This is a genomic window from Terriglobus saanensis SP1PR4 (genome assembly GCF_000179915.2).
Classification (GTDB): domain Bacteria; phylum Acidobacteriota; class Terriglobia; order Terriglobales; family Acidobacteriaceae; genus Terriglobus; species Terriglobus saanensis.
Map to the genome: position 1 here is coordinate 2,071,421 of NC_014963.1, position 57,671 is coordinate 2,129,091.

General features: G+C 55.8%; 41 protein-coding genes (2 of these 41 running past the window's edge). 29 read left to right on the top strand and 12 right to left on the bottom strand.

The features are described 5' to 3' along the window. The 8 genes from ACIPR4_RS08495 to ACIPR4_RS08530 all read left to right on the top strand — a co-directional run. Positions 1 to 671: the 3' portion of an L-ribulose-5-phosphate 4-epimerase gene (locus tag ACIPR4_RS08495; RefSeq protein WP_013568249.1), read on the top strand. It extends 16 nt beyond the left edge of the window; only the last 671 of its 687 coding nucleotides appear in the window; the start codon falls outside the window, past its left edge; it ends in the stop codon at positions 669 to 671. An 8-nt stretch (positions 672 to 679) separates the two neighbouring features. Beyond that, positions 680 to 2,275, top strand: coding sequence for a ribulokinase (locus tag ACIPR4_RS08500; protein ID WP_013568250.1), 1,596 nt, complete (start codon positions 680 to 682; stop codon positions 2,273 to 2,275). Positions 2,276 to 2,609: 334 nt separating this feature from the next. Beyond that, positions 2,610 to 6,554, top strand: coding sequence for a TonB-dependent receptor (locus ACIPR4_RS08505; RefSeq protein ID WP_013568251.1), 3,945 nt, complete (start codon positions 2,610 to 2,612; stop codon positions 6,552 to 6,554). Positions 6,555 to 6,628: 74 nt separating this feature from the next. After that, on the top strand, positions 6,629 to 8,530 hold the full coding sequence (locus ACIPR4_RS08510) for a glycoside hydrolase family 35 protein (protein ID WP_013568252.1): 1,902 nt from the start codon (positions 6,629 to 6,631) through the stop codon (positions 8,528 to 8,530). Positions 8,531 to 8,549: 19 nt separating this feature from the next. Continuing rightward, positions 8,550 to 11,291, top strand: coding sequence for a glycosyl hydrolase (locus ACIPR4_RS08515; RefSeq protein WP_013568253.1), 2,742 nt, complete (start codon positions 8,550 to 8,552; stop codon positions 11,289 to 11,291). Continuing rightward, positions 11,288 to 12,670: a glycoside hydrolase family 28 protein gene (locus ACIPR4_RS08520; protein ID WP_013568254.1), complete on the top strand. Its 1,383-nt coding sequence runs from the start codon at positions 11,288 to 11,290 to the stop codon at positions 12,668 to 12,670. Before ACIPR4_RS08515 ends, ACIPR4_RS08520 begins: the two co-directional genes overlap by 4 nt. A gap of 16 nt (positions 12,671 to 12,686) precedes the next feature. After that, positions 12,687 to 13,889, top strand: a complete 1,203-nt coding sequence (locus tag ACIPR4_RS08525; protein WP_013568255.1) for a glycoside hydrolase family 88/105 protein — start codon at positions 12,687 to 12,689, stop codon at positions 13,887 to 13,889. A 7-nt stretch (positions 13,890 to 13,896) separates the two neighbouring features. Continuing rightward, positions 13,897 to 14,781 carry a rhamnogalacturonan acetylesterase gene (locus ACIPR4_RS08530; RefSeq protein ID WP_013568256.1) on the top strand — a complete coding sequence of 295 codons (885 nt, stop codon included), beginning with the start codon at positions 13,897 to 13,899 and terminating at the stop codon, positions 14,779 to 14,781. Here the strand turns inward: ACIPR4_RS08530 and ACIPR4_RS08535 are convergent, their stop codons facing one another. Together ACIPR4_RS08535 and ACIPR4_RS08540 are read right to left on the bottom strand one after the other, a co-directional pair. Beyond that, entirely contained in the window at positions 14,782 to 16,086 is a 1,305-nt protein-coding gene (locus ACIPR4_RS08535) for an oligogalacturonate lyase family protein (RefSeq protein ID WP_013568257.1), read from the bottom strand. A 199-nt stretch (positions 16,087 to 16,285) separates the two neighbouring features. Next, positions 16,286 to 17,620, bottom strand: coding sequence for a rhamnogalacturonan acetylesterase (locus ACIPR4_RS08540; protein ID WP_013568258.1), 1,335 nt, complete (start codon positions 17,618 to 17,620; stop codon positions 16,286 to 16,288). Between the two features lie 180 nt (positions 17,621 to 17,800). Between ACIPR4_RS08540 and ACIPR4_RS08545 the strand changes: the two genes are divergently transcribed. From ACIPR4_RS08545 to ACIPR4_RS08555, 3 genes are all read left to right on the top strand, one after another. Further along, positions 17,801 to 19,603 (top strand): alpha-amylase family protein, encoded by a 1,803-nt coding sequence (locus tag ACIPR4_RS08545; protein ID WP_013568259.1) that lies wholly within the window; start codon positions 17,801 to 17,803, stop codon positions 19,601 to 19,603. Continuing rightward, the gene (locus ACIPR4_RS08550; protein ID WP_013568260.1) at positions 19,600 to 21,543 is read left to right on the top strand and encodes a hypothetical protein; all 1,944 of its coding nucleotides are present in this window, start codon (positions 19,600 to 19,602) and stop codon (positions 21,541 to 21,543) included. Before ACIPR4_RS08545 ends, ACIPR4_RS08550 begins: the two co-directional genes overlap by 4 nt. 197 nt (positions 21,544 to 21,740) lie before the next feature. Continuing rightward, the gene (locus ACIPR4_RS08555; RefSeq protein ID WP_013568261.1) at positions 21,741 to 23,381 is read left to right on the top strand and encodes a TIGR03118 family protein; all 1,641 of its coding nucleotides are present in this window, start codon (positions 21,741 to 21,743) and stop codon (positions 23,379 to 23,381) included. Positions 23,382 to 23,477: 96 nt separating this feature from the next. Here the strand turns inward: ACIPR4_RS08555 and ACIPR4_RS08560 are convergent, their stop codons facing one another. Continuing rightward, positions 23,478 to 25,706 carry a malectin domain-containing carbohydrate-binding protein gene (locus ACIPR4_RS08560; protein ID WP_013568262.1) on the bottom strand — a complete coding sequence of 743 codons (2,229 nt, stop codon included), beginning with the start codon at positions 25,704 to 25,706 and terminating at the stop codon, positions 23,478 to 23,480. A 490-nt stretch (positions 25,707 to 26,196) separates the two neighbouring features. Beyond that, positions 26,197 to 26,481, bottom strand: a complete 285-nt coding sequence (locus ACIPR4_RS22105; RefSeq protein ID WP_013568263.1) for a glycine zipper domain-containing protein — start codon at positions 26,479 to 26,481, stop codon at positions 26,197 to 26,199. Positions 26,482 to 26,836: 355 nt separating this feature from the next. Here ACIPR4_RS22105 and ACIPR4_RS08570 point away from each other — a divergent pair, with 355 nt between their 5' ends. Together ACIPR4_RS08570 and ACIPR4_RS08575 are read left to right on the top strand one after the other, a co-directional pair. Beyond that, positions 26,837 to 28,654: a S8 family peptidase gene (locus ACIPR4_RS08570; RefSeq protein ID WP_187290269.1), complete on the top strand. Its 1,818-nt coding sequence runs from the start codon at positions 26,837 to 26,839 to the stop codon at positions 28,652 to 28,654. A 75-nt stretch (positions 28,655 to 28,729) separates the two neighbouring features. Next, on the top strand, positions 28,730 to 29,365 hold the full coding sequence (locus tag ACIPR4_RS08575; protein WP_013568265.1) for a PEP-CTERM sorting domain-containing protein: 636 nt from the start codon (positions 28,730 to 28,732) through the stop codon (positions 29,363 to 29,365). A gap of 177 nt (positions 29,366 to 29,542) precedes the next feature. Here ACIPR4_RS08575 and ACIPR4_RS08580 read toward each other — a convergent pair whose 3' ends face one another. The 6 genes from ACIPR4_RS08580 to ACIPR4_RS08605 all read right to left on the bottom strand — a co-directional run bounded on the left by ACIPR4_RS08580 (position 29,543) and on the right by ACIPR4_RS08605 (position 35,429). Continuing rightward, positions 29,543 to 30,016: a hypothetical protein gene (locus ACIPR4_RS08580; protein ID WP_013568266.1), complete on the bottom strand. Its 474-nt coding sequence runs from the start codon at positions 30,014 to 30,016 to the stop codon at positions 29,543 to 29,545. Positions 30,017 to 30,080: 64 nt separating this feature from the next. Beyond that, positions 30,081 to 31,463, bottom strand: a complete 1,383-nt coding sequence (locus tag ACIPR4_RS08585; RefSeq protein WP_013568267.1) for a TolC family protein — start codon at positions 31,461 to 31,463, stop codon at positions 30,081 to 30,083. Between the two features lie 27 nt (positions 31,464 to 31,490). Continuing rightward, positions 31,491 to 33,122 carry an MFS transporter gene (locus ACIPR4_RS08590; RefSeq protein ID WP_013568268.1) on the bottom strand — a complete coding sequence of 544 codons (1,632 nt, stop codon included), beginning with the start codon at positions 33,120 to 33,122 and terminating at the stop codon, positions 31,491 to 31,493. After that, on the bottom strand, positions 33,119 to 34,264 hold the full coding sequence (locus ACIPR4_RS08595) for an HlyD family secretion protein (protein ID WP_013568269.1): 1,146 nt from the start codon (positions 34,262 to 34,264) through the stop codon (positions 33,119 to 33,121). Before ACIPR4_RS08595 ends, ACIPR4_RS08590 begins: the two co-directional genes overlap by 4 nt. 107 nt (positions 34,265 to 34,371) lie before the next feature. Beyond that, complete coding sequence (locus ACIPR4_RS08600) at positions 34,372 to 34,806, bottom strand: universal stress protein (RefSeq protein ID WP_013568270.1); 435 nt, start codon at positions 34,804 to 34,806, stop codon at positions 34,372 to 34,374. A 206-nt stretch (positions 34,807 to 35,012) separates the two neighbouring features. Next, complete coding sequence (locus tag ACIPR4_RS08605) at positions 35,013 to 35,429, bottom strand: hypothetical protein (RefSeq protein ID WP_013568271.1); 417 nt, start codon at positions 35,427 to 35,429, stop codon at positions 35,013 to 35,015. Between the two features lie 226 nt (positions 35,430 to 35,655). Between ACIPR4_RS08605 and ACIPR4_RS08610 the strand changes: the two genes are divergently transcribed. The 10 genes from ACIPR4_RS08610 to ACIPR4_RS08655 all read left to right on the top strand — a co-directional run bounded on the left by ACIPR4_RS08610 (position 35,656) and on the right by ACIPR4_RS08655 (position 47,127). Then, the gene (locus ACIPR4_RS08610; RefSeq protein ID WP_013568272.1) at positions 35,656 to 37,449 is read left to right on the top strand and encodes a tetratricopeptide repeat protein; all 1,794 of its coding nucleotides are present in this window, start codon (positions 35,656 to 35,658) and stop codon (positions 37,447 to 37,449) included. 361 nt (positions 37,450 to 37,810) lie between these two features. After that, the gene (locus ACIPR4_RS08615) at positions 37,811 to 38,764 is read left to right on the top strand and encodes a hypothetical protein (RefSeq protein WP_013568273.1); all 954 of its coding nucleotides are present in this window, start codon (positions 37,811 to 37,813) and stop codon (positions 38,762 to 38,764) included. Positions 38,765 to 39,088: 324 nt separating this feature from the next. Then, positions 39,089 to 40,135, top strand: a complete 1,047-nt coding sequence (coxB, locus tag ACIPR4_RS08620; protein ID WP_013568274.1) for a cytochrome c oxidase subunit II — start codon at positions 39,089 to 39,091, stop codon at positions 40,133 to 40,135. 20 nt (positions 40,136 to 40,155) lie between these two features. Next, on the top strand, positions 40,156 to 41,835 hold the full coding sequence (gene ctaD, locus ACIPR4_RS08625; protein WP_013568275.1) for a cytochrome c oxidase subunit I: 1,680 nt from the start codon (positions 40,156 to 40,158) through the stop codon (positions 41,833 to 41,835). A 15-nt stretch (positions 41,836 to 41,850) separates the two neighbouring features. Then, a complete protein-coding gene (locus ACIPR4_RS08630) occupies positions 41,851 to 42,447 on the top strand; it encodes a cytochrome c oxidase subunit 3 (RefSeq protein WP_013568276.1) in 597 nt (198 codons plus the stop codon). Between the two features lie 25 nt (positions 42,448 to 42,472). Next, positions 42,473 to 43,345: a hypothetical protein gene (locus tag ACIPR4_RS08635; RefSeq protein WP_013568277.1), complete on the top strand. Its 873-nt coding sequence runs from the start codon at positions 42,473 to 42,475 to the stop codon at positions 43,343 to 43,345. Then, on the top strand, positions 43,342 to 44,079 hold the full coding sequence (locus ACIPR4_RS08640) for a c-type cytochrome (RefSeq protein ID WP_013568278.1): 738 nt from the start codon (positions 43,342 to 43,344) through the stop codon (positions 44,077 to 44,079). The genes ACIPR4_RS08635 and ACIPR4_RS08640 overlap by 4 nt, the downstream gene beginning before the upstream one ends. 29 nt (positions 44,080 to 44,108) lie before the next feature. Beyond that, complete coding sequence (locus ACIPR4_RS08645; protein ID WP_013568279.1) at positions 44,109 to 44,744, top strand: QcrA and Rieske domain-containing protein; 636 nt, start codon at positions 44,109 to 44,111, stop codon at positions 44,742 to 44,744. Next, positions 44,732 to 46,258, top strand: coding sequence for a cytochrome b N-terminal domain-containing protein (locus ACIPR4_RS08650; protein WP_013568280.1), 1,527 nt, complete (start codon positions 44,732 to 44,734; stop codon positions 46,256 to 46,258). Before ACIPR4_RS08645 ends, ACIPR4_RS08650 begins: the two co-directional genes overlap by 13 nt. A 2-nt stretch (positions 46,259 to 46,260) precedes the next feature. Beyond that, positions 46,261 to 47,127, top strand: a complete 867-nt coding sequence (locus ACIPR4_RS08655; RefSeq protein WP_013568281.1) for a cytochrome c oxidase assembly protein — start codon at positions 46,261 to 46,263, stop codon at positions 47,125 to 47,127. 16 nt (positions 47,128 to 47,143) lie between these two features. Here the strand turns inward: ACIPR4_RS08655 and ACIPR4_RS08660 are convergent, their stop codons facing one another. Then, the gene (locus tag ACIPR4_RS08660) at positions 47,144 to 47,461 is read right to left on the bottom strand and encodes a hypothetical protein (protein WP_041586004.1); all 318 of its coding nucleotides are present in this window, start codon (positions 47,459 to 47,461) and stop codon (positions 47,144 to 47,146) included. Positions 47,462 to 47,666: 205 nt separating this feature from the next. Here ACIPR4_RS08660 and ACIPR4_RS08665 point away from each other — a divergent pair, with 205 nt between their 5' ends. Then, entirely contained in the window at positions 47,667 to 50,744 is a 3,078-nt protein-coding gene (locus ACIPR4_RS08665; RefSeq protein WP_013568283.1) for a sensor histidine kinase, read from the top strand. Positions 50,745 to 50,748: 4 nt separating this feature from the next. On the opposite strand, the gene ACIPR4_RS08670 is transcribed toward ACIPR4_RS08665, so the two are convergent. Then, complete coding sequence (locus ACIPR4_RS08670) at positions 50,749 to 51,375, bottom strand: response regulator transcription factor (protein WP_013568284.1); 627 nt, start codon at positions 51,373 to 51,375, stop codon at positions 50,749 to 50,751. A gap of 176 nt (positions 51,376 to 51,551) precedes the next feature. On the opposite strand from ACIPR4_RS08670, the gene ACIPR4_RS08675 reads away from it, so the two are divergent. The 5 genes from ACIPR4_RS08675 to zwf form a co-directional block, all read left to right on the top strand. Beyond that, a complete protein-coding gene (locus ACIPR4_RS08675; protein ID WP_013568285.1) occupies positions 51,552 to 52,220 on the top strand; it encodes an ROK family protein in 669 nt (222 codons plus the stop codon). A gap of 354 nt (positions 52,221 to 52,574) precedes the next feature. Beyond that, positions 52,575 to 53,306, top strand: coding sequence for a hypothetical protein (locus tag ACIPR4_RS08680; protein ID WP_013568286.1), 732 nt, complete (start codon positions 52,575 to 52,577; stop codon positions 53,304 to 53,306). A gap of 62 nt (positions 53,307 to 53,368) precedes the next feature. Then, positions 53,369 to 55,672: a patatin-like phospholipase family protein gene (locus ACIPR4_RS08685; protein WP_013568287.1), complete on the top strand. Its 2,304-nt coding sequence runs from the start codon at positions 53,369 to 53,371 to the stop codon at positions 55,670 to 55,672. A gap of 92 nt (positions 55,673 to 55,764) precedes the next feature. Then, positions 55,765 to 57,414 (top strand): glucose-6-phosphate isomerase, encoded by a 1,650-nt coding sequence (gene pgi / locus ACIPR4_RS08690; protein ID WP_013568288.1) that lies wholly within the window; start codon positions 55,765 to 55,767, stop codon positions 57,412 to 57,414. A gap of 100 nt (positions 57,415 to 57,514) precedes the next feature. Next, on the top strand, positions 57,515 to 57,671 hold the 5' end (the start) of the coding sequence (zwf, locus tag ACIPR4_RS08695) for a glucose-6-phosphate dehydrogenase (RefSeq protein WP_041586574.1). It continues 1,229 nt past the right edge of the window; 157 of the gene's 1,386 nt are visible here — the first part of the coding sequence; its start codon is at positions 57,515 to 57,517; the stop codon falls past the right edge of the window.

Genomic DNA, 57,671 nt, shown 5'->3' on the forward strand with positions numbered 1-57,671 from the left:
AAGAAGAGACGTTGGAGGCAAACCTCGAGGTAGTCAAGCGAGGTCTTGTTCTCTATACCTTTGGTAATGCGAGCGGCATCGATCGCGATGCCGGGTTGGTCGTCATCAAGCCGAGCGGCGTGGACTATGACGAGCTTAAACCGTCGCATATGGTCGTTACCGACATGGAAGGGAACATCGTTGAAGGAGATCTTCGGCCTTCAAGTGATTTGAAGACGCACCTCGCGCTGTACAAAGCATTTACGGAAATCGGCGGGGTGGTTCACACGCATAGCGAGCATGCCACGGCGTGGGCGCAGGCAGGCCGCGATATTCCTGCCTTCGGAACGACGCATGCCGATTATTTCCATGGGCCCGTTCCGTGTACACGTCCTCTGACAGATGACGAGGTGAACGGAGAATATGTCCTCAACACGGGACTCGCGATCATTGAGCGATTCAAGGGAATCGATCCGCTGGCGATACCGGGTGTGCTGGTTGGCGGGCACGCTCCGTTTGCGTGGGGCAGAACTCCGCATGATGCGGCGCACAATGCTGTGGTGTTGGAGGCCGTGGCGAAGATGGCCTTCATGACCGTGCTCCTCAACTCGGAGTGCGGCGTGACCTCGGCTTTGCTCGATCGACATTACTTCCGCAAGCACGGTGCAAAAGCAACCTACGGACAGAATTAGAGGACACGATGGCGATTGTTGCGGGAGCGGATTTTGGAACGCTGAGCGTTCGTGTAACGCTGCTTGATTCTGAGCACGGACGGATAGGCACCGCTGCGGCGGAGTATCCGCTGCACCGTAAACGGGAAGACCCGGACTACGCCACACAGTCGCACTTCGACCAGATGGAAGCTCTTGTGAAGGCGACGAAAGATGTTCTGGCACAGACCGGGATCGCCGGCGATCAGGTGATTGCGCTGGCACTGGACACGACGGGGTCGAGTGTCATCATGGTGGATGAACATCTGCAACCGCTCGATGAGTACTACCTGTGGTGCGACCATCGCGCCCATCGCGAGGCTCAGCAGATCACGATCACCGCCCACGAGATGGGCCTTGAGGCCATCGAGTGGTGCGGTGGAGTTTACTCGCATGAATGGGGATGGGCGAAACTGCTGCATTGGCTCAGGCACTCTACTGAAGAGAAGCGCGCCAAGTTTGCAACCGCGCTGGAGCACTGCGATATGGTGGCTGCGACCCTGACCGGCGTCACGTCTCCTGCTTCTCTTAAGCGCTCTGTCTGCGCCATGGGACACAAGTGGATGTGGAACCCGCGATGGGGAGGGTTGCCGCCGGAGGACTTTCTGGTTGCGGTCGATCCTCTCCTTCGAGGGGTGAGAGAGAAGATCTCCGGCGAATACCTGACATCGGACCACATCTATGGCGGTCTTGCTCAGGCCTGGGCCGAGAAGATGGGATTGAAGGCCGGCATTCCAATCCCCGTGGGCGCGTTCGACGCGCATTGGGATGCTCTGGGTGCGGGATGCAAGCCGGGCGATGTAGTGAATGTGGTGGGGACATCCACCTGTATCATCGCAACCTCTGAAGAGACGAAGCTCGTTCCGGGAGTCTGCGGAGTGGTTCCCGGCAGCGTGGATCCAACGCTCACGGGGATAGAGGCCGGGCTTTCGGCGGTTGGCGATATTTTTGAAGCGATTGCACGGCGCGCGGGTGTCAAGGTCAAGGACCTTGCGGCTTCGCTCGGAGAGTACAAGGCGGGCCAGACGGGCTTGCTACGTCTTAGCTGGGACAACGGGGATCGCACAGTATTGGTGAACCCCGAACTCGGCGGCATCACCCTGGGGTGGAATCTGATTCACACTGCGCAGGACGAACTCTATGCAGCCATCGAGGGAACGGCGTTCCATACGCGCATCGTTCTGGAGCGAATGGCCGAGTACGGTGTACCTGTGGAACGTGTGATCAATGCTGGAGGCATTCCACAGAACAACGTGGTTCTCAACCAAATCTACGCGGATGTTTTGAACAAACCTGTGCTGGTACCGAACGGCGTTCCGACCAGTCTGGGGTCGGGGATTGTAGCTCTTACTGTCGCTGGGGTATTTCCTTCGATTGCTGCAGCGCAAGAGAAGTTATGTTTGCCGTTTCAGATGTATCTGCCTCAACCGACCGCAGTCGCGACGTACGAACAGCTCTATCAGCTTTATCGAAAGGTTTACTTCGCGCTGGGCTCCAAGGAAGCCGCCGGCGTTCCGCTCGGAGAAATACTTCCGGAGCTGCGTCGCATTGCCAAAGAGGCGAGAACGAAACCTCCGACCCTCTAACAGCTGGCAGTGCAGGGAGGAGGAGCCTGATTTTGCGTTCCCTTCCGGCTTCTATCGAAGGGATAAGTCATCACGTTTCATCGGTAGCTTCGATCAATATCCCTATTGAAAAATCACAATGAAACGGTGTCTGGGTAACGATGCTACCGCAAGAGTGCGAAATGGCGTGGCATCGTGGCCACTCCAGTCGTAGCAAGGGATTACGCATCCGTAGAGAACCCGTGGATTCTCCTTGGGAAATATTTTATCTATTGACAGGCGTTGCTCGGATTCCGTAGATTTCGATCTCGTTGAAGTAAAGAGAAGTATTTGTTCCAAAGCTTCAGGAGGCAGTATGGTCGGCATCACCAAAATGGGTCAGTTGCGGGGGCAGGGATTTCAAAAGATGGCTTATAGACAGCTCCGCCGGATGTTCGTGGTTTTGTTCATGATGGGTCTTACGACCTTGGCTATGCGGGCACAGACCGGCGGCCAGGCTGGCATTCAGGGAACGGTGACGGACCAGTCGGGTGCGGCAGTGCCGAATGCTACGGTGACCGCCACAAATAATGCGACTGGTGTCGTGACCGTCCGCGAATCGACCGGCAGCGGCCTCTACACGATCTCGCCGATCATTCCCGGAACTTATACGGTCACGGCCGCAGCGAAGGGCTTTCAGGGTTTCAAACAGGAGAATTTTTCGATCGATGCGCTGAAGCTTACCGGCCTGAACATAGCGATGGCGGTCGGCTCCGAAACGCAGGAGATCACGGTCAGCGCTGAGCCTCCCGCGCTGGAGACGACGAACGCCGTGCTTGGCGGCGTCATGCAGAACGAGACCTATCAGAATCTTCCTTTGCAGATGAACTCGCAGCAGCGCGATCCCACTGCCTTTGCGGTACTGGTCCCAGGCGTTCAGGGTGGCACGCGTGCACCCATCATCGGTGGAACGGGAAACTTCCTTGCCCAGGTTTATGTCGACGGACTTCCGATTGTGACGGTCAACCAGCAGGGTGACAATCGCACTGTTTCGAACGCGATTCCTGTGGAAGCTATCGACCAGTTTCAGGTAGTCACCAGCACGCCGGGCGCAGAGTACGGCGGCGCGGGTCTTATCAACTTCACGCTCAAATCCGGCGGCAATGCTTATCACGGCACCGCAGCGATCTTTGTCCGGAACACGATCTTCGATACCTGGGGATTCTCCTCACCGGCAGTAACAAAGAAAGACGCAAATGGCAACACCGTTTCCGCAGGCAAGCCGGTGGAGCACCAGAACGAGATCGTCGGGGCGTTCGGTGGACCGATTCCGCTGACGCGCAAGAAGGGATTCTTCTTCGCGGCTTACGATCGCTATCACGGACGGAATGGAATCAATCCCAATACTCTAACTGTCCCCACGACAGCGATGCGTGGCGGAGATTTCAGTAGCTTATTGACCACGGGCAAGGACTCGAATGGAGCATCCGTAATTCAAGGCCAGATCTACGACCCAACGTCAGCCGTCTCCTGCACCTCTCACAGCACGAATGGTCCTTGCCGCTATCAATTTGGATATAGCTATGGCGGTAGTGCTGGGCCTAACGGCAATCCCGTTAAGACAGGCACCGCGAATGTGATCCCCAGCAATTTGCTCTCACCGATTGCGATCAAGATGGCGAGCTATCTCCCATCTCCATCGAATGAGAATCTTAACTTCGGCAACCTCATCGCTGGAGTTGCGACGGGCTTCGATAATCACGAGTTTGCGACGCGTGTGGACTTCGACATCACCTCGAAGCAGAGACTTTCGTATGTCCTTACAATTGGCACACGTAAGAATGTTCCGTTTACCGTGGGTGGAACTCCCGCAGGCATCGTGCTCCCGCTGCCTTATACCGCAGGCGGCACCGCCATCATCAAGCCCACCCTTACCGATGTGGAGCACACCTGGACGATTACCCCGCGCATCGTCAATCAGTTCAAATTCGGCTTTGCTCGTTTCTCTCAACCAGTTGGCTCGCTTACCGAAGGAGTAGCACCTTATCGCGCGGCCGCAGACTTCGGGATCACGGGTCTTCCTGAGGGACAAGCCTCTGATGAGTTTCCCGGAGCGACTTTTGCCGCGACCGCTTTGTTTGGGACTACCGAGAGTCCATGGACCTCGAATGGTGCAAGCGGTGCAACGCAGACCACGGTTCCGAATACCTACACGTTGTTGGACAACCTTCAACTTGTGAAGGGAGAACACAATATCACGATTGGTGGGCAAATTCAGTGGCTGCAGGATAACGTAGCTTCTCAAACCGGACCTTCGGGTATTCTCACCATCCCCTATACCGCCAACTCAACGGCAGGTTTTCCTACGGGCGCTAATGGTCAGAATGCCACGACCTTGAGCACCACTACCTCCGGGTTTTCCTATGCCAGCTACCTGCTCGGCGCGGCCAGCCAGTCCAGTATTGCTATCCAGGCGGTCGCAGAAACGGGCGGGCGTTATCGCACGATTGCCCCTTATGTTCAGGACGATTGGAAGGTCAGCCAGAAGCTGACGTTGAATATCGGTCTGCGTTGGGACTATCTGCCGCCGTTCCACGAAGTGCAGGATCGTTGGAGCTTTCTGAATCCGAATTTAACCAACCCGATCACGGGAACTCCCGGAGCACTGCAGTTTGCCGGTGATCGAGGAGCTGGAATTAGTTGCCAGTGCCGCACCCCGGTAAAAACCTGGTGGAAGAACTTCGGACCTCGTATTGGTCTCGCTTATGCTGTCACGCCGAAGACAGTTTTGCGTGCAGGCTATGGCCTTTCGTATTCGATTGGTGGCGGTGTCGGTGGACGAGGCGGAGCGGGCAACGGCACGGGAAGTCTCGGCTTCAATACGACCGCGACCACTCCCGCCGATGTCAACACAGGCGCTGCACAGGCTGGGCCCTCCTTCTATTTGAACAACAGCACCGGCTTCCAGGCACTGGGACTTTCGAACACCAAATTTGGTGGACCGAATTTTGTTCTACCGACAACTTCCGCTCCGAGTGCAGCGAGTGCTTCTCTGAACACGGGCAACTACACAACTGCTTCAGGGGCCGCCGTGACGGCCAGCACTATGGCGTTCGCGGATCCATATCTCTCTGGGCGTGCACCGGAGTTCAGCTTCTTCAACGCTGGCCTCCAGCAGGCTTTCACCAACGATTTGACGATGACGTTGAACTACGCCGGAACGCAGAGTCACTTCCTGCTCCCGAGTACCGGCAATGCGCGGGGTCTTTATACGAACCAGCTGGATCCGAAGTATCTTGCCGCTCTAGGAGCAGTGATGGGATCTGATGGAAGCACGCCGCTCCTCAACTCTGCGGCCACTCCTGCCAACGTCGCTATCCTGAAGGCCAACTACGCAGGCGCGGGGCTGCCGTATGCTAATTTCCTTACTACGCAGAGCATCGCACAGGCGCTTGTTGCTTTCCCGCAGTACTCAGGTGTGACGGATACGTGGGGTCAGAACGTGGCAAATATCAGCTATCATTCGCTGCAGCTCTCACTCAGCCAGCGTGAATGGCATGGTCTGAGTTATACGGCCAATTACACATGGTCCAAGAACCTGGGAGACGACGGTACGTTTCGCAGCGGTTATGATCTGCCTGCGGGCGCGACTTCGAATGGACAGGCGTATAAGGCCAATCGAATCGACCGAAGCGAAACGCTTACCAACGTCCCTCACAATGTCTCCATCTATGGCGTGTATCAGTCGCCTTTTGGAAAAGGCAAGATTGGCGGAAACAGCTTCCTGGTTCGCGCATTGGCAGGCGGCTGGCAGCTCTCCGGTATTTACACCTTCACCTCGGGCGCGCCACTGGTCATCACCTATGCGGGATGCACTTCGCCGAAACTGGGGCAGTGCGAGATGGACCTCAACCCGAACTTCAAGGGGAAGAACCCACGGATCAATGGTCGTCTTGGAACGGGAACTACCGCATCGAACCTTGGTACGATTCCGTATATCGATAAGGATGCGTTTCAGCTTCCGGCTAAATTCAGCGCTGGTACGAACGCTCTGAATAAGATCGGAACCGCTCCTCGTACAGCTCCCTACGGTCTCCACGCTCCGAGCAAGTACAACATGGATCTTAGTCTTCGAAGGACGTTCAATCTGAGTCCAGAGAGATTTAGATTGGTGCTTGAAGCCGATGGTCTGAACATCACCAACAAGAGCACTTTCGGAAATATTGCTGTTGCCTGGAGCCCCACGACAACGAATCTCGGTTCTGTCGGAAGTGCCTCTGGCAACCGTGACTTCCAGTTCGCAGGCCGAATCAACTTCTAACCTTTTCCCCAGCCGGGAGCCCTTGTTTACGAGGGCTCCCGGCTACTTTTACGTAAAGGCGTTTTTGGAGTGTGATGTTCGTGATGCAATATTTTTCTTCTGGAACGCGCGCGGTGTATGCCGCGGCCTTACTGTTTATGGCCTGCACGATATCGGCCCAGACGGCAAAGATGCCAGCGGGTTCTGTTACGCATACCTTTCGTGTTGCGGGCGATCATTTTGAGTTGAACGGAGAACCTGTCCAGCTTCTTTCCGGAGAGATGCACTATGCGCGCATTCCGAGAGAGTATTGGAGAGCGCGGCTGCAGATGGCAAAAGCAATGGGACTGAACACCGTTGCGACCTATATTTTCTGGAACGTGCATGAACCGAAGCCTGGAGTGTATGACTTCAGTGGAAACCATGACGTTGCGGCGTTTGTGAAGATGGCGCAGGAGGAGGGCCTGAACGTCATTTTGCGTGCGGGTCCGTATGCGTGTGCGGAGTGGGAGTTTGGCGGTTACCCATCGTGGCTGATGAAAGACCCGAAGATGGGCTCAGCCTTGCGATCGAACGATGAAGTCTATATGGCTCCTGTGGAGCGCTGGATCAAGCGGCTGGGGCAGGAGATGGTTCCTCTGCTGATCTCAAACGGCGGGCCAATCGTGGCTGTCCAAGTGGAGAACGAATACGGAGACTTTGGCGGCGACAAGAAGTATCTGGCGCATATGCTGGAGATCTTTCAGAATGCAGGCTTCAAGGATTCCTTTCTTTACACGGTTGATCCTTCAAAAGCCCTGGTCAATGGTTCGCTTGAAGGGCTGCCTTCGGGGGTTAACTTCGGCGTTGGGAATGCGGAACGCGGGCTAACAGCGCTGGCTCATTTGAGGCCCGGGCAACCGCTGTTTGCTTCCGAGTACTGGCCGGGCTGGTTCGATCATTGGGGACATCCGCATGAGACGCGGCCCATTCCGCCGCAGTTGAAGGACATCGCGTATACCCTCGACCACAAGTCATCGATCAATATTTATATGTTTCATGGCGGAACAAGCTTCGGGTTTATGAGTGGAGCGAGTTGGACGGGTGGCGAGTATCTACCGGACGTGACCAGCTACGACTATGACGCGCCTCTGGATGAGGCGGGCCATCCGACGCCGAAGTTTTACGCGTATCGCGATCTGATGGCGAAGTACGTGAAAACACCTCTGCCACTGGTGCCTGCGGTGCCGGAGGTAATCGCCGTTCCGGAGTTTACTGTCGGGAGGGCAAGTTCGCTTTGGGACCATCTTCCCGTTCCGGTGAAGTCAGAGAAGCCTTTGACGATGGAGGCCATGGATCAGTCGTATGGCTATGCCCTCTATCGCAAGCAACTGAGTGAGCCGGTAAAGGGCGAACTGGTGCTGGATGCTGTGCATGACTACGCGCTTGTCTATCTCAATGGCAAGCTGATTGGTTCGATTGACAGGCGCCTGAAGCAGGACCGCATCACCTTAGCCACGGACAAGCCAGCGCGATTGGACATCCTGGTAGAGAACTCGGGACGCATCAACTCCACCAAGATGATGCGAGGCGAGACGAAGGGAATCACGCGTGGCGTAACACTTGCGGGCAGGCCGCTGACCAGTTGGGAGGACTACTCTTTACCGATGCTGGATGCGGGGACGATGAAAGCTTCGTCGACCAAGCGCCAGGTGAGCGGACCGCACTTCTCTTTTGGTAGCTTCAAGGTCGCGAAAGTGGGAGACACTTTTCTCGACGTGCGCGCATTGGGCAAGGGAGCACTCTGGATCAACGGACATGCCATGGGACGTTTCTGGAATGTAGGTCCTCAGGAGACACTGTTTGTGCCTGGCCCGTGGCTGAAGCGCGGCAGGAATGATGTGGTGGTCTTCGATCTCTTCGATACGACGGCTCAGAAATCGAAGCTGGCCGGATTGACGAAGCCGATTCTGGACGCAGAGACTCACGAGGTCAAGAAGACATCGGGAGCGGAATAGTGATGGATTCGAGAGAACGATGATGAAGATGAGATCGGTGTACGGATTTGTTGTACCTGCGCTTGCTGTCGCTTTTGTACTGGTTTCCTGGAGTGCGCGAGCGCAGGCACCGACGATTTCACAGAAGATTGCGGATGTCTCCTCACAGTTTACAACTCCGCCCGACGATGCGCGGGTTCTGATGCGTTGGTGGTGGTTTGGTCCTGCTGTGACGAAGCCTGAGTTGGAGCGCGAGATTCTGGCGATGAAGGCGGGCGGCTTCGGAGGTTTCGAGATTCAGCCGGTGTATCCATTGGAACCGGATGACTCACAGAAAAACTTTCGGAACCTGCCGTATCTCTCGAATGAATTTTTAGATGTCGTTCACTTTGCGGCGCAGAAGGCGCACGAGAACCGCATGCGCGTGGACATGACGTTGGCGAGCGGATGGCCGTATGGCGGCCCCCATGTTCCGGTAAGCGAAGCAGCTTCGCGGCTGCGTATGGTGGCTATCGATGTGCCAAGCGGAGCGATGGCTTTCGCGTTACCTAATATCGGCAATGGCGAAGCGATGCTGGCGGCGTTTGTTGGGGATGGTTCAGCGAAGACGTATGACACTGCGTCGTTGAAGCAGATCGATGTGCATGCTGTCAGTGGACGTGCGGAGATTCCTTCTTCTCAGCAGAGAAGAGTGGTTTTGTGCTTTGTTGCAAGCCGAACGGGGCAGCAGGTCAAGCGTGCGGCGGTCAATGCTGAGGGTTTTGTGTTGGACCACCTTAGCAGCACGGCGGTGCAGAACCATCTGCGGATCGTCGCGGAGCCGCTGTTGAAGGCTTTTGGAGATACGCCGCCTTATTCGGTTTTCAGTGACAGCCTCGAGGTCTACAACACCGACTGGACCGATGATTTTCTAATGGAGTTTCAGAAGCGGCGAGGGTATGACCTTACACCGCATCTGCCTCAGCTCTTTGGAGGGGATGGTGTGGAGGCTGGCGCAGTCCGCCATGACTGGGGTTTGACCATGACGGAGTTGGTCAACGAGCGCTATCTGACGCCAATTAATGATTGGGCGATTGCGCATCATACGCAGTTCCGTTCGCAGACCTATGGCGATCCGCCCGTTTCTCTGTCGAGTAATCGGCTGGTCGGGTTACCTGAAGGAGAAGGTCCGCAGTGGCGAAGCTTTTCGTTTACGCGGCTGGCTACGTCGGCGAGCCATCTTTATGGCAGACCTGTCACCTCCGCGGAGACGTGGACCTGGCTGCATTCGCCCGCCTTTCGAGCTACGCCGCTGGACATGAAGGCCGAGGCCGACCGGATGTTTCTGGAAGGTGTAAATCAATTCGTCGGTCACGGTTGGCCGTATACGCCGCCGGGGACGCCCGAGCCTGGATGGGCCTTTTACGCGGCGGCGGTCTTCAACGATCACAACCCCTGGTGGGGCGTGATGCCAGACGTTTCAAAATACATGCAGCGGATGAGCTACCTGTTACGACAGGGCAAACCGGCAAATGACATCGCTGTGCTGCTTCCAAATGATGACGCGTATGCGGAGTTCAAGCCGGGACATGCCTCTTTATCGGCTGAGATGAAGCAGTATGTGACGCCTGCGCTCACGGAGCAGATTCTGGATGCGGGTTTCAACCTGGATTATGTAGATTCTGAATCGATTGACCGAGTGGGCCTGCCGTATCCAGTGCTTGTGTTACCGCATATGAGCAGATTATCCCCGGAGACACTGAAGAAGATCGTTGAGTATGCGAAGAAGGGGGGGAAGGTCATTGTGGTTGGATCGAAGCCCTCCGAGGCTCCGGGATTTCTTCATGCAGAGCAGGTTTCTGTGGAGGTGAAGGCGTCTACGGAGTCTCTGTTCGCGCTCGGTGCTGGGGTCCAGTTCGTTGCTGAGGATGCACAGGTTGGAGAGGCGGTACAGAGGGCATTGAAGCCGGACGTACATGTCGCTTCGGATGTCGCAAATGTGGGATTTGTACATCGCAGGTTGGAGGATGCCGACGTGTACTTCGTGGCAAATACGAGTAATCATGCGGTGCATACCACGGCGAGCTTCCGCACGAAGCGAGTCTCTGCGGTATGGTGGGATCCGTTTACAGGAGCAATGTCGAACGCTTCGGCCAGTCCATTGGCTTTGGATCTGGCTCCGTATGAGTCGCGCGTGCTTGTGTTTCGTGATGGTCCACAGAGCGCTCTTTCGAAGGCAAAGGTTGGAACGAAGACGCAAGTCGCGGATCTGAGCCATGGTTGGCAGGTGCGATTCGTTGGGCTCGAACAAACAGAATCAATGGAGACGCTGCACTCGTGGACGGATACGGATGTGACACGCTATTACTCCGGCGAAGCTGTTTATAGCAAAGACCTCCAGTTAGAAGAGAAGCAACTGAGGGGAACGAACCTGATTCTGGACTTCGGTGAAGGAACGCCAGTCGAGGCTGATCCCAAGATCGCGAGTGGCATGCGAGCACTTCTGGAAAGCCCGATACGCGAGGCTGCAGTGGTCATCGTGAACGGAAAGCGCGCCGGATCAGTGTGGCATCCCCCTTATGCACTGGATATAACTCCGTTGCTGCACGCTGGAAAGAACATTATTGAAGTGCATGTAGGGAACACGGCGATCAATACGCTTGCGGGACGCAAACTGCCGGATTATCGACTGCTGAATGCGAGATATGGCGAGCGCTTTGTTCCACAGAATATGGACCATTTGCAGCCGCTGCCTTCGGGCATGCTGGGGCAGGTGCGTTTGATGGGAGAGAAGATCAAGTGAGAGTCATCCGTGCGGTTTCCCAAACTTCTTTCGTTGCGCTCTTGATGGTCGCAAGTTGCAACATGCTCTTCGCCGAGAAGAGCAAAACATTTAATGTCACAAACTTCGGAGCAAAGGGAGATGGCATCACGCTGGACTCGCCCGCGATTCAGCGGACGATCGATGCGGCTGCAAAGTCCGGTGGCACCGTAGTCTTTCGTGCGGGAACGTATCTTAGCGGGTCCATCTTTGTTAAGAGCGGCGTGACCCTGCGTGTGGACAAGGGCGTGACGATTCTCGGGTCGCAAAAGATTTCGGATTATCCACTGATGCCTACGCGAGTCGCCGGGATTGAGATGACCTGGCCCGCCGCTCTGGTAAACATCTACGAGCAGAAGAATGCCGAGATCACAGGCGAAGGAACGATCGACGGTGACGGCAAGGTCTTCTGGGATGGATACTGGTCGTTGCGCAAAGACTATGATACGCGCGGCATTCGATGGGCAGCTGACTATGATTCGAAGCGTCCACGATTGATCCAGGTTTTCAACTCGTCTCAGGTGAAACTGAGCGGTCTGATGTTGCGCCGCTCAGGATTCTGGACGGTGCATATCTGTTACTCACATGATGTAACCCTGGATGGCCTGACGATCCGCAACAACGAAGGGGGACGTGGGCCAAGCACGGACGGCATCGATATCGATTCATCGAAGAAGGTGCTGGTGCAGCATGCGGATATTGCCGTGAACGACGATGCGCTCTGTCTCAAGGCCGGACGCGACTCGGATGGTCTGCGGGTAAATCGTCCGACCGAGGACATCGTATTGCGCGATTCCGTCATTCGCGATGGTGCAGCAGGTGTGACGATTGGCAGCGAGACCTCGGGCGGCTTTCGCAACATCGAGGCATATGGCTTGACCGTGTTGAAACAGGTGCCTGTGGGTATTCTCTTTAAGTCCGCACGAACGCGTGGAGGATGGGGCGAGAACCTGCGCTTTCATGACATTACGATGACCGATGTACCGGTTGTGCTACGCGTAAACATGAACTGGAATCCGAGCTATAGCTACGCGCATATTCCAGAGACGATTAAGGACTATCCGCCTTACTGGACGGTGCTTTCTACCGAGGTGCCTGCGGAGAAGGGCATTGCGCGTTTTCGGGATGTTCATATCTGGAATATCAAGGCGACAGGAGCTAAGACTGCATTTGAAGTCAGTGCTTATCCACAGGTGCCTCTGGATCGTTTTGTACTGGACCATCTACAGATCGCGGCGCAGACAGCGGGGCATATCTCCAATGCGCATGATTGGAAGTTCTCCGATCTTTCGATGGTCATTGCGGACGGCAGCGTGGTGAAGCTGACGGACGATGTGAATGTGATGGGGCTTCCGCAGTAGAAGGTTGAGGATTTTGATGAAGACGAAGATCTATTCCGCGATTGGCATCTCCGTCCTATTGAGCGGGACGCTGCATACACAACAGAACTTTCCTCAGCCCACACCGGCGCAGCAGGCGATTGTAAACAAGGACAACTCGCGTCACTTCGGCGATTCGCCTGCAGACGGTGGGCCTATAGCGACGGATCTCTCAGCTGCTTTGAAGCCTGCGGATATAGACAAGGTCGTGCGCAAGGTTGCCGACTGGGAGCTCGCCCGATCGCAAGCTTACTTCGATCGCATCTGGACATGGAGCGTTTTGTATAGCGGATTCATTGCGGCCTCCGATGCGACGGGGGATGCAAAGTATCGCGATGCGATGATGGCGATGGGAAAGCAGTTCGACTGGAAGCTGCGCAACCATCTTCCCAATGCGGACGATCAGAGCGTGGCGCAGACGTATGCGGAGCTCTTTCTGAAAGAGCATGATCTAGCGATGATCCAGCCGACGAAAGATGAGATTGAGCCGCTGATCGCGATGAAGACTCTGAAGCCGGGCGATGATCGTCTGCCGTGGTGGTGGTGCGATGCGCTCTTCATGGGCCCCCCGATGTGGGCGCGGATGTATGAAGCCACGGGAGACAAGCGGTACATCACTTATCTTGACGAGCAGTGGCAGAAGACCTCGGATCTGCTCTATGACAAGCAGGAACATCTCTACTTTCGCGACGCGTCTTATTTGAGCAAAACCGAGGCGAACGGCAAGAAGATGTTCTGGTCGCGGGGCAATGGATGGGTGATGGGGGGGATCGTGCGAACGCTTGAGTATCTCCCGAAGGACGATGCTCGGCGCGGCTTTTACGTCACGCAGTTGCAAGAGATGGCTGCACGTGTGAAGGATCTACAGGGAACAGATGGATTGTGGCACGCTGGTTTGCTCGATCCAAAGGACTACCCCCTACCGGAGGTTTCCGGATCGGCGTTGTTTACTTATGCGATTGCATGGGGGATCAATCACCATGTGCTGGATGCGAAGGTCTATCGGCCTGTCGTGGAGAAAGCCTGGAAGGGAATGCTTCAGCACGTGTACGCCGACGGACGATTGGGATGCATTCAGCAGACGGGTGCCGAGCCTGCATTCTATGTGCCCGCAGCGAGTTACAACTATGGCGTAGGCGCGTTCCTGTTGGCCGGTTCGGAAGTTAAGGCGATGACGAAGGCGCACAAGCGCGAAAAGTAGGAGATCCATGACCAAGGCAAGTCGAGTACTGCTGCTCTGCGGATGCATCACGGCGATGGCGTTCCAAGCACAGGTTCAGGACCAGGTGCCAAGTCCCACGGATCCTGCAGTCCATGCGAAGCTGAATTTGCCGAAGCCTGCGAATCCCGCTCTGCGGACGTTGTTCCTTGTTGGCGACTCCACTGTGCGCAATGGACATGGCGATGGCGCGGGAGGGCAGTGGGGTTGGGGAGAACCGTTGGTCGCTTACTTTGACACGTCGAAGATCAACGTGGTTAACCGCGCTATCGGTGGCCGCAGTAGTCGGACCTATATTACCGAAGGGCACTGGGACGATACGTTGGCCTTGATGAAGAAAGGCGACATCGTCATCCTGCAGTTTGGCCACAACGATGGTGGACCGCTCGACGATATTGCGCGAGCGCGCGGATCGTTGCAGGGCGTGGGCGATGACACAAAAGAGATTGAAAATCCGATTCTGAAGAAGCATGAGATCGTACACAGCTTCGGCTGGTACATGACGAAGTATGTCCAGGATACAAAGGCCAAGGGCGCGACGCCGATTGTCTGCTCGCCTATTCCGCGCAAGATCTGGAAGGATGGCAAAGTAGTGCGCAACGCCGAGAATTACGGTGGATGGGCAGAGCAGGTCGCGGTGAAAGAACATGTAGGCTTTATCGATTTGGATGAGATCATCGGTCGACGCTATGACGCGATGGGTGAGGCCAGCGTGGAGCCTCTCTTTGCCGATCCGCACACACATACCAGCATGGCGGGCGCGGAGATCAATGCGGAGAGTGTGGTGGCCGGGTTGAAGGCCTTAAAGAAAGATCCCCTGGCGAAGGACTTCTCTGCCAAGGGATCATCAGTGCATGCTTACCGCGCGAAGTAGTTACTTCACGGCTTTTTCTATTTCAACACCGAAGACGTACGTCGGTCCAAACATATTGGAACGGAATATGACCATCTTCTGATCGGGTGAGAAGCTTACGTTCGGTTCCAGTTTGTAGTTATGTTTGGACATGTTAACCAGCTTTTCGGCGTGGAAGACACCGGGAGAGATAAAGTCCTTGTCGGCGAGGCCGATGTTCTTCAGCTTCTCGGGGTGAAAGAGGTAGATCCATTCACCGTCAGGCGCCTTGGCGACCTGTCCCGGATCTCCGCCGTCGCCAGTGAACAAGGTTGCGTCGCGGTTGACATTGAAGTGGATCGACCATTCGTTGCGGTCCATGTGATACCAGGTTCGCTCTTCGGTGGTGTGATCGATGGTGGCGAGAAAGAAATCCTGTCCCTTCGGAGTTTGCAGGTCATAGTAGATGTTGCCGTCCGCACCCCAGAACTCGTGCCCTGCGATCTCCATCGCCATGTGCCGTTGGTGCATCAGCTTGTTCGCTGTACCGTCGGTGCGGATGGTCCAGATACGGTCGACGGCCTGCCATGGACCCTCATGGCAGTACATCAGAAGCGTAGGATCGGTTGGCGAGAAGAGCATGTGGCCGATCCAATCGGTGCTATGGAAGAGCGGCTTCACCGCACCGTTGCTGAGGTCCATGGTGTAAACAACGAGAGGAATGCGTGCAGCCAGACGCCGCACCATCATCTCGCCTTTATTGGGGGCCTGATCGAGCGCGTGCATCTGCTCTACCTTAGTAGGAGGCTTGCGCGGACCGCCAGGACCGTTGTTGCCGAACTGTTCTTTAGGGGCTTCCACTTCGTCGTAAGTTCCCGCGGCCTGCGTCTCGTCGGCATTGATGGTGGCGATGCTGCCGCGCGGCGGAACTGTTCCCAGCTTGCGTGTTACACCGGTGTCGAAGTTCGTGACATACAGTGCGTGGTCTTCCGGCTTGATGTAAAAGACGCTGGGCGTCTTGTGGCCTGCCATAATGACGCGGATACTTCCGGTGACAACCGAGCGCGTCTTCAGCGTCTTGAGATCGATCACAGAGACACCGTCCGGCGTCGTGTAGATCATCTCGTGGCCGTCAGGGCTGTAACCGTTCACGTTGAAGTACATACTGGCAGAACCAGGTTCATCTGTGAGTCGAGTTACGCGGTGGCCTGTGTCAGGATCGATCCAAGACTTCGGCGGATTTTTTACGTCGTGATAGGTCTGAGCGGAGAGGTTAAAGACAAAAGCGCAGCCGAGAAGCGAAAGCGCAGCGGCGAATCGAAGCTGAGTGAGAGAAGCGGTTCGCATGAAACTCCTTGAGCTTATGGAGACGCTAACTTCCTCTCGAAAGACGCGGAAAAGATCCATAAAAGCGCACCTAAGCATAACCTACCGAAGTAAGAGATTTCTCAACACCGGCGCGGTGAAAGGCTATCTCGTACTCAAATTTCCAGTGGGGAATTTTGCCCCTAAATGGAGCATCTGGAATATGAAATGGGAGGCAGCGCTAGCGCCCATAGGGAGTCTCCGTAGAGACGAGCGGACTCTGCGGTAAAGAGAATGCCGAGAGGGAATCGGGATGTGTGGGAGTAAAGTTTTCCATGCCTTTGCGAAGGTATGCGGCGAGTGGATTTTTCTGGTCACGCAGGCTCTGAACAATGCAGCGCGCAAGTTCATACGCGCCGTAGGAGTTGAAGTGCGTATCGTCCTTCAACTCTTCCGTTTGTCCGGGAAACGTGTTGGCTGGGTAATGAACGAAGGCGTGGAGTGTACCGGCGTCTCCCAAAGCCTCATATAGCGTCTTGCTCATGGCATTCAGATCGACGAGAGCAGCGTGTTCTTCGGCGGCGACTTCGCGGGCGGTCGCCGGATAGTCACCAAGCGTCTGCGTGATATGTCCTGCTGCATCGAAGGTGCGACGATTCATAGACGTGACGAGAATGGGGGTGGCCCCGTGAGCGCGTGCCTGGGTGATGTAGCTCTTGAGAAGGTCTTTGTATTCTGTTGCGGCGGGAACGTACCCTTTGCCTGGCTTCTGATCGTTGTGCGCAAACTGGACGAACAAATAGTCGCCTGGTTGGATCGTGGACATGATCTTCGCAAGGCGACGTTCGCCAACAAAGCTGCGGATGGTTTCGCCTGACTCAGCATGGTTTGCGATGGAGATAGCGGGGCTAAAGAAGAGGGGAAGCATCTGTCCCCATGCGGCCCACGGTTCTTTATCCTGATCCACGACGGTGGAGTCACCTGCAAGATAGATGGTTGGGACTTTGCTCACTGGCTCAATCGTGATGGAGCGCACCGAGGGATGATCACCGTTAAACTCCAGAGTCAGTTTGTTGTCCCAATCCAGAGCGCCGATCTCGCGCGGCTTCAGCTTGACTTGCTCCGCTGTTGTGCTTTCCGAATGGATCGTCGATGTCCTCACGTTCACGATGAAAGTTTCAGTGTGCGATCCGCTTGCAGGGATTGGTTGGTTCATCAGGAGAAGGCGGCGTGACTCGGCTCGAACGGTCATTGTGGCAGGAGCGTCGCCGCCGAGGACCAACGTGACGCGGTAGTTGCCGTCTGGCCCGGAGGCAGAAAAGAAGAAGGGCTTATCGCTGGCGCAGGAGCCGTTACTGAAGCTGGATGGGGCCGTATGGAGGTCGAACCCATCCGCATCTGTGGTAAAGAGGCTGGAGGCCGAGAGTTGCACGACGCCTGCCTTAGGCTTGCCACTGCTGCAGGTGTACCGCGAAATCTTTTGTGCCGGAGCTAGGATGGGTAGAAGAAAAGTAAATGCGACGGCGCATGAGAAGAACGAAAGATATCGGCGAGAAAGATTCCGAAAACGATTCATTGTGGCGAGCTTCCTTTGTAATCCGGCGCTAAAAAGCTGGCTCTACTAGACAGCTGGAGACTCTCATCATAGGTCACTGCGGCCCTTCATGTCGGTGAAAGAAGTCATCCGTCCGATGCCTTGGTTTTTTCGTTTGAGAAAGAATTTCTCATAGGCATAATCCCCGGAGGAGATTTTTCCATGGCAATTGGTTTGCTTGCATGGGGAAGGTTCGAAACTGGAAGCGCTGCGGGGACACGTGTCACCGTTCCTGCACCTCCAACACACCCCTGGCTGGCCGACTTCCTCCACGCGCAGGCCACGTCTTTGGGACGATCTTTCGATTTCGTACAGTGGCCGCCATGGTCCAAGGCAGAAGGTGGCGCCGCACCGACATCTGACGGTTATGGTGTGTTCGATCGGCGCGATCTCGGCACGAAACCGCAGCAAGGTTCCACGCCCACCCGCTATGGACCGTTGGAGTCGACGCTCGCTGCCATAGCCGCATTGAATGCGCATGGTTGCCAGTCTATCGGCGACCTTGTCTTGCATCAGATGAGCGGAGAGAACGGTGGCCCCGGCGTCTTCCGTTATCTGGGAGCGGATGGAAAGACCCTGAACGGACGCGGAGCCACCACTGCGGGATGGTTTCGTGGACGAACGGCGCAACGCAAATCCGGGGATGGTGAATGGGAATGGGTCGACCCGGTTCCGCCATTTCGTCCTCAGGATGATGTACCAGTGCCTGCAGATGATTCTCCCTTTGGGCGAGAACTCTGTTATCAGAATGGAGTTCCCACCGGGGCAGCCGAAGCCGATGCCAAAGATTATGTGCGATGGCTGTACGCTCGCACTGGCGCGGCGATGTTTCGTTTCGACGATACCAAGGGAACCTACGCTCCTTCGGTGCGTCGGATTATGGACGCAATTCCGAATGTGCCTTTCTACAGCGAATATTTTGACGGCAATCCTGCCAATCTCGATTGGTGGGCGACCTCTGCGCCCATGTCCGGCCGATCTGCTGTGGCGGACTTTACATTGCACTGGCGGATTCAAGCAGCATGCAACGGATTCGATGCCAGACAACTCACGCTCGGAGGTGCTGGCTACTTCGAACGTAATCCCAGTCTTGCTGTAGGCTTCGTCGACAATCCAGATACGGATACATCGGATGGCCAGCAGGTGGTCTGCAATAAAGGTCTCGCCTATGCGTATCTACTTATGCTGCCGCTACGTCTGGCACTGGTTTATGGCAAAGATTATTTTCCGAACTCTATTTGGCCGGGGGCCTACGGGCTAAAGCCCGCGATCGATAATCTCTGTTGGATCTCGCGGATGTTTGCCTTTGGAAACTACCAGGTCCGCTGGGTAGATCGTGACGTGTTTGCAGCTACGCGTGATGGAAATGGTGGTGCGACGGGATGGTCGGGAGGCCTGCTCACAGCACTGAACTTCAACACTTTGTCGTCTCGCACGATCACCTGTGACACGACCTTTGGCGCGAACCGATGGCTGCACGACTACTCCGGTCATCATTCCGATATCTGGACAGACTGGCAAGGGCGAGCGACATTCACGCTCCCCAGCAATGCCTACGCGCGGGGAGAGTCTTACGTATGCTTTGCACCCGGCGGCGTGAATCAGCCCGTTACGAGTACTTCGCGTTCCACGACACAGACGTTTGAGGCGGATGCTACGCTCGACGTGATGCCTGCCATGAATGGAGTGCATCCACTTCCGCAACACATTTACTGCGCTTCCGGAACGCGCATCTCGATCAACCTTTCGGCGGTTCTGGCAGCGAACGAATCGCTCACCGCCAAGGTCAATACCTCGAATAACACGACCATTACATGGAAGCGCATTGGAGTCTATCCAGGAAGCGCCTCCGGCCGAACGCGCTCTGCCGGATGGCACACAATCTCTGTTGAGGGTCTCTCGCTCCCGGCGAGTGGCAGGAATTACAAACTAACGGTTACCTATACCGGATCGGAGACACAATGAATCGTCGCAGGTTCTTACAACTTACCGCAGCTATCACTGTGACACGATCTCTTCCAACATGCGCGCAGCAGGCAGGAACGGTAGCACCCATTCTTACCCGTGGCTACGACAATGCTCGGTCGGGCGCGAATCTTCACGAGACGGTTCTGACGCGTGCGTCGGTAGCCCAGAGCGGAATCCGAAAATTGTTCACTATCCCGGTTTGGGGAGATGCGCGAGGGACAGAGTGTCAGCCATTGTTATTGCCGCAGGTTCGTATCGCCGCAGACAACTCCGTGCATGACGTTTTGCTTTTGCCGAATATGGCGAACAACGTTCGCGCTGTGGATGCCGCAACCGGCGCGGCCATTTGGGACCTGTTCCTCGGTCGACCAGTGGATGGTTCTGGCGCAATTGACATGCATCTGATCAACCAGCATTGGGGTGTACTCTCCACGGGCGTAATCGATCCGGAGACGAAGCGGCTTTATTGTGTGCCCTGGATCTCAGCGGACGGTACGCCACAACAGGCAGTGCATTTCATGGCCGTGATAGATATCGCCAAGGGCCAGCTTGTTTGTCCGCTGGTGACGTTGGCTGGTCTTAAGGATGGCACCCAAACCTATTCCTCCTCCATGCGCAAGCAGAGATCGTCTCTGGTCCTGACGAACGTGGGAGGCCGCAAGACAGTGTTCTTCGCTTCAGGCACTGTGCTCGAAACAACGAATGGAGCCTCTGGCTATGTGTTTGCCTTCGACTGTGGCAGCAACCAATTTACGGCGACTCTTGCCACTTCGCAAGGACGTGGTGCCGGCATCTGGATGGGTGGGCAGGGGCTGGCTGCGGACGCATCCGGCTTCCTCTATGCTGCAACGGGCAACGGGTCGTTCAACGGTACGAATGACTTTGGCGAGGCAGTGATCAAGATTCAGTATCAGCCGCCTGCAGGCACTGCGAAAGGATGGATGAAGGTCGCCGATTGGTGGAGTCCTTACTCCGATGCAGGAAGAACAGGACAAAACCCCCAGTTGTCTTCGCCCACAGTCGTCCCTTCGAATAAGATGTCCGGGATGAGCGCGCCTTCGGCAGAGATGGCAACGCCGGTGGGCGGTGGGATGGCGATGCCGCTCAAGGGTGCTCACGTGGTCAAGACCACAGATGAGCAAGGGCGGGCCGTGCAGCTGGTCTATCCCAAAGACGCTAGGCAAAATGCGGCGTGGAGCGATGAAGACTTTGGCTCCGCAGGTGGAACATTGATTGAGGACTATCACGTCTATCTTGCTGGCGGAAAAGATGGCATCACCTACCCCGTGCGCACGACGGCGATGGGGAAGACAAAACCTGCGGACTTTGCGAACACCAAGGCGAACTGCGCAAAGCTCGCTGCCCCTGCTGTTTGGGCTACTGCTTCTCCTGGAAGAAACATCGATTCATGCCCGAAAGACGTCACGGACCTGAACTTCTTTCCGAACGGTCGAACAAGACATATGCATTCGACGCCTGTACAGTACTGGCACCCGACCCTGGGTCTCATCCTTTTCGTCGGCGGTGAGAATAGTGCGGTGCATGCCTGGGAAATGAGTTCGAGCGGAAAGATGACTTACCTGGCGGAAGGCGCAGAACTGGCGTCAGAAAATGTTACGAACTCCCCGGGCGGAATGGCCGGAAGCTTCATGACTCTTTCCAGCAACAACAACCAGAAGGGAACAGCGCTTCTATGGTGCCTGCAGCCATGGGGAGATGCCAACAGCACCGTCACTGCCGGCCGCCTTATTGTCTATGATCCAGATCCTCTCAACTATGTCACCTTGCCAAACGGATCGAAGCGAATTCCTTCTCTGTGGAGATCGCAGGATTGGAATATTAACTTCACCGATCCTAAGTTTAATGTTCCTGTCGTCAGCGGCGGCAAAGTGTATGTGCCTAACTATTCCGGCTCTGTTGACGTCTATGGAGAGTAAGTACTGAATCCAGTTCAGCACATTACAAGTAGCTTTATGCCGACTTTCATTGCTTATCGCGTTGATGACCTTATGACGCTGCCGTGACAAGCTCATGACAAGTCGGCCTTTGCATGCACCTAAGCTCGGCCTAGATCGAATCAGGAAGTCCTCGCTCGCGCGATTGCTTCCCACTTCCAATCGATCCTGGAGCCAGCATGTACCCCCGTATGTTATTAGTCCCATCCCTGCGCGCGATGCTCTTTGCCTCTTGCATTGGCCTGTCTTCGTTTGTGGCTGCCGCACAAACCCAAAGTACCTATTTGCAGACCAATTTGATCTCGGATGGTTTTGTTCCCGCCGCACACATTGACTCAAATCTTAAGAATCCCTGGGGCCTTTCGATTGGGCAGGACTTCTGGACCGATTCTCCCGGTTCGGGTCTTTCGATCGTCACGGATGCGACGGGCACCCCCAGCTTCGATGTGACGGTTCCAGCAGCCTCTGGAACTGGCCCGGGTACTCCTGCAGGCACGGTCTTCAATAGCGATACAACTGCTTTCACCATTCCACTCAAAGGATCCGCAACCTTTCTCTTCGGTACGTTGGACGGCACCATCGCAGCCTGGAATGCAAGTACACCTACAGCCGTCACCGTCGTGAATAACTCAGCGGCAAAAGCCGTTTACACCGACATCGTGGTTGATAAAAATGCGACCGGCACTTTTCTTCTGGCGGCCAATTTCTCTCTTGGCACGGTCGACGTATTTGACACCAACTTCGCCGCTGCACATCTGACAGGTGCTTTCGCAGATCCAGATATCCCTGCGGGCTACGCTCCTTTCGGCATCCATAGCATCGGATCCAATGTATATGTCACCTATGCTCAAGTAGATCCGACGAGCGGACGTGAGGTAGTTGGAGCTGGTCTTGGCTATGTCAATGTTTTCGATAACAACGGTAATCTCCTCAAGCGTGCCATCTCGCAGGGCAACCTGAATGCTCCCTGGGGTATGGCCCTCGCGCCATCGGGCTTTGGCAGCTTTGGCGGAGATCTTCTGATCGGCAACTTCGGTGATGGCATCATTAACGTTTACGATCCGAATAGCTTTGCGTTGCTTGGTCAGTTGACGGACGCCAGCGGCAATCCTATCGCGAACACAGGCCTCTGGGAGATCGTCTTTGGTACCGGTACGAACGGTGCTGGCGACCCGAACACTTTGTATCTTGCTGCGGGCATCAATGGCGAGCAAGACGGGGTAGTGGCAACCATCACAGTTGTCCCGCCAAGTGCCGGATCGGGAGACTTCTCAATACAGCCCTCCACAAATGCGATCACGGTTACGACGGGCCAAAATGCGAGCATTTCGCTCGCGCTCACCGGGACGAATGGGTTCACCGGTCCTGTGGCGTTTTCGTGCACAGGTCTTCCTTCGGGCTCTTCCTGCGTATTCAATCCCACGACGGTAACGCTTTCCGGAACGGCAGCCACTACGGTTTCGGTCTCGATCGGTACACAGGCAGCGGCCCCCGCTGCTCCCGTCAGCCCATACATGGCGAAAGCCTTGGACTGGGGTTTGACAGGAATCGGGCTTGCATTTCTGCCCCTCGGTTTGCTTGCTTTCTCGCGAGTGCGCCGGCGTGCCTCTTTGCTTCGCGGAACAGTTTTCTTGTTCGCCTTGAGTCTTGCGGCGTTGGCCTTCACGGGTTGCAGCGGCTCGACGCCGTCCGCCCCAGTTTCGCCGGTGGCTCCAGTCGCACCCACAACTCCTCCCGCTTCAGTTACTTCTCAGGTCGTAATCACTGCCACCGCTGGCGCCATTACGCACACAACCACAGTTGCTCTTACGGTGCAGTAAACGTACCCATACGTTCGCCTAAGTCAGCCGAGGCTTGGTCTGTTCAATGGACGAACAGACCAAGCCTCAACTTTTGTTATTTGCGTTCAGTTATGTCTACTGAATTTCGACACCGTTGATCAAGGGTTGATCTCTGGTGCCATCGGTCAGGGTGATAACAATCTGGCCCAGACCATTTGCGGTTGCGTTGAACTGTTGAATGTTTGCGGTCCTGAAGGCTCCGGCAGTGGCGACCACGTCGAAGTTATGCAGCACCTGCGTGCCATTGATCGCTACGTTGAAGATGCGGCTTCCCGCAGTGCTGAAGTAGAGTTCGGCAAAGTGGAGACGCACGATGTGGGCGGAATTTGGAGTGAAGCCAGGAATCGTGTAGTTGAACTGGCCTTGGCGTTGACTCTGATAGACAGCCACTGGTGCGGGGTTGCTCACATTTGTGATGTTGATCGGCTGAGTGGTCGTGAAGGTAGAACCGTTGGAGAAATCTGTATCCGCCACGAACGGCGTGGCTCCTCCGCCTCCTGAATCGATGGCAACCGTGAGTGGTCCGGCAGAACAGGCCGCGGTGCCGACGAAAGACGCGAAGTCTTTGGGTGAAGCTCCTGTTGGTGTAGCCCCACCCTGACCATTAATCACGTTATTGATACCGCCGGATCCGTTCAACTTCACCGTAACCATATCCGTGAAATGCATGCCTGTGCTGTTGGGGGTAGAGATAGCGTTGTCCTGGAAGATCGCCACGCCCTGATTGAAGAAGGAATAGATGCCGAGACCGTATGCTGTGTGGTTGCACACCGCAGAAGTCACTTCGTAGGAGGGATAACCATTCATCGAACCATCCATCCATGCGCCCTGACTGGGTACATCGTATGGATCTTCGCTTTGGTAGAAGATGGTTTCTCCGTTATTTCCATTCCACTGGACCTGGCTTTGTTGATAGTGCTCTACAGCAAGTCCAAGGGCGGTGACGTTATCGCCGTTAACGACCAGACCGTGAGCCGCAGGGTTGGTGGTCCATCCAACGCCGGTCCCGTGATCGGCGCGCCATGCCCAGATATTGTCGAGGATGATGTTATTGCTGTCGACTTCCAGACTGGTGGTAGCAGAGCCAGCGGTGGCTCCTCCAATACGGAAGAACACATCGCTGATGGAGGTGGGATTGTTTGCGTGATTGGCGCGGGTTGTATTCGGGACTCCGACCTGAAGAAGAACCGCAGAGTTAGTTGGGCCAGCATCAATGAGTAGTCCGGCGAGTTGAACGCCTCCCACATCAGCTACCGTCATCGCTGCGTTCCCGTTCTGCGGAACGAGCGTAGGGTAGCCAAGACCCAGAACGACCGTGTTAGCCGCGGTCACGTTGATCGGAGCGGTCAGACTGTAGATGCCGGGTGTCAGAATGAGATTCTTGCCGGAAGCAAGAGCTGTATTGATCTGCGCAACAGTATTGGACGGTGTGGCAATGAAGAATGTGCTGATGGACAGTGAAGTGCCTACACCCAGACCTCCGCTGGTCCATGTGACACCAGAGGAAGCAGTTTGCAGTGCCGGAGAAAAAACGGAATAGTTTCCAGTGCTGTCGATGTAAAGGTAAGGTTTTTCGCGGCTAACAGGCGTTGTCGCGAGCGTCGTGATATTCGGGAAGTTCTGTGCTGGTGCGCCCGTGACCCCGGAAAAGACATAGTTCCAGACTGGCGTGGTGGAGCTGCCAATCACGCTATTGCGGGTGTACCACTGCTGTTGAGAGCACATGTTTTCGTTCGTATCGATTACGGAATCGGAGATGAAGCCTCCGCTCGCAAAGTGACAACTGCCGTCGGTCAGTTCCAAAGAACCAGCGACGTGCATGCGGCGGAAAGCTGCTCCCTGTGCGACAGCCCAGCGTTCCGTGCCGCCAGTTGGAACAGGGATCTTAAGGTTCTCTATTGAGCGCCAAAAGTTGGTCGTGACATTCCCACTACTATCGCCTACGTCGATATAGAGACCGCCGCCGCTCAGAACTGTGGCATCCGGCGTGGTGCCGAGGCCTGCGACGGAAAGATAGAACCCCACCTGATGACTCACCCCGGTGTACTGGCCAGGTTTGAAGAGTACGGCGTAGCGGTTAGTGCTGAATTGGGCCTGACTGACCGACGGATTTGAGATGGCATCGAGCGTGGTATTGATGGTGGCGCCAGGGACACTCGGGTCGAAGACGTAAACGTTAGGCCCAAAGATGGAAGCGTTGAACTGTGCGAAGGACGGGGTTGCAGCCGAAAAGATCATGCCGAGAACGGCAAGGATCAGCGGAAGCTTTCCGATGGGGAAAGCGCGTTTGTTGTAGAGGTACATGGAAACTCCTTGAATCGGGGTTGAACCGTCGTGAATGGTAGGTTCAGACCTGAGGAGTAAGTAAGCGAAGTTTGATCCTGGTCTCTTCGTCGCGCTGGTGTGTCTATTCACTCAGAGGAGCTGAAGCCCCAGCTAAGTCAACGTGTGAAGAGAAGGACAATTGCCATGGGGTTCATCTGCGATGGAAGAAGCCCATACGAACGATTTACTTTCATTCGTCGGTCACCCAATCTACAGGACAAATTCAAGGTTAGGCATTCCATAAGACAGCACAAATTTGATGTCGTGAACGATGAACCGCAATGGGCTGGGAAAGTTACGATAGAAGTTCCAAAACGGGATGTTAACGCATTTTTTGTCCCTGCATACGGAAGCGTTCATTGATTGAACGTATCGGAAAAACTTGCATTGAAACTGAAATTATTTGGCCAAAAGGAAACGGCGAACTTAGAGTTCGCCGTTTCCTTTGACTACGTAAAAAATATCTGAGCTAGTAATTCCGACGATGATGGTGACGGGCATACGCGCGCTGCCGTTCACGGCGATGACGTCGCTTGGCGTTTTCATTGCCAATAATTGCACCACCGCCTGCGCCAATCGCACCGCCGATAAGTGCTCCCTTGCCGCCACCTGCAAGGGCGCCGATTCCAGCTCCTGCACCACCACCGATTAGAGCACCTTTGCCAGCGCCAATTTGGGCTGAAGCCACTGGCGCAAAGGGCAACATCGTTCCTACCAGTAGTGCGGTCGTAGTCAAAATCCTGCGAATCGTCATGCTATTTCTCCCTGTACCGGATCGAGTAGGTACATCCACCGCTTCTTAAGCAGATGTCAGAAGATACGGATGCGGTCTATCGCAGTAGGTTTGCTTCGCTACGAAAGATTGCAGGCCCGACGCACGTTACCTCCCGCTAAGAGGTAGATAGGGAAGCACTAAGGAAAATATCGCAAAGTAGGGGCCTTGTCGGCTTAGTGCGACAAGGCATTCGAAAAATTGTGGATATACTCCGCTTGTCAAACGTCAGGCAGGTTACCTGAAGCTCAAAATATGCGAGTTTCTGTCCAGATTTGGAAGCGAATTGAACTGATACGTGTTGAGCCTTCGGGAGAGAAACATTATGAACTGCTACATGATGTCATTCCGCATGAACCGTGGCTGCAAAAGAACGGTCCTAACGATACTGCTTGCTCTTCTTTTCAATCTGATGCCGTCGGCCAAGGCACAGATAGCGGATTCTGCCCTGAAGCAGATCCAAGAGATCGGTGCGCTCAAGCGGAGCTTTACGTCTGCCGAGCGCAAGATGTCTTTCAACCTCGTGCTCATTTCGAGAGCTGCGCGAAATGAACTTCCAGAAGACCTCAAGGGGCTCATCGATACGAAGACCTTCGACAGCTCGGGCAAGACGATTGTTGAGGTCGAAGGCTACATGACTCCCTCTCTTCTCTCAAACTCCGCCATGGCAGGAGTCGACAAGATTGACGGCCAGGTGCCCCAGGCGAACATCGCCTCTGGCAGAATCCGCGCACGCGTGTTGTCTAGTCAGCTGCTTCAATTAGCCGGCCAACGGGATGTTGTCTCTCTTCATGAGCCCGAACGATACACCACCAATGTGGGTTCGCTCACATCCCAGGGGTACGTCTCTCACGGGGCAAACAAAGCAATCGCATTAGGAGTCACCGGGGCGGGCGTTCGAGTAGGAGTCCTCTCGGACAGTGCGAGCGCCGCAGGCGTCAGCGCTTTGATCGCCAGTGGCGATCTTCCTGCAGACACCACTGTTCTTCCAGGTCAGCAGGGCAGCGGCGAAGATGAAGGAACGGCCATGATGGAAATCGTTCACGACATGGCTCCCGACGCAAAACTCTTCTTCGCCACTGCCGATCCGTCTCAGGCGCAGTTCGCCGCGAATATCCGGAGTCTCCGCTTTACGTATCACTGCGACATCATTGTGGATGACGTGACTTACTTCGCTGAAGGCGCTTTTCAGGATGGCACCGTAGCGCAAGCCGTCAACGACGTCACTACGGACGGCGCACTGTATTTTTCCGCTGCGGCTAACTCCGGCAACCTGACCTCGGGCACCTCCGGAACCTGGGAGGGAGATTTTCTGGCGGGACCGCCCGGAAGCGGCGCGCTTACCGGCGCAGGAACGCTCCATAACTTCCAGACTGGTGGGAGCCCCATCTACTACGATGCGCTCACGGCGGTTTCGACTTTCATCAGTTTGAAGTGGTCAGATCCTTTGGGCGGCTCCGCCAACGATTACGATCTATATCTTCTCAACGCGGCAGGCACCAGCGTCGTGGCCGCTTCAGCCGCTTCGCAAACCGGCACTCAGGATCCACTCGAGGCAATCTCTGGTAATTTCACCGCCGGAGAGCGCATCGTGGTGATCCTCTTTGACGGAGTCCAGCGAGCTCTACGAGTGGATACCAACCGCGGAGTCGTTGCTATCCAAACCGATGGCTCGACGTACGGTCATAACGCGGCGGCCAATACGATTACCATGGCGGCGACCTATTGGAATAGCGCTCATACCGGCCCCAAACTCTTCGTCGGCGGAAGCGCGAATCCCATCGAGACGTTCAGTTCGGATGGGCCACGCAAAATCTTTTACACGCCTGCAGGTGCAGCTATTACAGCGGGCAACTTTCTCTTCTCCACAAATGGTGGGACAACGTTGCAAAAACCGGATGCTACAGCCGCCGACGGCGTCACCGTGAAGACGCCGGGCTTCAATCCGTTCTACGGAACCTCCGCTGCAGCACCTCATGCTGCCGGCATTGCCGCCCTGGTCAAATCGGCGAATCTGAACCTGACGAATCTTCAGATACGCCAGATTCTTACCAGTACCACGTTAGATAACATGGCAGCCGGAGTTGATCGAGACAGCGGATACGGAATTCTCATGGCCCTACCCGCCGTGCAGGCCGCTCAGGCAATCCATTAGCCCGACCGCAACAAAGACCTCGACCCGAAATGCGACTTGTTCCTCATTTACTTATCGTAACCAAGGAGAAATCCGATGAAGCGTCCTTATCTCGTCCTCTCTGCCTGCTTTGTTTTGCTTCTCACCTTGAGTGCCGGGGCAGAGAGCATTAGCTCTTTCACGACATCCGTCACAAGCGCAGATTCTACCCAGCTTGGACGGCCTTCTCGCAACGGCATTCCCCAGGACTGGACAGGCACCGAGACTTACCCCGGTGTTATCAATCCGACCATTACCTATTACTTTCAGGCGATCTCCTTCTCGACATCGCTTTTTACCGGAGCGCCGGACGTTGAAATCACGTCCTTCGATCCCAACGGCAGCACTAATACCTTTATCTCGGCCTACGCGGGCAGCTATGACCCCAACAATCGCACCGCCAACTGGCTTGGAGACGGTGGTTTCAGCGGGAACGTACAAACAGGCACCGGAGGAGATTTCCAGGTGATTCTACCCGTGGGGATGGATCTTATCCTCGTGATCAACTCCACTCTTGGTGGCACGGCTGGTCTGAATTCGCCCATCCAGATCAATGTTGATGCTTTCGCCGACACAATGTATGACGATCCGGTAACTACAGTCACCCCGGAACCCGCCACCTTACTCACTCTCGGCACCGGCCTATTCGCTCTTGCAGCGGTCGCTCGTCGCAGATTGCGGTTCGGGATTTAATTAATCGGCAGTTTGGTTTGCTGACCTTGCTTGGTGATTCGAGTGCTGGCTCTGATTACAGGAGGCGAAGGTTTCGCCTTCTGCCAACTTCCTCATAGATGATCAGACCGCCCGTAAGTTATCCCCCTCGTGGAGAAGAGTTCCCGACGGGATCTCTTCTGGAAGGGTGAGTAAGAATTATTTGGAAATCGTCCCTGAGAGTTCGCCGCGTCGCAGAATGTCTCTAAGCTCTTTGCAACAGGCAGCGCTGAAGACTGCAAGAGGATCCGCTTTGGCAGCCAGGGCGGAGGAACGGATCTGATCAACGGTGATATTTGGCTCGCCATAGTGGCGAACGATCATCTTCACAAACTCTTCGGCTGCTCTTACTACGGGTGGAGTAGCCAGAAGCCGGATGCGACTAACCAAAGCATAGAGCGCAACGAGTTCATTCAATTCACTAAGCTCATGGATCATGGCGTCGGCGTAGAGGCGCGAGGCGTTTTGAATGAAATCGGAATAAAGGCTTTCTCTCAACCCGAGTTGCCGGTTGAGCAGATCTCGTTGCGTGATGCTCTTTTGAAGCACGTAGTTACTCAAAATCGGGGCGAATGAACCGAGCGCTGTCCCACTCAAAGCGGCGATGACGTTCAGTGCAGCGGGGTTCATCATCTCAGTTTCTAGCTCCTTCCCGCGCTGGCGGGAGAGTGCGGCTTTCCATAAGTAGAGTAGGCTGCTAACGTGGCATTTGGCCGATCGTCCGCTTGAGGTCTCCCTTGGCGAGCGAAAGGCTGAGCATGGCTTCCAGAAGGGAAGCCTTGGTCGACGCAAGTTTGGCATGGGCCTCGGCCTGAGACGAAGCAAGGGAGACACTTTGCTCATACTGCCGGTCAGCAAGACGAGCAGCCTCGGTGCGCACACCCAATGCCTCTTCAATAACCCTCACCAGGCTCTCAGACTGTTCTACTCTGTCGTATGCAGACTCTACCTCGATGTCTACCTCATCCAACGTCTTGTCCAGATTTGTCTGAGCCTGAGCGAGCAGCGTTCTGGCATCTTTGATCTCGGCGTTTCTACGTCCTCCGTCAAAGAGGTCATAAGTCAGGTTGAAACCAAATGTGCCGAAGTTATGGACGAGCAGAGGTACACCGCTCTGGTAGCTGTAACGCGCGAGACCGGTGACATCCGGAATATAAGCATCCTTGGCCGCGCCCAGTCCTGCCTTCGCTTTCAGGACGGCCTGTCGCGCGATCAGGATGGCAGGGCTCTGTTCCCGTGCGATGTGAAGGCAATCTTCACGACTCGGGACCGAAAGCGGCTGGATCGAGGTATCCGGATCAAGTTGTGGCTTTGCGCTTAAGGGTAGCCCCAGAAGATCGTCGAAAGAAAGCACCAGGGTATGTATGGCCAGACTCTGTGTGAGTACCGTTTGCTTCGCTTCAAGGACGTTGGCTCGTCCTTCCAGAATTGCGACATCGAGTGCGCGCCCCTTTTCTACGGCGTCCATATTCTCGCGACTCTTCAGTTCGCTGGCAGTCACTTCACTACTCGCAGCCTGTAGCTTGAGTTGAGCGACCAGAAGGTCGAAGTAGAGCTTCCGAACCTTGAGCGCGATGCCGTTTTCCGCTTCCGTGAACTGGAGCTTCGCCGTGTCGATATCGGCTGTCGCTGCGCGGTTCGATTCATGAATCTTGAACATCTGTGTCAGTGGCTGTGTCAGTTGTGTGCCACTCGTATACGACGTGGCTGCGCCTTGATCGATGAACAATGTTTTCGCAGGAATCGCGCCAGTCGCAGAGGGAACACCGAACGCACCACGTGGAATCTCTACCCCGGCAAGTTCTGTGATATGAGTTACTTTGGAATCATTCGAGATGTGAGGGAAATACGCTGAGCGCGTCACTTCCTTCTTATGTTCCATATCATCGATCGAAAGTCCGGCGAGTCGGAGGGTACGATTCTGCTTCAACGCTAGATCAATCGCCTGTGGCAAAGTCAAAGAGATCTGTGATGCCTCTTGCGCTCTCCCGCTCAAAGGAATCGTGAAGAGACCTGCAGCGCATACGATGGCTGCCAGCAGGTTCTTATGAGCGGTTTGGTTTGTTCGATTGCGTTGCATATTCGATCCTTGGACGCGTTCATTTCTTTAAGCAGGGAGAGAGGGTGTTGAGACGACCTGCCGATATTGCAAAGGCACTTGCGTCATGCATGCGACAAGAAGCAGGCAGCCTATCGTCGACCACGCGACGAGTATGAAAGCATCGGTGATAGCCAAGGTGAAGGCCTGCTGTCGGACTTGTAGAGCCAGTATCTCTGCGGCTCTCCCAGCTGCATTCGCCGCACCCGTGGTGCGGCTGGCCACGCCTGCGCTTAGTCCAAGGAGTCGCTGGTCCGTTGGCAGAAGTCCCCACTGAACACCCAGCCCCAGCATGTTGGAATGGAACTGTTCTCGCACGGGAATAAAGTGCTGCATAAAGGCAGTGCCTGCCTCTCCACCCAGGAGGCGCACCGTTTGAAAGTAACCGGCAAAGGTCAACACGTCGATTGGCCGTGTGAGAGCGCCGGAGCTAAGAACTTCGAGTATGATCGCGCCCACCATTGCGTTGAAGGAAAGTGCGAACCCGATAGCCATCACCAATTGTGACGGCCAGAAATTGCTTCCCGACCAGGCAGAGGACAAGCCCGCATTCATCATGCATGCGATCGCGACCAGTGCGAACCCTGCGGTAAGAATGAGCCTTGCGTCGATGTACTGGACGAGGTAGACGGCAAGGATGCCGAAAAGGCACTGGGGAAGAGCGACCCAAAGCAGCACGGGTCCGGTCTGCAGGGGCAGGTAGCCTTTAACGGAGCCAAGATAACTGGGAATAATCAGGACGGTAGTCAGCATGATGAAGCGGAAGAAGATCAGTACGCCACCCAGTAAGAGGGTGTTACGCCTCGCAAGGAAGGCAAAGTGCACAAGCGGGTTGGGCATGCGTAGTCTGCGAACTACCGTTACCAACAGGAGAAAGAGACCCGAGATGACGAGGCTGACGATTGTTCCGGAGTTCAACCAGTCGAGCCGTTGCCCCTGATCGAGGGCGATATAGAGCAATGAAAATCCGAAGCTCGCATAGAGGAAGCCTCGCCAGCTTGGCTTCGGCTGACCTTCCTTTGGCTGCGGTAAAGGCTGCCACGGAATGCCGAAGTAGATCAGAACCATCATGATGGGTGTGAGCACGGCGCTGTTCCAGAACACCCATCGCCACGAGAGATGGTCGATATACCAAGGTTCCAGAGAGGTGGCGAAGTTGGTAGTGAAAAGGATGTCTACTGCATATGCGCCGATGCCGAAGAGAACATACTTCGGGGGAAGATTACGCAGGACGAAGGAGAGCGTCAGAGGGTAGAACGTGCCGGCAGTGAGACCTGCCAGGATAAGCAAAACGATCAGAACAGGAAGGCTGCTGGCGAACGGTAAAAGCAGGCTGATGACGGTAAAGATTGCAGCACAGGCGAGAAGCACCCGCCTGGATCCAAGCAGACCACCAAGATAAACAGAGAAGGGGCCGATGAACATCAGAGATGCATTAAATGCTGTACCTATCCACGATGCTTCATCTGTCCCGAGGTGAAGTGCGCCGCGCAGGTCCGCCAAGCCGACGCTGATGAGTCGTCCTGTGCAAGTAGCGATCATCGCTCCGAAGAGCACACCGAGAACCCCCAGGAGTGGATGGGTTGAAACGTGGGAGGTGCTCTCCGAGGGGGTAGGAGTGGAGACAGGAAGAGCGCTCACGGTTTTTGCACCTCGGATCTCGCGTGAGCCGAGGTGTGGACCGTCACAATGACGGAGAAGCCTGGCCGAAGTCCTGCGGGTAACGTGTGTCCCGGATCGAGCTTGATCTTGACTGGAATTCTCTGGACGACCTTGGTGAAGTTGCCGGTGGCGTTGTCGGGCGGCAACAGGGCGAACTGCGAACCGCTTGCCGGTGCAATCTCTACCACCTTTCCGTGGAGGACAGCATCTGGAAACGTGTCGACTCGGATGTCGGCGTCATCACCTCGCCGCATATTGGTCAGTTGGGTCTCTTTGAAGTTCGCTTGAATCCAAACGCCGCCCTGCACTAGATCGATCACTTGCATTCCGGGAGCCACCAACTGGCCTACCTGTACATGACGCTCACCGACTACCCCCCCAGTTGGGGCCGCGATGTGCGTATAGCCGAGATTCACCTGGGCAACCACGATGCCTGCCTGCTTGGCCCGTATGTCGGCCTGGTATAGAGCGTCTTGTGTGTTGAGCGCGACACGCTGCCGCTTCTCGGCTTCTACGAGCGTACGGCTACTCGATAGGGCAGCCTGGGCACGCTGAAGGTCAGCCTGGCGGCTTGCAAGCAGACCGCTAAAGCGGGTAGCATCCGCGATCGCAAGTTCGTATTGCTGATGAGTGGTTGCTCTTGCATCCAGTAGTGCTTGCTGGCGTGTCCGTTCCAGGTCGCTACGCGTCACATCTGGTTGGACAGAGTCTACGCCCGCCTGGGCCGCTGCCATCGCAGCAGCAGCTTGCTGCACCATGGCTTCTGCGTTCTGCACTTTCGCGTCCTGAATCTGTTTGGTGGCCTGATTGTTCGCCAATGCCGCCTGCGATCCTGCGAGCGCTGCTTCTGTTTGCGCCAGCGTTGCCCGGTAGTCCGCATCGTCAAGTTCGACGAGCGTTTGGCCAGGCACTACCGCCTCATAATCCTCGACGTCGACCTTCTTGACGGTTCCCGAGATGCGGGTGCTCATCGGTGTCATGTCTGCCCGCACGTATGCGTCGTCCGTTCGCTGCTCCGCGCTTCCGCCCTGCCAACTCGTCCAGTGGCCCTTGATGGTGAACAGGAGCGCCGCAGCGGTCCCCAGAACCAGGACGGGAATGATGATCGCTCGCTTCGACATTGCTTCAGTGACCTTCCTTGAGGGCTTCCAGATTGCAAGCTTCCATTGCGTTTACAGAGTCGCGAGGCTAATTCATATAGCTCTTACGGCATGGCTTTATTTGCGGATCAATGAACTCCAAGCACACTGCATGGGGCTTCCTGGGCTAGCTCATAGACAGTGCTCCATAGTCTGGCAATGAATAAATCGCGCTGATGAAGACCGACGACCAGAAGGTCCGCCTTGTGTGCTCGTAAAAGTTTCACGATTCCATCCACGGCGGAGCCTTCGACAAGATGGGATTGCAATTCGAGACCGTTGTGACGAGCTAATACGCGCGCTCTTTCCTGCAGGTCGTCGTAAAACTCTATGCGGTCTGTCTTCAAAACCTGGGGTAGAGCGGGGTCGGCTGCACTGGCAAACGTCGTGTACGAGGGAAGCTCTGCCATGACCGTGATCGTCTCCAGCTCCGCGTTCACGCTCCTGGCTAGCTGAATGGCGGAAGCTAGTGCTCGTTGTGCTTCTGCGGACTCGTTGTACGCAACCGCGATCTTCCTGAACATATCCACCTCCGTCGTGCAGCGCGCCCGAAGAACGACGCGCTTCGACCTCTCGGAACACGATTCTGTATGTAGAGTTAGCTTGGCAGATTGGGGAATGGATTACAGCGTAAGCAACTGTTAGCTCACTGTTAGGATGGCACGATGAATGAACGAGGAGCTCTCAAGCTCTTGATGTGTTCTTGGTTATTGTTTGCTGTGGCATCGGTCTATTCCTGATCGAGATTTTCCGATGAGCTCTTGCCATAGCTTGCGGCTGCCCGTAACAATGCATCCTTGAGCTTCTCGTCCGTTAGCGGTTCCACAATGACGTCATAGCCGCCCGCTTCGAGCACTCCAGACCAGAGTTGAAACGTGGCCGAGTGGGCATATACCAGAATCGCTGGCTTCGGGCTCAACATCACCACCTCTCCCCATATTGCCCACCAATCTTCCGTGTTCGGAAGAGAGGCCGGAAGAAGGACGACTTGATAGACTTCTCCTGCTCGGATGTGAGGAGCCAACTGTGCCGCGCTATTCACTAGAACCGGAATCATGCCGAAGGAGATAATCTGGCTCCGGATCTGCTCTTGTATTTCCGGAGCCACTACCGCAAGTATCCTTATCTGTTCGGCTTTCTCTGGCATAATGCCCTCACTGGTGTAGAAAAGAATGCCAGATCCATAGCTGCGGATAGAGTGTGCAACTGTTAGATAACAGTGAGGACGAAGCGACGTTTTGTCCGTATGGATAAGATAAAAGTGCGATACGAGATACCTGTGTTGCGATTTTCCGCCGGTCTATTTCGTGTGAAGTAGCGCAAAGTCGTGTGAATTTGTTGGATGTGGGACGCAGGATGAGGAGCTGAGGGCTTTGGGCAAACGCATAGAGAATAAAGTCTCCGATACGGCAATTCGTCAGGAGCTGAACAGGATTCTGCGCAGTCCGATGTTCGCTCAGTCCGAGCGGCTCTCCCGCTTTTTGCGATATACCGTGGAACACGTGATCAGTGGCCGGGATGAATCGCTGAAAGAATACGTGATCGGCACCGAGGTCTACGATCGGAAGCCACCGTATCATCCGAGCCAGGATTCGATCGTTCGTACGGAGGCGCGCCGGCTGCGTTCGAAGCTTAAGGAGTATTACGAGCTGGAAGGGACCGAAGATCCGATCTTCATCTTCTTCCGGCCCGGCAGCTATATCCCGGTGTTTCGCATGAAGGATTCGGAGACGAGTTATCAGGTCGTTGTCGATGGCCCTCAGGATGAACTTTACGTGGATGGGACCGGCGTTGCCGTCGCCGTTGTTCCATTTCTCGATCTGTCTGGCCAGCCGCTCTCCGGCCGATATGCGCTTGGTGTGGCGGACGAATTGATTCACGAGCTAATGCAGAGCGAAGGGTGCCGGGTTGTCTCTGCCAATTCGATCGCGCAACTGGGAGCCTTCGCCTCCGATGTTCCCGGTTTGGCGCGTAAGTTGGGTGTCCAAATCATCTTCGAGGGAACCGTTCGAGAAGACGGGAACCGGGTACGAGTGACTGCAAGAATCGTAAACGCAGATGGCTTCCAACTCTGGTCGCAGCGTCTCGATGCAGAGGCTGATCCCGCGAAAGCGTTTGAAATGCAGGAGCAGTTTGCGTCTGCACTAGTAAGCCGGGTGCGCCCGCAGCAATCGGCCGTTTTGACCGCAAAGGCCACGGCAAGCCCGCTTCTACTTTCCGTCTATCCCACTCTATTAAAGGGTGAATCGCTTATCGAAGAGGGCGTGAGCACGGAGGTACAGGCAGCCCTGGCTAAGTTCCGCGAAGTTGCTGAGAGTACGCCCAATTACGCGAGGCCTTTTTGCGGAATTGCCCGGTGTCACGTCTGGATGGCGCTTCACGGTGCCTCGCGGTCGCACGAGCATATTGTGCAAGCGAGGTCGGCAGCGGAGACAGCGATCACTCTCGATCCGCAGATGGCGGACGCACATACGTCCATAGGAAGTGTTCAGGCCCTTGAGTGGAAGTGGGAAGAGGCGGAGGGCAATTTGCGCAAGGCGGCTGAGCACAGGGCTCACGCCGCCGGAAGCCGGCAGCTTGCAATGTTTCTGACGCTACTTGGGCGCTTTGATGAAGCTTGTCTTTACCTGGACAGTGCGCAGAGAATCGATCCCTTCTCGTATCTGCAGAAAACAGCTCGAGCACGTTTTTTCTACCTGAGCCGGCGCTATGATGAGGCGTTGGAGCACTTCACAGAGCCTCTGCGTCATGGGCCCATTCCACTCGACGCTCAGCTATATTTAGCCCAATCTTATGCTGGGCTTGGGAAACATCAGACTGCGCGAGCGCTTGCGCAGCAGGCGCAACGTTGTATCGGAGTTCATCTACCGACATTGGGTTGGATTGCTGAGATTTATGCCTACTCTCAGGACCGGGCTTCGGCGGAATCTCTTATCGAGAAATTCGGTCTTCTTTTAGCAGGCGCCGAATTGAGCAAGTATCGCCAGGCGCGCCTGGCTGCGGCTTTGGGCGATCAGGAGATGGCCTTCGCGTTCTTGTCTAGCTCGTATGAGGGAAGGGAGGCCGAGCTACCCTCTCTAGCGGTAGAACCTCGTTTCGATTCTCTTCGTCGCTTGCCAGAGTTCGCGGAGCTGATGCATAAGACTATTCCCACGCGTCTTGCTTGAGACTGTGACCCGCACTCGGGCCTAAAAAGACCTTTAGAGAACCATCCGTAGAGCGCTCGCGCGTCTTCGGAATGGACAACCCGAAAGGGTCGCGAAAAGACCACCGCAAAGTAGTTAGTGATTTCTGGAGACCGCTCTAAACTCACTCAGTATAGAAGCCCTTATGTTGGCTCGATCATCCACGAGCAGATTTACGTTACGATTCTTATCTACTGATGAGTATGCATTAGCTATGTTTGGGCTTCTCTACCTCTCCATTGGGCGCATCGATAACGCCGTTACAACGAAACGGAACTCCCGATTAGGTAAGTGCAAGGGATGCTGGAGCGTCCGTAATACTTGAGAAATACGAGGTGCGACCATGCTGTCTTCGCTGGGAAATTACAAACCTTCGAACCAATTGGAAGAATTAGATCAAAAACCTCACGGCTTTCGCATATTTCGAGATGCTGGAGTCGAAGGGGCGGTAGTTGATGCATCTCTTTGCCTAGACAAGCTGGAAAGCGTCGAAACACCTGGACCCGTGATTCGGCAGCAGCTCAACCATATGTTGCAGAGCAGGGTATTCATTCAGTCTGAAAAGCTTAGCGGATTTCTGCGTTTCATCGTGGAGCACGTTCTCGATGGCAACCAAAACTTCTTGAAAGAGTATGTTATTGGGGCCGAGGTCTATGACCGTAAGCCTCCCTATCACCCAAGTCAAGATTCGATTGTGCGGACCGAGGCCCGCCGGCTGAGAAGTAAGTTGAAAGAGTATTACGAGACCGAGGGCAAGGATGACCCCGTTTATGTCTACCTTCGTCCCGGAAACTATATCCCGGTCTTTCAGTACAGAGAGGCTCTCGCGGGCGTAAAAGCTTCGACAGTAGCTGATGGTCGAGTCGTATTGGCGAAAGCCTCGGCAATTGCGATTGCCATCCTACCCTTCAGCGACCTATCGGGAAACTGCATGTCGTCGATGTATGCGCGAGGAATAGCAGATGAGCTTGCCTATACCCTCATCCATACCGAAGGCTGCAAAGTGGTGTCATCTTTTTCTGTAGCCCATTTGAGTGCGCAGGAACAGGATGTGGCCGTCCTGATGCGCAAGGTAGGAGTCGATATTGCATTTGAAGGAAGTGTAAGGGCAGAGAGCAACCACATTCGCGTCACGGCCAGTGCCATCGATATGGCCGGATTTCAGTTGTGGGCAAAACGAGTTGACGCTGATATCAGCTTACATACGCATTTCAGAATGGAAGAACAAATAGCCTCTGTGCTGTCCAGCGGATTTAGCTCTGTGCTTAGCGGTTGTCAGCGCCGAAGCCTTCCCTGAAGAGAGTTCCACATCGCATCTCGGTAGCGCAGCGTCACAGCGTGTGGGCTATAACCTGACCGGGCGCAGGGATGTAACCCGGGAGTCCAGGGGGCCATCGACCCGTTCGTGTGGTGAGAAAGACCACGTACTCCGTCCGGATGAGGACCCTGCACACGATGTCATCACAGTGAGCTAACGGTTACTAACCTACCCGGAGAGGGCGCGGACTGCCATCATCGTTACTGTAACGGCCTGCACGGGGAGACCATTCAATGACACCGCAGGTCGTGCAGATACCAGTCCTAACTCTTGGCGATAGTGCTCTGGTAGAAAGGTGCATCGATGCTCTTTGAAACTCGGATGGTTCCGCGCGGCATTCCGGTTCCAGCGCTATCGCATGCTTCTCGTCTCCAACTGCTCTTCTCCGACTCTCATAGCCCTACTAATATCTTTGCGCCAGCAGGAACCCCCGCCCACTCCATCTTCGGTTTGTCGATGCTGGTGCTTGGCATAACGACGGGACTCTTTATTGTCGTTGGTGGCATCCTGCTTTATGTTCTTTTACGCTTTCGTCATCGTGCCGCCGACCCGATGGCGGAGCAGGAACCAGCTCAGATCTACGGCAGCAAGCAGATTGAACTGTCCTGGACGGTTATCCCGATTCTGATCGTGGTGATGTTGTTTCTCGCTACCACTCGCGTCATTCTTTCCACGGAACGCGCGACCAAACCTCCCGAAGCATTAGACGTCGTGGTCATAGGGCACCAGTTCTGGTGGGAGTATCGCTATCCAAAGTTCGGAATCGTGACAGCCAATGAACTTCATATTCCAGTGAGCGACCCGAAGCATCCGACGCCAACCTATCTCACGATGTCTTCTGCCGACACCGATCACAGCTTCTGGATTCCTCGTCTCGCTGGCAAGACGGATCTGATCCCGAACAAGGTGAACACCATGTGGATCGATCCGCAGGAAGCCGGGCTCTACCTTGGTCAATGTGCGCAGTACTGCGGGACGCAGCACGCCAAGATGTTACTGCGCGTTTACGCCGATACGCCCACAGAGTTTGCCGCGTGGACCGCTCAACAGAAGCAGGCGGCGGTCCAGGAACCGAGTGTTGCGGCAGGGCAGGCAGTCTTCCAGCGCAACGCCTGCATCAGTTGCCATACCGTCAAGGGCACCGTTGCGACGGGCAGGTTTGGTCCGGACCTGACGCACGTCGCGAGTCGGGACACCATCGCCTCCGGAGCCGTGCCCAATACACCAGCGAACATTCGCGCCTTTGTTGGCGACCCCGCGCACTTCAAACCTGGGGCGCTGATGCCACCGATGCACCTCAATGACCGCGACCTTGATGCCGTCACGGCATATCTCGCGACGTTGAAATAGACAGGGAAAGGGAAGAGCCAATGGCAACGCGGACCGCTATCCTCGATCAGACACCACGGCCCATCGCTCGCCCATCTCTGTTGGAGACGCTGCACGACTGGCTGGCCACGGTCGATCACAAGAGGATCGGTTTGCTGTACATCGGCTACGCTCTTTTCTTTCTGGTGGTCGCCGGATTTGAAGCCATTCTGATACGTATCCAACTCGCAATCCCGAACAATCACTTCTTATCTCCGCAGGCCTTCAATCGGCTCTTTACGATGCACGGCACGACGATGGTCTTCTTCGTCGGGATGCCGATTCTGTTTGGCTTCGGCAACTACCTTATCCCGCTCATGATTGGTGCGCGCGACATGGCGTTTCCGCGGCTGAACGCCTTCAGCTTCTGGGTCTCGGCCTTTGGTGGCACACTGCTTTATTTCAGCTACCTCGGCGGCGACGGACTCTACGGCGCGGGAAGCGCCCCGGATGTTGGTTGGTGGGCCTACGCACCGCTTACTGCCCATGCCTTTTCACCCGGTCACAGCACGGACTATTGGACGCTCGCCGTTTTGCTGAGTGGTATCGGAACCGTCGGCACGGCAGTGAACATTGTCGCGACCATCATCAGCATGCGCTGCCCTGGGATGAAGATGGGCCGGATGCCACTGCTCGTCTGGCTCTATCTAGTCACGTCCATGATGGTTTTCGTTACGGTCAGCCCATTGACCGCGGCCCAAATCATGCTGATGCTCGACCGCTATCTCGGATCGCACTTCTTCGATACACAGGCAGGCGGATCGGCCGTTCTTTGGATGCACTTCTTCTGGATCTTCGGACATCCCGAGGTCTACATTCTTGTTTTGCCAGCGTTTGCATTCGCCAATGAGATCATCCCTGTCTTCTCGCGCAAGGCGGTCTTCGGGTACGCAGCCATGGTGGCGGCGTCAGTCGGTATCGGTTTCGTCAGCCTGAGCGTGTGGGCTCACCACATGTTCACGGTAGGCATGGGGCCGGGAGCCAACACCTTCTTCACTTTTGCGACGATGGTCATCTCCGTTCCAACCGGCATCAAGATCTTCAACTGGCTCGCGACGCTGTGGGGAGGAAAGATCCATTTCACCGCAGCGATGTTGTTTGCGATCGGATTTCTCTTCCAGTTTCTTCTAGCTGGACTAACCGGCATCATGCTGGCTGCCGCCCCCTTCGATTGGCAACTGGGAAACTCCTACTTCGTTGTAGCCCACTTCCACTACGTTCTGGTGGGAGCGATTCTCTTCATGCTCTTCTCGGCGTTCTATTACTGGTTTCCCAAGATGACCGGACGCATGTTGAACGAGAAATTGGGTAAGTGGCACTTCTGGATCTTTTTCATCGGCTTTCACCTCACCTTCGACCTCATGCACATCCCAGGCATTCTCGGTATGCCGCGACGGATTTACACCTATGAGGCGGACCGGGGTTGGACACTGCTGAATATGCTTGTCTCCTGCGGCGGCTTCATTCAGGCCATCGGCACACTGATCTTTGTTTACAACATGATCTTGTCTTACTTCAAAGGCGCAGTCGCCGGTGCTGATCCGTGGGACGCCTGGACACTTGAGTGGTCGACAACCTCTCCACCACCCTCCTATAACTTCGCGAAGATTCCAACCGTCGAGAGCCGCCGCCCGCTCTGGGACCTCAAACATCCCGAGGACTCGGATAGCAGATATGAGTAGGGGAGGGAAAGCAGCATGAACCAGGCAGCCATCATCCCGCAGAGTGAGATCGAAGACTGGCAGTTGCCCTCGCGCGGCATCGTCGGCATGGCGTGCCTCATTCTCGCGGAAGCGGCAATCTTCCTCATCTTCGTCGTCGCCTATCTCTTCTATATAGGCAAGAGTCTTAGCGGGCCGACGCCACACGATGTTCTCGAACTGCCTGTCTTCACCAGCATCTGCCTTCTGTCGAGCAGTCTCACCGTACATCTCGCGGTCACTTCACTTCACAAGGGAGCACAGTCGCTCTGTTCCCTCTGGCTGGGGGCAACAGTGCTGCTCGGAGGCATCTTCCTGGTTGGCACGGGCATGGAGTGGCATCACCTGATTTATCGCGATGGCTTGACCATTCGCACCAATCTCTTCGGCACAACGTTCTATTCGCTCGTAGGACTTCATGCAACTCACGTGATCGTTGGTCTCTTCATGCTCTCGCTAGCGCTGCTCTTTTCTTTGCGCGGCCAGATGAGCAGCAGAGATACCGGGCGGCTTGAAGTGCTCTCGCTCTACTGGCACTTCGTCGATGCCGTCTGGGTCGTAGTGTTTCTCGTGGTCTATGTACTTGGCAGATGAATCCGAAGTCCTGAAAGGAGAGATCGTGCAACCAGGTCGCGAACATCTTGATGCGAACGTAGTTCATCTTCCATCGCCGACAGCGTGGCCGATGGTCCTTGCTCTTGGGATCTCGCTCATCCTGGCGGGCATGGTCACAAATATTGTTGTTGGCCTTCTTGGTCTCCTGCTTGTCATGATGAGCAGCTTCGGCTGGTTTATGCAGGTGCTTCCCAGAGAACAGCACGAAAGTATTCCGGTAGACGTTCAGGAGGTAAAGGTCATCAGCAGCCGCACGCTGATGGAACGGTTTCCCACCAGCGCGGAGCACCGCAAAATCCTTCCCATTGAAACCTTCCATATAGTGACTGGGATCAAAGGCGGTATCGCAGGCGGCGTTGCCATGACTGTTCCCGCTGCCCTCTTCAGCTTGCTCCGCTATCACAGCGTCTGGTATGCGGCCAATTTGCTCGCTGCTGGTGGATTTATTAGCTGGGCGGGCGCGAGTGATGCCTTTCTGAGTGAGTTCCATCTCAACGGTCTGCTCGCTGCGATCGTGATCCACGGACTCACTTCACTGCTCGTAGGCCTTCTCTACGGAGCAATCTTGCCGATGTACCCAAGGCATCCCATCGTCACCGCCGGTTTGACGATACCGCTTCTGTTCACCGGCATCATGTATTCGGTTCTAGGTATCGTGAGTCCCATCCTGAATACACGCATTGATTGGTTATGGTTCGTCCTTTCACAGGTTGCCTTCGGTCTAGTGTGTGGTTATGTCGTCAACCGGCATGCCAGGATCCGCACACCGCAGTTCAGGGCGTTGCCATTCTCCATCCGCGCCGGTATTGAATCCGACCGTGGGGACCGCCCGAACAATCCAGTGGAATCCGCAAACGAGAAGGATACCCAGCGATGACCTTGCGCTTCGTTACCCTTTCGTTGGTCTGTCTCGGTCTGGCTCTTCTCAGCACCGGCTGCAAAAACGTGCCCGGACGACCCGGATCCGAGCCGGAAGTTGGGAGACCGGAGCAGTTGGTCAGCTTTAGGCCGCTCTATGAACAGAACTGTGCCGGTTGTCACGGGAGTGAGGGGAAGAGTGGTGCCGCGATCTCTCTCGCCAATCCGCTGTATCTAGCGATAGCGGGGAAGGCCAACATCGAACGCATCACGCGGGACGGAGTTGCAGGCACCATGATGCCGGCCTTTGGCCATCTTGCCGGAGGCATGTTGACCGATCAGCAGATCGCCGTTTTGGCGCAAGGAATGGTTGAGGCATGGGGGCGCCCCAATGCGGTGGCCGGTGCGACTGCTCCACCGTATCAGAATGCTTCCGTCGGCGATCCGGTGCAGGGTCAGAAGGCCTTTACTGTCTTCTGCGCTCGTTGCCACGGCACCGATGCTGCCGGTATCGCAACAGGTAAGACAAGGTATACGGGTTCGCTCGTCGATCCGGCCTATCTCGCATTGGTCAGCGATCAAAGCTTGCGCAGCACGATCCTTGCCGGACAGCCGGAGACGGGTATGCCCGACTGGCGCTCCGACCTCGTCGGTACCGAGGCGCGTCCCATGACGGATCAGGAGATGACAGACACGGTGGCATGGCTCGCGAGCCATCGCGTCGCGATGCCGGGCCAGCCATATCAGAAGTGAGTAACCCAGAAGAGCAAGCGGAGACCAGTATGAGCGAACTGTTGCAATCCCCCGAAGAGTCCAGCAGCAACGATCTATCCCCGGAAGAGAAGGCAGCGGCGCATTCACGCCGCACCTTCCTGTTCAAGCTCGCGGTCGCGTTGAATGCTGCCGTTGGGACGGTGCTCGCCGTGCCGCTCGTAGGTTATCTTTTGGGACCGGCAACGAAGAAGGCCTCAAGCAAAGGTTCCTGGGTAACACTCGGTTCGGCCAAGGATTTTGCGGTTGGAGAGACAAAGCTCGCGGACTTTCTTAGCCCCGTCAGAAGCCTCGGCGATGGTGAGACAGGCAAGGTGGCCTGCTGGGTCCGACGCATCTCTGCGCAGCAGTTTCAGGTCTTCGCGATCAACTGCGCTCACCTTGGCTGCCCGGTGCGCTGGTTCGCTCAATCGAAACTCTTCATGTGCCCATGCCATGGAGGGGCGTACTACGAAGACGGTTCCCGCGCCTCGGGTCCGCCCGAGCGAGGCCTGTTTGAGTACAGGTACAAGCTCGATGGTGACTCCCTGTCGATCCACGCTGGTGATATGCCAACACTCGCAACGCAAGCTGCATGCAAAGAGAAGCCTCTAGTCCAGATAGAACCAGCCGCCACCGAGACGAGGTCCAAGCCATGGCAAGCCTGAAGCAGCGCGGACTCACCGCCGCATTCAAGACCTATGAGTGGATCGAGCACCGTCTTGGTCTCATTCAGCCCATAAGCAAAGCAGCCGCTCATCCGACACCTGCGAACAACGCGAGCTGGTGGTATGTCTTCGGCAGTGCGGCCACAGTGCTTCTCATCATGCAGGTGATGACGGGCATCTTACTTGCGTTGATTTACAGCCCTTCCGCCAATGAGGCGTGGGGAAGTCTTCAGTTTCTGAATCACAACGTTGCCCTTGGCTGGTACGTTCGCGCGCTCCACGGCTGGGGTTCAGACTTCATGATCGCCATCGTGCTCATCCATATGGTGCAGGTCTTTCTTTTTGGAGCTTTTAAATTTCCGCGAGAGCTGACCTGGATCGTTGGGATCGGGCTTCTTCTGCTCACGCTTGGTATGGCCTTCACGGGGCAGGTCATGCGCTTCGACCAGGATGCGTACTGGGGTCTCGGCATCGGGGCTTCCATCGTGAGTCGAGTCCCATGGATCGGTGCGCCCCTGGTCCACCTCATGCTGGGTGGACCAATCGTAGGGGCCGCTACGCTTTCGCGCTTCTTCACGCTTCATGTCTTCGTGATCCCAGGACTTCTGCTCGCCGGGGTGGGCGTGCACGTTTGGATGGTGCTGCGCCACGGTGTTAGTGACTGGCCCATGCCCGGAAGAATCGTTCGCAAGTCGACCTACGAGCGCGAATATCATGAACTGGCTGAGAAGACAGGCATCCCCTTCGTGCCGGATGCAGCCTGGAAGGACGCAGTCTTCGCCGCCGCCATCATGTTCTCCGTCATGGCCTGCGCCTTCTTCTTCGGACCCTTCGGTCCAGGCGGCCCGCCCGATCCGACGATCATTCAGACTGCACCAAAGCCTGATTTTGCCTTTCTCTGGATCTATGCGGTGCTTGCCTTTCTGCCGCCTTCGATCGAGACACCTGTCATCCTCATAGTCCCCGTGCTTGGCATAGCTGGGCTGCTTCTGCTGCCTCTCTTCGCAAGCGAAGGCGAACGCCACTGGGCGCGGAGACCCGTCGCCGTCCTGACTGTCTCGGTTCTTGCAGTGTCCCTCGGCATCTTTACCCGGCTCGGGACATACACTCCATGGAGCCCGGTGATGGATGCCTGGACGGCCGATCCAGTCCCTTCGAAGTATCTGCTTCATCGCACTCCCATAGAGCGTCAGGGAGCGCTCGTTCTACAGAACAAACAGTGCCGCAACTGCCACGCCCTGGACGGTCGGGGAGGGCAGCGTGGTCCTGCGCTCGACGAGATCGCGATACGGATGACGGAAGATCAGATCATTCGTCAGGTGCTGCAGGGCGGCGGCAATATGCCCGCCTACGGCAACGCGCTGAATCCATCGGAGACGAAGGCGCTGGTCGGTTTTCTGATGACGTTGCGCGGGAATAACCTCGAACCGGCCATAGACTCATCGCGTGAGTTGACCCACATCAGCGAGTTGCAGTTGCTGCAACCGCCGCAGCCCGTCAGAAAGGTCCGATAGCGATGCCCAGTGCTGCGCAGGAGGTCCTTGCCGATTGGTCTTTGCCTCTCTGGTTGACCCTTTCGCTCCTGGCGATAGCGATCCTCTATGCGCGTGGCTGGTATGCGATCCGAAAGACGCGCCCAGAGTACTTCCATGTTCTGCGGCTCATCTCTTTCCTCGCTGGATTGGTGATTCTTTGGGTGGCCATCGGATCCCCGCTGGATGGTTTCGCCGACGCGATGTTAAGCGCTCATATGTGCGAACACCTTCTCCTGATGTCCGTAGTGCCTCCGCTTTTACTCTACGGTTGGCCAGTTGTTCCGCTGCTGCGTGGAGTGCCGTCAGCACTGCGTCCGTTGATGATCCCGTTCATCCGCTCATCGTTCCTGCGTCGCCTGGGCCACTGGTTGGTGATTCCATTGGTCGCATGGCTGGCGATGAACCTGACCTATCTTGGCTGGCATGTTCCTGCTGCCTACGACTTCGCACTTGAGCATGAGGACTGGCATGCAATAGAACACATGTGCTTTCTCGGAACATCGATCTTGTTTTGGTGGTGCATTTTGAAACCCTGGCCATCGGAGAGGCACAGCAGAAATTGGGGAATTCTGATCTACCTTATTTCAGCGGACGTGGTGAATACGATGCTCTCCGCCTTCCTGGCATTCTGCGGACGTCCGGTTTACTCGTACTATCTCAATCGACCCAATCCATTTCAAATCTCGTCCGCGGATGACCAGGTTCTGGGAGCGGTCATCATGTGGGTCCTGGGTTCGCTGGCATTTCTTGTTCCAGCAGTGCTGATCGCCTATCGACTGATCGAAACAAAGGATCATGGGAGTTCTCGCCCATTGCCTGAGGCTCGCCGTGCAACAGTACATTCGTGATGCGAACGTATCAGCCTCAGTGATTTGGCCAGACAACGCGCCGCTGCCCGAAGAGGCGAGCGTCGACAGAGTATGCTCCGGCACCCAGCAAGGCTAGCGCAACGCAGACCGAAACAGTTACCGTGCTTGCGGCCAGTGTCTCCTGATGAAGCAGGAAGGGGAGCGTCATGGAGATCACTGCTGCGAGGCTTGAAGCGGCTACTGTGAAAAGTCCCAGCGCGAGGAAGATTGCAAGGATCATGATCGATACAGAAAGCACGCTGGCGTCCCCACGAGAGAGGTTGTTGCAGGCGACGGCCACGAGCAGGCCAGAGGCCGTAATACGTAGAAGCATTAAGCCCAGACCGGAATGTCCCCTCGGAAAATTCAACATGTACCAAGGCTAGAGAGCCCCGTTGCAGCCTGTAAGCTCACGAAGGGTAATGGAGCAGCAACCCTTTCGGGTTGCCCTCGCAGCAGTAGTGCTACCTTGAGTGAAACCCCATGCAGTACGCCGCAGAAGCTATCGCAGCTCAGAACGATGAAAGACGGATGCGAACGTGAGTCTTAGATCACATCACGCCCTGGCGCTCTTGCTCGTCCTCTTGCGAGCTACTGTGTCGTATGGCCAGGGCCTTGGGCTTCAACCAGCATCGTTCTCTCCTGAGATGAAGCCTGTTGTGGCTCACATGAAATGGATGGGGCGCGACGGAGCGCCAGAAAATATCGCGGCGCTAGCTCAGACCATAGATGGATATCTGTGGCTTGGAACGCCACTTGGTCTCTACCGCTTCGATGGTCTCCAGTTCGCAAGCTATCCGATGACGACCATGGAAGCTAAACTGCCGGCCCTCGACATCGATGCGCTAACTTCGGATCTTGACGGTGGCCTATGGATTGGTTTCAGGCTCAGTGGTGGCATCAGCCACCTCACGAGGGATGGTGTTCTCACCAGCTACGACAAAACCAACGGGCGTGGACCGAAGTCCGCACTGAAGATTGTCGTGCGAAGCGATAAGTCGGTCTGGGCGATCGCAGATAACAAGCTTCTCGTTCTGCGGGACGATCATTGGGAGGATTTTGGAAAAGCGCATGGTTTGCCGGATGAGCCCCTCTGGAGCCTCTTCTTCGACAGCCACGGCAATCTCTGGACCTCCGCGCGCCAGAAGCTCTTCGTGCTTCATCCCGGCCATGGTGCATTCGATCTCTACCCAACCAAGACCTTCATCATCGTGGACCTGGCCGAGGCGCCGGACGGACAGATCTGGCTAAGCGATGGTTGGCGCGTCATCCGTCCTCTTGAGCCAAACTCCTCAGACACAGAGATCCACGTACCAAGCTACACACGCACCTTGATCGAACCTTCCGGAACCATGTGGATGGCCCAGGATTATCGCGGGGTGTCTCACTTTAAAGTCGCGATCTTTCACAAACCTTCTAGCCCGCTCGTCGAAGAGACCGATCTGAGCTCGGAGCAGACGAACTCGATCCTGCGAGATCGCGATGGCAATATCTGGGTAGGCACCTCGCGTGGACTCGACCGCTTTCAGTCTTCTCCGCTGAAGTCTCTCAGAAATACTCGCGTCGAATACTATCCCGCCCTTGCGGCAGACGCGCAAAGTGGTGTCTGGATTGCCATGCTGGCGCATCCCCTAGTGCACGCGTCCGGAGATACGCTCACAGCTATGGGACGAGAAATTGGCTCAAGCCCTATGGTCTGCGACGATCAGGGACGTGTATGGCTGGTGGACCCCCTCTTCAATATGCTCACCAAATATGAGGGTGGCAGGATGTTCCGCTTTCCCGTCCCTGACGAGATTCACCGGGTACCAGCGCAAAGTATCGGTCTGGACTACGACGGGGCATTGCTCATCTCCTTCGACGAGTTTGGCCTGTGGCGTTTTGACGGTCACTGGCAGCAGATCCACAACGCGAGTCTGCCCACGGAACATCCGCTCACGATCTTCCGTGACAAGGAGCGGCATGTCTGGCTCGGCTATCCGGATAGCCGCATCGCGATGCGTGATGAACATGGTGTCCACACATTTACGACGCATCAAAGTGCCGACCTCGGGAATGTCCTTACTTTCGCGGTCTCGCACGACAGACTCTGGGCCGCGGGAGCCAATGGTCTCGCCTATTTGGATCATGGAGCCTTCCGGCGCGTCTCTCTCAATGGGGCAAGTGTCCTTCGAGGTACTTCGGGAATCGTGGAAGATCCGTCCGGAAGCCTTTGGCTGAACACAAGCGTGGGTATCGTCCGCATTCGCGCGTCAGAGTTGAACAAGCTATCGCACGGACCAATGTCCTTCGACTACGACATTCTCGACGACCGGCAGGGAGTCGAAGGCACAGCGACACAGATCAAGCCCACTCCCTCAGCCGTAGCTGACAAGAACGGTCTGTTGTGGTTCTCTATGTCGGGTGCCATCTACTCGGTCGATTCTGAAGCTCTCTCTCTGCGCAAGTCCGTTCCGGTATTGTCCCTGCAGAACGTCTCTATGAATGGCATAACCATCATGGACCGGGAGCATGCGCCCACGCTGGTTACGACAAGTGCCGCCTCCCTGAAAGAGCTCGAGATCGACTACATCGGCATCGACCTCTCCGCGCCGGAGAAAGTCTCTTATCAGTACATGCTTGAAGGTGAAGATAAGGCATGGCGCGAAGTAGGCAACCGCCGCCAAGCCTTCTACACCTACCTTCGGCCTGGCAGCTATCGTTTTCGCGTGCGCGCATCGAACGGAGCTGCACCATGGCAGGAATTTTCCGCACCGCCTGTCATCACCATCACGCCCGCCTTCTATCAAACGGTCTGGTTCTATCTTCTTTCTGCAATCGTTGCTCTGACGCTTCTCTATCTGCTCTATCTCCTCCGTGTGCAATATCTCACGAATCTTCTAAAAGATCGCCTGAAAGAGCGCTCGGATGAGCGTCTGCGTATCGCACGCGCATTGCACGACACACTTCTCCAATCCGTACATGGTCTAATGCTCCGCTTCCACTTCGCTGCTCAGACACTGCCAGAACATACTCCCGCGCGGCAATCGTTGGAGGTAGCTCTCGTCCGTGCCGACGCGGTCTATCTCGAAACCCGTAGCCAGGTCGAATCTCTGAGGGATGAAGTTGCGGAAGGTGCAGACCTCGTGAGCCTCATTGCAAAGCGTGCACAGGAGATGGAGATCCAACAGAGAATGACGTTCCAGATCGTAGAGAACGGACAGCGCCAGGCTCTGAATGGAACGGCTCAAGCGGAGCTCTACCGCATCGCCAGCGAAGCGCTTACTAACACCGTCCTTCACGCCAGGGCTGCAGGCGCCGAGGTGATCCTGACCTACGGGGGCTCTGAACTCGTGATGAAGTGTTGCGACACGGGCGTCGGCCTTCCTCCTCTTGTACTCGCCACCGGCCAGCGCACCGGACATTGGGGACTCATCGGCATGCGGGAACGTGTCGCTACGATCGGAGGCAGGTTGCAGATATGGAGCTCTCCCGGCGGTGGAACCGAAATCGAGATCCGTGTGCCCGCCAGGAGAGCCTATCTCTACCCCAGCGCGCGCCTCGTGTGGTTGCAACGACTCCTGCAATTTCGTCGCACCGCAACCGGGTTGGACTCCGAACCTGAAATGGAGTCCTGATACGTTAACCGTCGATAAAGCCGCGCTTCACTGCGATCATGACAGCATGGGTTCTGTCGTTCGCCTGTAGCTTTGCGAGGATGCTCTTCATGTGCCCCTTGACCGTATCTTCCGAGATGAAGAGCTTGTCCGCAACGGATTTATTTGAAGAGCCCGCAGAGACCTCGCGCAGAACCTGGATTTCGCGCTCAGAGAGGGCATCCGCGCTGTAGTGGTTTGCAATCTCCGATGCTATCTGCGGGGGAATATGCCGCTGTCCCGCATACACACGCCGGATCGTATCCACTAGCTCAGTGCGCAACATTCCCTTCAAGAGATATCCCACCGCGCCAAGCTTCAAGGCGCGTGAGGCCTGGATGTCGCCCGAGTAGGTTGTTAGGATTACGATCCGCGCCTGGGGAAACTCCTTCCGAATTTCGGCCGTGGCTTCGATGCCGCTCATCCCTGGCATCTGCAAATCCATGAGTGTCACGTCGGGCTTGTGTTTTCGAAACGCTTCAATGGCCTCGTGTCCATTGGTCGCCTCTGCCACCAGTTCCATATCGTTCTGCTGTTGGAGCGCATACGCAATGCCGTCCCGTACGATGGGATGATCGTCTACGCAGAGAATTCTGATCCGTGTTGAAGACATCGCGCCGTCACTCCTATCTGTCACAAAGCGGAGACGGATATCCCATCTACGACACCGACAATATCACCGGATACAGGCTTCTCTTCTACCCGAAAGTGTGGATTTCAGATGTCTTCTTGCCGCGCACGCAGATGGGATTGCATACATAATGAAAAGCACAGCGAGGGCGGAGAGTTATGGACATACTTGTTATCGATATCGGCGGGACTCATGTGAAGTTCCGAACGCAGCGCCAGCGAAAGGCCATCAAGTTCGACTCGGGGCCGAAGATGACGCCGGAGGCGATGATGGCCCAGATGATGGAGCAGACGGAATCCTGGAAATTCGATCGCGTGACCATCGGTTACCCGGGATCTGTGGTCCACAACAAGATTTTGCTCGAACCGCACCATTTGGCGCCCGGATGGCTGAAGTTCGATTTCGAAAAGGCCTTCAGCGGCAAGCGGGTCCGCATCATTAACGATGCGGCACTCCAGGCCCTGGGAAGCTATCGGAAGGGCCGCATGCTCTATCTCGGCCTTGGAACGGGATTGGGTTCTGCCATGGTGGTGGATGGGGTGGTGCAGCCCATGGAACTGGCGCATCTGCCGCGCAAGAAGGGCAAAACTTATGAGGACTACCTTGGCGCGGTGGCCCTCAAGCACGATGGAAAAAAGAAGTGGCTGAAGAACGTCCTGGAGGTGATAAGCACTCTTCAGCAGGCATTGGAGACGGACTACGTGGTTCTGGGCGGTGGGAATGCTGCACTTCTCAATCCCGCACCACGCAATGTGCTGATCGGCTCCAACGAAAACGCGTTTAAGGGTGGATTTCTGCTCTGGCAGAAGCGCTACCAGCGCATCTAAAGTTTGTGCCACGCTGCGTGCGGCGTGGCACAAGAGATCCGAAGTTCTGGCCGTTGTTTCCTAAGGCAGCGGCGAACTTTTGTGAGCGCTCCTCGGAAAGTTCCCATTGCTCATGTCTCGCCGTCAATATCACAGTGAGTTGATAGCCGTGTGCGAGGTCTGCAACGCGCAAGGAACCTCAAGAGAAGCACACAGCCTCACAGTGAGATCACCGTTCCTCACGTTTCCGTTTCGCAGCAAGCTTGAGATCGTAAGACGGTAATTCGATCGCCACAAACTGAATAGCATCTTCCTGTGCACGTGTGAACGCTGCGAACCATTCACTGCGGCTTGCGCTTGATCGTGAGGTCGTCCATGAAAGCAAATCCTTTGCGCTTCCGTTATCTCAACTCGATGTTATCCGCATTCCTGATCTTAGGGGCAGTGCATGCGGTCGCAGAAACGGCGTTGCCGGATACTCCTTCGGTCAATCGGACCTCCGTGAGCTCTTCAGCGCAGCCGTTAGACGACAGACCGGGAACCAGTTTCTTTTCTACCTTTCGCTCCTATGATGCGGCCATCCAACTTGGTCCGCAGACCCCGCGGGAAAAGCTTGCCGTTGGAATCTCAAGCAGCTTTGGCCCATCCGGCATTCTTTTTTCCGGTGCGAAAGCGGGTCTGGGGCAGGCGAGCAACACCTACCCAGCTTTTCGTCAAGGAGCGCAGGGCTATGGTCGTTACTACTGGCATGCCTTCGCCGATCAGGCGGTGGAGAACATCACCGTTCAATCGTTGCTTCCCATCGCTCTGAAACAGGACAGCCGCTACTACGGGCTTGGCCACGGTGGGATTGCCAGGCGAACCGGCTATGCGCTTTCGCGTGTTTTGATTACGCGGACGGATGGTCAACGGCAAACATTCAACGCGTCGGAGGTCATCGGTGCAGGCGCAGCGGCGGGCATTTCGACGGCCTATTATCCCGACCAGTATCGAACTTGGACGAAGACGGGGCAGCGCTGGCTCAGCAATGTGCTGGTCGACGGCGGGTTTATGGTCGTTCGTGAATTCTGGCCCGACGTCTCACGCAAGCTGTTCCGACGTAACTAGGGGCTCAAGGGTATTCCATGAGAACAGGAGATTGGACGTCGCGTCGTCGGAGCAGGGGTGCTATGACCCTCCTGCTCTGCATCGTTGCGGCTCTCCCGCTACGCGCGCAGACATTGCCCACCCTGCCATCATCTCCAGCTTCCGAGCAGAGTGTCGATCGAACTCAGGCTGCCAGTGAAGCGGAGAGCAAGTCTTCTACGAGATTGCCAGCTATCGTTCCGGCAAACCGAAAATCCATTGGTCTTGTCCTGGAAGGTGGTGGTGCGTTGGGGCTTGCACATATCGGCGTGCTTCTATGGTTTGAACAAAATCATATTCCGGTCGACCGCCTCACCGGGACAAGCATGGGAGCACTCCTGGGCGGACTCTACGCTTCTGGGCAAACGGCGCAGGATCTGCAGAAACTAGCCACGGACAACCTCTTCGGAGATATCTTCACTCTGCAAACGCCCTATGACCAGATAGGCTATCGCCGCAGGCAGGACCGCCGCGATCTGCCTCAGGCTCTCACCCTTGGCCTGCGCCATGGCGTCAGTGTCAGAAACGCGGTCTTGTCCGATTCGCCGCTCAATGATTTTTTGCGCTCTCGGTTTGCTTCGAACAATTCACTGGAGAATGACTTCGATCACCTCCCGATTCCGTTCCGATGCGTCGCAACGGATCTCAATACGCTTGAGCCATTGGTCTTCCGAGGAGGGCCTATGCCAGAGGCCATTCGCGCATCCATCTCCATTCCGGGAATCTTCTCACCTGTGAGCTATCGCGGTCATTACCTTGTGGATGGTGCGGTCACCGACAATCTCCCCACATCCGTCGCGCGAGACGTGCTCAACGCGGATGTAGTGATCGCCGTTCATCTGAAAAGTGCCGGTCTTGCCGAATCGGATGTGGGTTCGATTCTGGGTGTGTTTGCCCGTGCCTTTGAGGCAGGTACCGCTAAAACGGAACGTGCCGGTATCAGCCGAGCGGATCTTCTGATCACCGCAGCCACCGAGACCTTCAGCACGACGGACTACGGCAAGGCGAAGGAGTTGATCGCCGTCGGCTACGCTGCGGCCGAAAGTCAAGGTGATCGCTTGCTCGTATACCGTCTCTCCGAAGAAGATTGGACATCACACCTGCAAGACCGTCGCTCACGGATTGCACCTCCACCGGGCAAACTATTGCAGGTCAGTGTGCAAGGCGGTTCGGACGCTGCGCAGAAGGGTATCGCGCGCAGCCTGGAACCGCTCAAGGAAAAGCCCATCGACGCCGCAGCGATCACAAAGTCCCTCCGCCAGGTGGAGGGCGCGGGAAATCGCGAAGCATCTTTCGAAACATTTCAAACCACCCCAATACCACCTCTGAGTGGAACGCAGGCACAGGCTCCTGATACAGGCGTGATCGTCCACCTCGGAGATGTGCGGAACGGCCCACCGTTCCTTCTTGTCGGTGCGGACCTTACGGCCGTTACCTCGAATGTCACCCGCAACAACATTGATCTGCGACTCGTCGATCAGGACTTCGGTGGCTATGGATCTGAGCTTCGGGCAGATGCTCGTTTCGGATTTCTAACACAGGGAGCACTCGAATATTACAAGCCCATATGGTCAACGGGATTCTTCGTGCAGCCGCATCTTGGGATCATTCGACAGCCCGTCTACCTTTGGCAAAATCAGCAGAGAGTCTCCGAACGTTTCGAGCAGAATGCAGGCGGAGGACTCGACCTGGGAAAGAATTTCAGTCGACAGATGCAGATCACGGCACAGTGGAAGATCGAGGCCACGCGCTGGCGGCTTGTGACAGGCGAGGATGACACGCAAAACCTGTCGGGGGCAGCGCAGACGGGGATGCTTCACTTCTCCTATGACACTGCTGTGACCGGCGCAGTCTCACCGCATGGTCTGCGCCTGGATGTTTCCGCAGGAGCACTGTTCCACACCGCGATGAGTGAGAACGCTCCCTTGGCGCAAGCGAGCGTTTCCAGAACATTTCTTTTTCAACAAAAGAATATCTTTGGCTTTCGTGCCCAGGGCGACACTTATTTTCGTCGAAACGTTGCTGCACCCTTCCGCTTCACACTCGGAGGCCCGTTGCGACTTTCCGCTTCTTCCGTCGATGAATATCGCGGTACCGACGACTTCTTCGTTCGTGGGGGATATCTTCGCAAGATCGCTTCGCTACCCTCTGGTCTTGGCCAGGGCGTATATCTGGCGGGAGCCTATGAAGCTGGGGAGATGTGGTCCCCGGAGCATCGCGCATTCTTACGTCAGGACGTCCTCGGCGCCGTGGTCGCATCTACGCCGTTCGGTGTCATCACAGTTGCGGGTTCGGCAGGAGATGCCGGCCGGCGCAAAATCTTCTTTACACTAGGGCGACTATTCTGAAGCAAGGTCCGGTCCGAGCGGCAAAAAGTAGCGTCCTATCGGATACTGGTTGAGAGCAACATCAAGAAACTATCAGAAGGGCAGAGCACACCATGGAAACAGATCGTCAGCCAATCCCAAAGACCACGCCCGATGCCACTGCGGTATGGGCAGAACTCGCCGTTCACGCTGAGGCCATCAAGAAGACTCACTTGCGCGAGCTTTTTGCGAACGATGCTACGCGTGGGGAGAAGATGGCGCTTGAGGCGGAAGGCCTGTATCTCGATTACTCCAAGAATCGGATTACCGATGAAACTCTCCAGCTCCTTTTCAAACTCGCGGAATCATCGGGACTGAAGGAAAGAATCGATGCCATGTTCCGTGGGGAGAAGATCAATGTCACAGAGCAGCGTGCCGTGCTCCATGTAGCGTTGAGGGCTCCAATCGATTCGTCCATCTTCGTCGATGGAGCAGATGTTGTTCCAGGCGTGCATGCCGTCCTGACTTCAATGGCTGCGTTTTGCGACAAAGTCCGCAGCGGTGCGTGGAAGGGCCACACCGGCAAGCCGATCCGCCACATAGTGAACATCGGGATCGGCGGCTCCGACCTCGGTCCCGTCATGGCGTATGAAGCACTCCGGCACTACAGCACGCGCGATCTCACTTTTACGTTTGTCTCAAACGTGGACGGCACGGACTTTGCTGAAGCTGTGCACAGCCTGCCTCCGGAAGAGACACTGTTCATCATCTCTTCCAAGACCTTCACAACCCTTGAGACGATGACCAATGCAGGCAGTGCGCGAGCCTGGTCCGTCGCGGGCATGGCAGGAGATGAAACATCCGTCGCAAAGCACTTTGTCGCCGTCTCGACGAACGCCGAGGAAGTGACCAAGTTTGGCATCGACACGGCCAACATGTTCGGATTCTGGGACTGGGTTGGAGGTCGTTACTCCATGGATTCGGCGATCGGGCTTTCCACGATGCTGGCGATTGGACCCGAAAAGTTCCGCGAGTTACTCGGCGGATTTCACGCGATGGACGAGCACTTCCGCTCGGCTCCGTTTGAAGCCAATCTACCGGTCTTGATGGGGCTTCTTTCAGTCTGGTATACCAACTTCCTCGACGCGGAGACTGCGGCCATTCTTCCGTACGAACAATATCTCAAGCGCTTTCCCGCCTATCTGCAACAGTTGACGATGGAGAGCAACGGCAAGCACGTCACGTTGGATGGAGAGACCGTCTCGTACAAGACCGGTGCCATCTACTGGGGCGAGCCCGGAACCAACGGACAACACTCCTTCTACCAGTTGATCCATCAGGGCACGCATCTAATCCCATGTGACTTTATCGCATTCGCCAAGCCGCTCAACCCCCTCGGGCGGCATCACGATATTCTTCTGGCGAATGTGATCGCGCAGGCAGAAGCTCTTGCTTTCGGGAAGACTGCGGCGGAAGTGGAAGCAGAGGGAACCACCTCCCGCCTGGTTCCCCACAAGGTCTTCGAAGGAAATCGTCCGTCCAACACCATTGTGGGTGAGCAGTTGACTCCCGCAACGCTGGGTAAGCTCGTGGCCCTCTATGAACATTCTGTGTTCACGCAGGGCGCTATCTGGAAGATCGATTCGTTCGACCAATGGGGAGTTGAGTTGGGCAAAGTCCTCGCCCAGCGGATTATCCCGGAACTCGAAGGTGTTACCGAACCGGCTTTGAAGCATGATAGTTCCACCAATGCGCTGATCCGTCGTTTCCGCAAGGCGAAGTAACGCCAGGGCCCACTCGTTGCTGGATGCTGCAGCGAGTGGGTCGATCTGGATTTTGAAAACGATTAAGACGCCCGCGACAACGGCGAACAAGGGGATTGCAATGACAAATACGCACTCGGACGCCCTCGTATTCTTTGGCGCCACGGGAGATCTGGCCTATAAAAAGATCTTTCCTTCCCTCCAGGCAATGATCCGGCGAGGACATCTGGATGTGCCCGTGATCGGTGTCGCCAAAGCCGGATGGAATCTCGACCAGT

What these genes read in the sequence shown, in the direction of transcription:
- ACIPR4_RS08545 (WP_013568259.1), top strand. Translation starts at nt 17,801, where the DNA reads ATGGCAATTGGTTTGCTTGCATGGGGAAGGTTCGAAACTGGAAGCGCT.
- pgi (WP_013568288.1), top strand. Translation starts at nt 55,765, where the DNA reads ATGGAAACAGATCGTCAGCCAATCCCAAAGACCACGCCCGATGCCACT.
- ACIPR4_RS08540 (WP_013568258.1), bottom strand. Translation starts at nt 17,620, where the DNA reads ATGAATCGTTTTCGGAATCTTTCTCGCCGATATCTTTCGTTCTTCTCA.
- ACIPR4_RS08510 (WP_013568252.1), top strand. Translation starts at nt 6,629, where the DNA reads ATGTTCGTGATGCAATATTTTTCTTCTGGAACGCGCGCGGTGTATGCC.
- ACIPR4_RS08560 (WP_013568262.1), bottom strand. Translation starts at nt 25,706, where the DNA reads ATGTACCTCTACAACAAACGCGCTTTCCCCATCGGAAAGCTTCCGCTG.
- ACIPR4_RS08555 (WP_013568261.1), top strand. Translation starts at nt 21,741, where the DNA reads ATGTACCCCCGTATGTTATTAGTCCCATCCCTGCGCGCGATGCTCTTT.
- ACIPR4_RS08550 (WP_013568260.1), top strand. Translation starts at nt 19,600, where the DNA reads ATGAATCGTCGCAGGTTCTTACAACTTACCGCAGCTATCACTGTGACA.
- ACIPR4_RS08650 (WP_013568280.1), top strand. Translation starts at nt 44,732, where the DNA reads ATGGCAAGCCTGAAGCAGCGCGGACTCACCGCCGCATTCAAGACCTAT.
- ACIPR4_RS08575 (WP_013568265.1), top strand. Translation starts at nt 28,730, where the DNA reads ATGAAGCGTCCTTATCTCGTCCTCTCTGCCTGCTTTGTTTTGCTTCTC.
- ACIPR4_RS08570 (WP_187290269.1), top strand. Translation starts at nt 26,837, where the DNA reads ATGATGTCATTCCGCATGAACCGTGGCTGCAAAAGAACGGTCCTAACG.
- ACIPR4_RS08525 (WP_013568255.1), top strand. Translation starts at nt 12,687, where the DNA reads ATGAAGACGAAGATCTATTCCGCGATTGGCATCTCCGTCCTATTGAGC.
- ACIPR4_RS08685 (WP_013568287.1), top strand. Translation starts at nt 53,369, where the DNA reads ATGACCCTCCTGCTCTGCATCGTTGCGGCTCTCCCGCTACGCGCGCAG.
- ACIPR4_RS08655 (WP_013568281.1), top strand. Translation starts at nt 46,261, where the DNA reads ATGCCCAGTGCTGCGCAGGAGGTCCTTGCCGATTGGTCTTTGCCTCTC.
- ACIPR4_RS08640 (WP_013568278.1), top strand. Translation starts at nt 43,342, where the DNA reads ATGACCTTGCGCTTCGTTACCCTTTCGTTGGTCTGTCTCGGTCTGGCT.
- ACIPR4_RS08535 (WP_013568257.1), bottom strand. Translation starts at nt 16,086, where the DNA reads ATGCGAACCGCTTCTCTCACTCAGCTTCGATTCGCCGCTGCGCTTTCG.
- ACIPR4_RS08500 (WP_013568250.1), top strand. Translation starts at nt 680, where the DNA reads ATGGCGATTGTTGCGGGAGCGGATTTTGGAACGCTGAGCGTTCGTGTA.
- ACIPR4_RS08605 (WP_013568271.1), bottom strand. Translation starts at nt 35,429, where the DNA reads ATGCCAGAGAAAGCCGAACAGATAAGGATACTTGCGGTAGTGGCTCCG.
- ACIPR4_RS08645 (WP_013568279.1), top strand. Translation starts at nt 44,109, where the DNA reads ATGAGCGAACTGTTGCAATCCCCCGAAGAGTCCAGCAGCAACGATCTA.
- ACIPR4_RS22105 (WP_013568263.1), bottom strand. Translation starts at nt 26,481, where the DNA reads ATGACGATTCGCAGGATTTTGACTACGACCGCACTACTGGTAGGAACG.
- coxB (WP_013568274.1), top strand. Translation starts at nt 39,089, where the DNA reads ATGCTCTTTGAAACTCGGATGGTTCCGCGCGGCATTCCGGTTCCAGCG.
- ACIPR4_RS08670 (WP_013568284.1), bottom strand. Translation starts at nt 51,375, where the DNA reads ATGTCTTCAACACGGATCAGAATTCTCTGCGTAGACGATCATCCCATC.
- ctaD (WP_013568275.1), top strand. Translation starts at nt 40,156, where the DNA reads ATGGCAACGCGGACCGCTATCCTCGATCAGACACCACGGCCCATCGCT.
- ACIPR4_RS08580 (WP_013568266.1), bottom strand. Translation starts at nt 30,016, where the DNA reads ATGATGAACCCCGCTGCACTGAACGTCATCGCCGCTTTGAGTGGGACA.
- ACIPR4_RS08660 (WP_041586004.1), bottom strand. Translation starts at nt 47,461, where the DNA reads ATGCTTCTACGTATTACGGCCTCTGGCCTGCTCGTGGCCGTCGCCTGC.
- ACIPR4_RS08530 (WP_013568256.1), top strand. Translation starts at nt 13,897, where the DNA reads ATGACCAAGGCAAGTCGAGTACTGCTGCTCTGCGGATGCATCACGGCG.
- ACIPR4_RS08615 (WP_013568273.1), top strand. Translation starts at nt 37,811, where the DNA reads ATGCTGTCTTCGCTGGGAAATTACAAACCTTCGAACCAATTGGAAGAA.
- ACIPR4_RS08630 (WP_013568276.1), top strand. Translation starts at nt 41,851, where the DNA reads ATGAACCAGGCAGCCATCATCCCGCAGAGTGAGATCGAAGACTGGCAG.
- ACIPR4_RS08600 (WP_013568270.1), bottom strand. Translation starts at nt 34,806, where the DNA reads ATGTTCAGGAAGATCGCGGTTGCGTACAACGAGTCCGCAGAAGCACAA.
- ACIPR4_RS08680 (WP_013568286.1), top strand. Translation starts at nt 52,575, where the DNA reads ATGAAAGCAAATCCTTTGCGCTTCCGTTATCTCAACTCGATGTTATCC.
- ACIPR4_RS08675 (WP_013568285.1), top strand. Translation starts at nt 51,552, where the DNA reads ATGGACATACTTGTTATCGATATCGGCGGGACTCATGTGAAGTTCCGA.
- ACIPR4_RS08505 (WP_013568251.1), top strand. Translation starts at nt 2,610, where the DNA reads ATGGTCGGCATCACCAAAATGGGTCAGTTGCGGGGGCAGGGATTTCAA.
- ACIPR4_RS08585 (WP_013568267.1), bottom strand. Translation starts at nt 31,463, where the DNA reads ATGCAACGCAATCGAACAAACCAAACCGCTCATAAGAACCTGCTGGCA.
- ACIPR4_RS08595 (WP_013568269.1), bottom strand. Translation starts at nt 34,264, where the DNA reads ATGTCGAAGCGAGCGATCATCATTCCCGTCCTGGTTCTGGGGACCGCT.
- ACIPR4_RS08515 (WP_013568253.1), top strand. Translation starts at nt 8,550, where the DNA reads ATGATGAAGATGAGATCGGTGTACGGATTTGTTGTACCTGCGCTTGCT.